At 42.8% G+C, this 49,448-nt stretch carries 48 protein-coding genes (1 of these 48 only partly in view); 11 read left to right on the forward strand and 37 right to left on the reverse strand.

From position 1 onward, the window contains the following. On the forward strand, positions 1-390 hold the 3' portion of the coding sequence (uvsE, locus tag V7266_RS11635) for a UV DNA damage repair endonuclease UvsE (RefSeq protein WP_335468132.1). The gene continues 567 nt to the left of window position 1, outside the view; the window shows 390 of its 957 coding nt (coding positions 568-957); its start codon lies beyond the left edge, outside the window; it ends in the stop codon at positions 388-390. A 32-nt stretch (positions 391-422) separates the two neighbouring features. Here the strand turns inward: uvsE and V7266_RS11640 are convergent, their stop codons facing one another. The 5 genes from V7266_RS11640 to speE all read right to left on the reverse strand — a co-directional run bounded on the left by V7266_RS11640 (position 423) and on the right by speE (position 4,878). After that, on the reverse strand, positions 423-602 hold the full coding sequence (locus V7266_RS11640) for an H-type small acid-soluble spore protein (protein WP_335468048.1): 180 nt from the start codon (positions 600-602) through the stop codon (positions 423-425). Between the two features lie 172 nt (positions 603-774). Then, positions 775-2,445 carry an arginine--tRNA ligase gene (gene argS / locus V7266_RS11645; protein ID WP_335468049.1) on the reverse strand — a complete coding sequence of 557 codons (1,671 nt, stop codon included), beginning with the start codon at positions 2,443-2,445 and terminating at the stop codon, positions 775-777. Next, on the reverse strand, positions 2,442-2,867 hold the full coding sequence (locus tag V7266_RS11650) for a DUF1934 domain-containing protein (protein ID WP_420491383.1): 426 nt from the start codon (positions 2,865-2,867) through the stop codon (positions 2,442-2,444). Before V7266_RS11650 ends, argS begins: the two co-directional genes overlap by 4 nt. Positions 2,868-3,110: 243 nt before the next feature. Continuing rightward, positions 3,111-3,983, reverse strand: a complete 873-nt coding sequence (gene speB, locus V7266_RS11655; protein WP_335468051.1) for an agmatinase — start codon at positions 3,981-3,983, stop codon at positions 3,111-3,113. Positions 3,984-4,050: 67 nt separating this feature from the next. Further along, positions 4,051-4,878, reverse strand: a complete 828-nt coding sequence (gene speE / locus V7266_RS11660) for a spermidine synthase (protein WP_335468052.1) — start codon at positions 4,876-4,878, stop codon at positions 4,051-4,053. Positions 4,879-5,219: 341 nt separating this feature from the next. On the opposite strand from speE, the gene V7266_RS11665 reads away from it, so the two are divergent. Continuing rightward, positions 5,220-7,286, forward strand: a complete 2,067-nt coding sequence (locus V7266_RS11665; RefSeq protein ID WP_335468053.1) for a transglycosylase domain-containing protein — start codon at positions 5,220-5,222, stop codon at positions 7,284-7,286. A 198-nt stretch (positions 7,287-7,484) separates the two neighbouring features. On the opposite strand, the gene V7266_RS11670 is transcribed toward V7266_RS11665, so the two are convergent. Both V7266_RS11670 and V7266_RS11675 read right to left on the reverse strand, forming a co-directional pair. Further along, positions 7,485-7,997 (reverse strand): YwhD family protein, encoded by a 513-nt coding sequence (locus tag V7266_RS11670; protein WP_335468054.1) that lies wholly within the window; start codon positions 7,995-7,997, stop codon positions 7,485-7,487. A gap of 15 nt (positions 7,998-8,012) precedes the next feature. After that, on the reverse strand, positions 8,013-8,666 hold the full coding sequence (locus V7266_RS11675; protein ID WP_335468055.1) for a site-2 protease family protein: 654 nt from the start codon (positions 8,664-8,666) through the stop codon (positions 8,013-8,015). A 194-nt stretch (positions 8,667-8,860) separates the two neighbouring features. Between V7266_RS11675 and V7266_RS11680 the strand changes: the two genes are divergently transcribed. Then, positions 8,861-9,046: a 2-hydroxymuconate tautomerase gene (locus V7266_RS11680; RefSeq protein ID WP_335468056.1), complete on the forward strand. Its 186-nt coding sequence runs from the start codon at positions 8,861-8,863 to the stop codon at positions 9,044-9,046. Between the two features lie 146 nt (positions 9,047-9,192). On the opposite strand, the gene V7266_RS11685 is transcribed toward V7266_RS11680, so the two are convergent. From V7266_RS11685 to V7266_RS11695, 3 genes are all read right to left on the reverse strand, one after another. Next, the gene (locus V7266_RS11685; protein WP_335468057.1) at positions 9,193-9,696 is read right to left on the reverse strand and encodes a YwgA family protein; all 504 of its coding nucleotides are present in this window, start codon (positions 9,694-9,696) and stop codon (positions 9,193-9,195) included. Positions 9,697-9,797: 101 nt separating this feature from the next. Next, entirely contained in the window at positions 9,798-11,096 is a 1,299-nt protein-coding gene (locus V7266_RS11690; protein ID WP_335468058.1) for an HD domain-containing protein, read from the reverse strand. 250 nt (positions 11,097-11,346) lie between these two features. Further along, positions 11,347-11,568: a DUF1450 domain-containing protein gene (locus V7266_RS11695; RefSeq protein WP_335468059.1), complete on the reverse strand. Its 222-nt coding sequence runs from the start codon at positions 11,566-11,568 to the stop codon at positions 11,347-11,349. A 321-nt stretch (positions 11,569-11,889) separates the two neighbouring features. On the opposite strand from V7266_RS11695, the gene V7266_RS11700 reads away from it, so the two are divergent. Further along, the gene (locus tag V7266_RS11700; protein ID WP_335468060.1) at positions 11,890-12,663 is read left to right on the forward strand and encodes an RsfA family transcriptional regulator; all 774 of its coding nucleotides are present in this window, start codon (positions 11,890-11,892) and stop codon (positions 12,661-12,663) included. Between the two features lie 127 nt (positions 12,664-12,790). Here V7266_RS11700 and V7266_RS11705 read toward each other — a convergent pair whose 3' ends face one another. After that, positions 12,791-13,630 carry a lipoate--protein ligase family protein gene (locus V7266_RS11705; protein WP_335468061.1) on the reverse strand — a complete coding sequence of 280 codons (840 nt, stop codon included), beginning with the start codon at positions 13,628-13,630 and terminating at the stop codon, positions 12,791-12,793. Positions 13,631-13,738: 108 nt separating this feature from the next. Beyond that, positions 13,739-14,710, reverse strand: coding sequence for a phosphate acetyltransferase (gene pta / locus V7266_RS11710; RefSeq protein ID WP_335468062.1), 972 nt, complete (start codon positions 14,708-14,710; stop codon positions 13,739-13,741). A 257-nt stretch (positions 14,711-14,967) separates the two neighbouring features. Between pta and hemQ the strand changes: the two genes are divergently transcribed. Beyond that, positions 14,968-15,711, forward strand: coding sequence for a hydrogen peroxide-dependent heme synthase (hemQ, locus tag V7266_RS11715; RefSeq protein WP_335468063.1), 744 nt, complete (start codon positions 14,968-14,970; stop codon positions 15,709-15,711). Between the two features lie 311 nt (positions 15,712-16,022). Further along, complete coding sequence (gene gerQ / locus V7266_RS11720) at positions 16,023-16,496, forward strand: spore coat protein GerQ (RefSeq protein ID WP_335468064.1); 474 nt, start codon at positions 16,023-16,025, stop codon at positions 16,494-16,496. Between the two features lie 367 nt (positions 16,497-16,863). Here the strand turns inward: gerQ and V7266_RS11725 are convergent, their stop codons facing one another. The 13 genes from V7266_RS11725 to fdhD all read right to left on the reverse strand — a co-directional run bounded on the left by V7266_RS11725 (position 16,864) and on the right by fdhD (position 30,196). After that, entirely contained in the window at positions 16,864-17,235 is a 372-nt protein-coding gene (locus V7266_RS11725) for a DUF423 domain-containing protein (protein WP_335468065.1), read from the reverse strand. Between the two features lie 17 nt (positions 17,236-17,252). After that, positions 17,253-17,561 carry a YwdI family protein gene (locus V7266_RS11730; RefSeq protein ID WP_335468066.1) on the reverse strand — a complete coding sequence of 103 codons (309 nt, stop codon included), beginning with the start codon at positions 17,559-17,561 and terminating at the stop codon, positions 17,253-17,255. Between the two features lie 273 nt (positions 17,562-17,834). After that, positions 17,835-18,854 (reverse strand): thiazole biosynthesis adenylyltransferase ThiF, encoded by a 1,020-nt coding sequence (locus tag V7266_RS11735; protein WP_335468067.1) that lies wholly within the window; start codon positions 18,852-18,854, stop codon positions 17,835-17,837. 353 nt (positions 18,855-19,207) lie between these two features. After that, positions 19,208-19,441 carry a molybdopterin converting factor subunit 1 gene (gene moaD, locus V7266_RS11740; RefSeq protein ID WP_335468068.1) on the reverse strand — a complete coding sequence of 78 codons (234 nt, stop codon included), beginning with the start codon at positions 19,439-19,441 and terminating at the stop codon, positions 19,208-19,210. After that, positions 19,434-19,901, reverse strand: a complete 468-nt coding sequence (locus V7266_RS11745) for a molybdenum cofactor biosynthesis protein MoaE (protein ID WP_335468069.1) — start codon at positions 19,899-19,901, stop codon at positions 19,434-19,436. Before V7266_RS11745 ends, moaD begins: the two co-directional genes overlap by 8 nt. Further along, positions 19,898-21,835, reverse strand: coding sequence for a molybdopterin biosynthesis protein (locus tag V7266_RS11750; protein ID WP_335468070.1), 1,938 nt, complete (start codon positions 21,833-21,835; stop codon positions 19,898-19,900). Before V7266_RS11750 ends, V7266_RS11745 begins: the two co-directional genes overlap by 4 nt. 13 nt (positions 21,836-21,848) lie before the next feature. Further along, the gene (locus V7266_RS11755; protein ID WP_335468071.1) at positions 21,849-23,081 is read right to left on the reverse strand and encodes a molybdopterin molybdotransferase MoeA; all 1,233 of its coding nucleotides are present in this window, start codon (positions 23,079-23,081) and stop codon (positions 21,849-21,851) included. A 36-nt stretch (positions 23,082-23,117) separates the two neighbouring features. Continuing rightward, positions 23,118-23,717, reverse strand: a complete 600-nt coding sequence (gene mobA / locus V7266_RS11760; protein ID WP_335468072.1) for a molybdenum cofactor guanylyltransferase — start codon at positions 23,715-23,717, stop codon at positions 23,118-23,120. A gap of 16 nt (positions 23,718-23,733) precedes the next feature. Next, positions 23,734-24,540 (reverse strand): formate dehydrogenase accessory protein FdhE, encoded by an 807-nt coding sequence (locus tag V7266_RS11765; protein ID WP_438825769.1) that lies wholly within the window; start codon positions 24,538-24,540, stop codon positions 23,734-23,736. Between the two features lie 243 nt (positions 24,541-24,783). Further along, positions 24,784-25,497, reverse strand: coding sequence for a formate dehydrogenase subunit gamma (locus V7266_RS11770; protein ID WP_335468073.1), 714 nt, complete (start codon positions 25,495-25,497; stop codon positions 24,784-24,786). Continuing rightward, positions 25,490-26,314 (reverse strand): 4Fe-4S dicluster domain-containing protein, encoded by an 825-nt coding sequence (locus tag V7266_RS11775; RefSeq protein ID WP_335468074.1) that lies wholly within the window; start codon positions 26,312-26,314, stop codon positions 25,490-25,492. The genes V7266_RS11770 and V7266_RS11775 overlap by 8 nt, the downstream gene beginning before the upstream one ends. A 2-nt stretch (positions 26,315-26,316) precedes the next feature. Further along, positions 26,317-29,292, reverse strand: coding sequence for a formate dehydrogenase-N subunit alpha (fdnG, locus tag V7266_RS11780; RefSeq protein WP_335468134.1), 2,976 nt, complete (start codon positions 29,290-29,292; stop codon positions 26,317-26,319). 127 nt (positions 29,293-29,419) lie between these two features. Next, complete coding sequence (gene fdhD / locus V7266_RS11785; protein ID WP_335468075.1) at positions 29,420-30,196, reverse strand: formate dehydrogenase accessory sulfurtransferase FdhD; 777 nt, start codon at positions 30,194-30,196, stop codon at positions 29,420-29,422. A gap of 461 nt (positions 30,197-30,657) precedes the next feature. On the opposite strand from fdhD, the gene pdxK reads away from it, so the two are divergent. From pdxK to bshB2, 3 genes are all read left to right on the forward strand, one after another. Continuing rightward, positions 30,658-31,491, forward strand: a complete 834-nt coding sequence (pdxK, locus tag V7266_RS11790; protein ID WP_335468076.1) for a pyridoxine/pyridoxal/pyridoxamine kinase — start codon at positions 30,658-30,660, stop codon at positions 31,489-31,491. 167 nt (positions 31,492-31,658) lie between these two features. Next, positions 31,659-32,006 carry a YojF family protein gene (locus V7266_RS11795; RefSeq protein ID WP_335468077.1) on the forward strand — a complete coding sequence of 116 codons (348 nt, stop codon included), beginning with the start codon at positions 31,659-31,661 and terminating at the stop codon, positions 32,004-32,006. A gap of 96 nt (positions 32,007-32,102) precedes the next feature. Further along, positions 32,103-32,768, forward strand: coding sequence for a bacillithiol biosynthesis deacetylase BshB2 (gene bshB2, locus V7266_RS11800; RefSeq protein ID WP_335468078.1), 666 nt, complete (start codon positions 32,103-32,105; stop codon positions 32,766-32,768). A gap of 307 nt (positions 32,769-33,075) precedes the next feature. Here bshB2 and V7266_RS11805 read toward each other — a convergent pair whose 3' ends face one another. Then, positions 33,076-33,930: a Cof-type HAD-IIB family hydrolase gene (locus V7266_RS11805; RefSeq protein WP_335468079.1), complete on the reverse strand. Its 855-nt coding sequence runs from the start codon at positions 33,928-33,930 to the stop codon at positions 33,076-33,078. 83 nt (positions 33,931-34,013) lie between these two features. Next, on the reverse strand, positions 34,014-34,682 hold the full coding sequence (locus tag V7266_RS11810; protein ID WP_335468080.1) for a DNA alkylation repair protein: 669 nt from the start codon (positions 34,680-34,682) through the stop codon (positions 34,014-34,016). A gap of 125 nt (positions 34,683-34,807) precedes the next feature. Between V7266_RS11810 and V7266_RS11815 the strand changes: the two genes are divergently transcribed. Then, a complete protein-coding gene (locus tag V7266_RS11815; protein ID WP_176541052.1) occupies positions 34,808-34,963 on the forward strand; it encodes a hypothetical protein in 156 nt (51 codons plus the stop codon). A 28-nt stretch (positions 34,964-34,991) separates the two neighbouring features. On the opposite strand, the gene V7266_RS11820 is transcribed toward V7266_RS11815, so the two are convergent. Together V7266_RS11820 and ybaK are read right to left on the reverse strand one after the other, a co-directional pair. Continuing rightward, complete coding sequence (locus tag V7266_RS11820; RefSeq protein WP_335468081.1) at positions 34,992-36,095, reverse strand: PRK06851 family protein; 1,104 nt, start codon at positions 36,093-36,095, stop codon at positions 34,992-34,994. Positions 36,096-36,310: 215 nt separating this feature from the next. Continuing rightward, positions 36,311-36,787 (reverse strand): Cys-tRNA(Pro) deacylase, encoded by a 477-nt coding sequence (ybaK, locus tag V7266_RS11825; protein ID WP_335468082.1) that lies wholly within the window; start codon positions 36,785-36,787, stop codon positions 36,311-36,313. A 289-nt stretch (positions 36,788-37,076) separates the two neighbouring features. Between ybaK and V7266_RS11830 the strand changes: the two genes are divergently transcribed. Beyond that, positions 37,077-38,885 carry a TIGR04190 family B12-binding domain/radical SAM domain protein gene (locus V7266_RS11830; RefSeq protein WP_335468083.1) on the forward strand — a complete coding sequence of 603 codons (1,809 nt, stop codon included), beginning with the start codon at positions 37,077-37,079 and terminating at the stop codon, positions 38,883-38,885. A gap of 79 nt (positions 38,886-38,964) precedes the next feature. Here the strand turns inward: V7266_RS11830 and V7266_RS11835 are convergent, their stop codons facing one another. The 8 genes from V7266_RS11835 to V7266_RS11870 form a co-directional block, all read right to left on the reverse strand. After that, complete coding sequence (locus V7266_RS11835) at positions 38,965-39,672, reverse strand: ABC transporter ATP-binding protein (protein ID WP_335468084.1); 708 nt, start codon at positions 39,670-39,672, stop codon at positions 38,965-38,967. Continuing rightward, positions 39,673-40,443: an ABC transporter ATP-binding protein gene (locus tag V7266_RS11840; protein WP_335468085.1), complete on the reverse strand. Its 771-nt coding sequence runs from the start codon at positions 40,441-40,443 to the stop codon at positions 39,673-39,675. After that, a complete protein-coding gene (locus V7266_RS11845) occupies positions 40,440-41,393 on the reverse strand; it encodes a branched-chain amino acid ABC transporter permease (protein WP_335468086.1) in 954 nt (317 codons plus the stop codon). Before V7266_RS11845 ends, V7266_RS11840 begins: the two co-directional genes overlap by 4 nt. A gap of 15 nt (positions 41,394-41,408) precedes the next feature. Then, on the reverse strand, positions 41,409-42,287 hold the full coding sequence (locus V7266_RS11850) for a branched-chain amino acid ABC transporter permease (protein ID WP_098527688.1): 879 nt from the start codon (positions 42,285-42,287) through the stop codon (positions 41,409-41,411). A 338-nt stretch (positions 42,288-42,625) separates the two neighbouring features. After that, a complete protein-coding gene (locus V7266_RS11855; RefSeq protein WP_335468087.1) occupies positions 42,626-43,798 on the reverse strand; it encodes an ABC transporter substrate-binding protein in 1,173 nt (390 codons plus the stop codon). A 308-nt stretch (positions 43,799-44,106) separates the two neighbouring features. After that, positions 44,107-45,312, reverse strand: coding sequence for an MFS transporter (locus tag V7266_RS11860; protein ID WP_335468088.1), 1,206 nt, complete (start codon positions 45,310-45,312; stop codon positions 44,107-44,109). 382 nt (positions 45,313-45,694) lie between these two features. After that, the gene (locus V7266_RS11865) at positions 45,695-47,542 is read right to left on the reverse strand and encodes an ABC transporter ATP-binding protein (RefSeq protein ID WP_335468089.1); all 1,848 of its coding nucleotides are present in this window, start codon (positions 47,540-47,542) and stop codon (positions 45,695-45,697) included. Next, the gene (locus V7266_RS11870; protein ID WP_335468090.1) at positions 47,543-49,276 is read right to left on the reverse strand and encodes an ABC transporter ATP-binding protein; all 1,734 of its coding nucleotides are present in this window, start codon (positions 49,274-49,276) and stop codon (positions 47,543-47,545) included. It abuts the gene before it with no gap. Positions 49,277-49,448: the final 172 nt, after the last annotated feature.

The raw sequence follows: 49,448 nt of genomic DNA on the forward strand, positions 1-49,448 counted from the left end.
AAGACCTATACGGCTGAAGAAACCTTGACGGTGTGTGTGAAAGAAGGAATTCCGTTAGTGTTTGATTATCATCATCACATGGCTAATCTAAGTGAAGCTCCGCTTGAAGAACTGCTGCCTCGGATTTTTGAGACATGGTCAGCCGTTGATGTGATTCCGAAAGTCCATATTTCTTCGCCGAAAAATGAAAAGGAGTTCCGCTCTCATGCAGATTTTGTTGACCCGGAGTTTATTATGCCGTTTGTGAATTTATTGCGTGAGTATGGTCAGGATGTCGATTTTATGATTGAGGCCAAGGCCAAGGATCAGGCGGCCTTAAAATTGGTCGAGGATTTAAGTAAACTGCGCGGTTTTAAGCGGATCAGCGGGGCCAGCCTTGAGATAAAATGAAAGAGTCTCCACCTAATGTTGGAGACTCTTTTTTACTCTTCGATTAGATTAAGGACAGGAACATCTTTTTCATTCTCTGGATCTTTACGCGTATAGATCCGGGCCATTTTGGCAGCTTCGTCAACATGTTGAATAATCACAGGGGTGCCATTATAAGTGACATTGATCATATCCGCTGATTCTAGTATTTCCTTCGCTCTTCCAACATTCATTTCTAGGTCACTCCTACTCAATTTCTACCGTTAATATCCGCATTTTTTTGGAAGTTATTCATGCTTTTAAACAGTTTTAGTATTTCTCAACACTCTGACACCATTCTCATTCGTTTTTACCATATAAAAAGCCCCTAGTGTTAGGTACCTAACACTAGAGGCTAATGCTAATCTACATTTTCTCTGGTGCCGAAACACCAATTAATGCAAGCGCATTTTTAAGGGTAATCTGCACTGATTTGACTAAAGCAAGGCGTGCCTTTGTACGGGCAGGATTTTCGCTATCAAGCACCTTGTCCGCATTGTAAAAACTGTGGAAAGCGGACGCTAATTCTAAAATATAATTTGTGATGCGGTGCGGTACACGCTTCAGTGCGGCCTCACCGACAGCCGCTGGGAATTCCCCAATTTTCTTTAATAGGTCTACTTCCTTTTCAGAGCCAAGTAACGACAAATCGGCATCCGCATCCACGCTGATTCCCTGCTCCCCGCCGGTACGAAGGATACTGGAAATCCGTGCATGAGCATATTGAGCATAGTAGACCGGATTTTCGTTAGATTCGGACACAGCCAAATCCAAGTCAAAATCCATATGGGTATCCGAACTGCGCATTGCAAAGAAATAACGTGTCGCATCGAGGCCAACCTCATCGACCAAATCACGCATCGTTACGGCTTTACCGGTACGCTTACTCATCTTCATTTTCTCACCATTTTTATAAAGGTGAACTAATTGAATGATTTCAACCTCGAGGGCCTCGCGGTCATAACCTAAGGCCTGGATGGCCGCCTTCATCCGAGGAATATAACCGTGGTGGTCAGCACCCCAAATATTGATTAATTTTTCAAAACCGCGCTCAAGCTTGTCTTTATGGTAGGCAATATCCGGCGTTAAATAGGTATAAGAGCCGTCTTGCTTAATAAGCACACGGTCTTTATCATCACCGAAATCGGTTGAACGAAGCCATGTTGCCCCGTCCTGCTCATAGATATAGCCGCTTTCACGCAGTGCTTCGAGTGCCTTATCAATTTTCCCATTTTTATAAAGGGAAGTTTCAGAATACCACACATCAAAGCCGACGCGGAAATCCTCTAAATCCTTCTGCAGCTTGGCCATTTCATATTTCAAGCCATAGTCACGGAAAAATTCGAAACGTTCCTCTTCCCCGATATTTACATACTTATCGCCAAACTCTTCAGCCAAGGTTTTACCAATCCCGATGATATCAGCACCATGATAGCCGTCCGCCGGCATGTCTTTCTCAAGGCCAAGCGCTTGGAAATAACGGGCTTCTACAGATATCGCTAGATTATTAATCTGGTTGCCGGCATCATTAATATAGTATTCACGGGAAACATCGTAGCCTGCCTTCGCTAGGATATTGCTAAGTGAGTCACCAACGGCCGCGCCGCGGGCATGTCCAAGGTGAAGGTCACCGGTTGGATTCGCGGATACAAACTCAACTTGAACTTTTTGGCCTTTACCCGTCGTCGTTTCACCGTAGTTGTCACCTGCTTGAAGAACAGTCGGAATTAAATCGGTTAAGTAAGCATTATTCATATAAAAATTGATAAATCCAGGTCCCGCCAGCTCAATTTTTTCAATGGAGGCCTTTGAGTGGTCAAAATTAGCGACCAATGCCTCGGCAATCATTCTAGGTGCCTTTTTCGCGACCCGCGCAAGCTGCATCGCCATGTTGGTGGAATAATCACCGTGTGCCTTTTCTTTTGGGATTTCAAGAATCACATCAGGGATTTGTTCTTCGGCAGCAAGGCCAGCCTTAAGCACGGCTGCACGAATCTCTTCCTTTAATTTTGTTTGTACTTGTTCAACTATATTCATTTTTCATCCTCCTGAAAGGTTATCTCCAAATGGTATGTGCCAGCAGGTGAGCCCTGCATCGTGAAATCATAAAGAATATCAATCAAACCTTTAGTGTGCTCAAGTCTTCTGGTCAATGTCATCGTTTCAAATACCCCAAAGGGCATCTCATAGCTGCCTCTTAATTTTTTATGTAACTTGAAGGGCAGACGCATCTTGACCGCGCCGCCGCGTAAGATCAAGGCTTCGTCCGGTGTCACTTTGACGATGGTGCGGACTGTACCTTCTTCGAGCACTTCCTCATATTTAAGAAATGCTGCTCCATCTTTTTCAAAATAGCGGCCAAATACCTTCAATTCAATCGTCTCTGAGCCTTCTTGCTGATGAATGGTTGTCTTCACATTAATCTTCATTGGAATCTCTGTAGCAGACAAATTCGACAAATGTAACACTTCCTTTATAAAAAGGAATTTATTATCCTCTTTAGATCGTTATCTAGTCATCATAATTGACCTAAGTAAATAAATGCATACTCTTCCTATTATAAACTTAGATCACCAACAAATCAAAAGATGCCCGCCCCGCACCGGGACAGGCACCAAAATCAAAGGTGTCAGGCACCAAAAACTATCTAAACATTGTGGGAATACAACAAATGGTGACAGGCACCGTTTGTACTGTTTCCACTATTTTACCCAGCCAAGGATCATTTCGCGGATTAGTTTGCTGGCAGTATTGGCTGTTTGTTCGGATGGGTCATAGATGGGTGCTACTTCTACTAGGTCGCCCCCCACTACGTTTACCTCAGAACGGGCAATTGCATGGATGGATGCGAGCAGTTCTTTTGAGGTGATGCCGCCTGCATCGACGGTTCCTGTTCCCGGCGCGTGGGCTGGGTCTAGGACATCGATATCGATCGTGACATAAACCGGACGGCCTGCAAGTGTTGGCAGAATTTCCTTCAACGGCTCAAGCACCTCAAATTTCGAAATATGCATACCGTTCTCTTTAGCCCACTGTAACTCTTCCTTCATACCGGAACGGATGCCAAAAGAATAAACATTTTTTGGACCAATATGTTCCGCAATTTTACGAATTGGCGTGGAATGCGATAATGGCTCTCCTTCGTATTCTTCGCGCAAATCCGTATGCGCATCAAAATGGATAATTGCTAAGTCCGGATACTTCTTATACATAGCCTTCATAACCGGCCAAGATACCAGGTGTTCGCCGCCCATTCCCAGTGGGAACTTGCCGGCCTCTAGAATCCGGTCAACAAATTCTTCAATCATATCAAGGCTGCGCTGAGCATTACCAAATGGAAGCGGAATGTCCCCGGCATCAAAATATTTTACCTCTTCCAGTTCACGGTCAAGGTAAAAACTATACTCCTCAAGACCAATGGAAACTTCACGGATTCGGGCTGGGCCAAAACGTGAACCGGGGCGGTAGCTCACTGTCCAATCCATTGGCATTCCATATAATACAACCTGACTTTCTTCATAATTCGGGTGACTTTTAATAAACACATTGCCTGAATAGGCCTCATCAAAACGCATTCTACAATCCCTCACTTTTATGTACTTCAAGATCACAAAAGACTTTTGTAACGGCTTGTTTGCTCTATTACTTCAATAGGTCCCCAACAAACTTAGGTAAAACAAACGCTGCCTTATGCAGTTCTTTTGTGTAATATTTGGTTTCAATTTCATGGAAGCGGTCCTCGCTAACCTCAAGCGGATCATATTTCTTTGAACCGATCGTGAACGCCCATAGACCACTTGGATAGGTTGGTATATTAGCTACATACAAACGGGTAATCGGGAAAATCTCTCTTACATCGCTTTGGACATTTCGAATTAAGTCCGCTTTAAACCAAGGATTATCCGACTGCGCTACAAAAATCCCATCTTCTTTTAACGCCTTAGAGATCCCCGCATAGAAGCCCTTTGTAAACAGATTTACCGCAGGACCAACTGGTTCCGTTGAATCTACCATAATGACATCATATTGATTTTCACTTTTTGCAATATGCATAAACCCGTCATCGACACGGACATCGACACGCGGATCATCCAGCTTGCCGGCAATTTCAGGAAGAAATTTCTTTGAATACTCGATTACTTTTCCGTCAATATCCACTAAGGTCGCTTTTTTCACGCTTGGGTGCTTGAGGACTTCCCGAATGACACCGCCATCGCCGCCGCCGACAACGAGCACGCTCTCAGGGTTTGGATGGGTGAATAGTGGTACGTGTGCAACCATTTCATGGTAGACAAATTCGTCACGAACGGATGTCATCACCATGTCGTCTAACAGCAGCATGTTGCCCCATTCTTCGGTTTCTATCATATCAAGTTTTTGAAATTCAGTTTGTTCTGTATGTAAGGTTTTGTTGATTTTCATGGTGATCCCAAAGTTTTCAGTTTGCTTTTCTGTAAACCAAATTGACATGACCAACTTCCTTCCATTTCGCATATAGTCCAGCGGGCGTCAAACCCTTCGCTTCCGCTTTTCTTTTATGCTACCCAAACTATTGAATTACAAACGTAAGAAAAAGTCTAGCAAAATTTAAATAATTTTTCCATGAATGTTTAAAATGACTCTATTTTTTCAATACTATGACTATCTAATTTTTAAAAGTGTAAATCTTAAACATATCTAGCTACAGCGCTTAGCCCCTCGAGGTCGCTTCGGTCCCGTCGATGAAGTCAAAGAACGACTTCACCGCCAGGCCCTCCAGCGCTTGTCGGGGCTGACCAAAGCGCTTCCGCTTTTAAGGGGTGGTGAACATAATGGAAATCATGACTGATCAAGGGTTTCGAAAGACAATCAAATATCTGCGGGCGTTTATTATCATCAGTTTGATAGGCATGATTTGTATGCTCATCCTCTTTGCCGGCGTTCTTGGGTATGCAAAAATACTAGGGCCACCGCCGCTTGCTGTCCCGCAATCGACGTTATTTTTCGCTGACAATGGCACCTTGATCGGCGAAAGTAACAGCGGTCAAAAACGCTACTGGGTCAACATGAAAGATATTTCACCAGACTTAGTCAATGCCACTGTCTCCGTCGAGGATAAAAACTTTTACCATCATCATGGCTTTGATTTTAAACGAATTGCCGGGGCAGTCGTCGCCGACGTTCAAGCCTTTGCCAAAGTGCAGGGGGCGAGTACGATTACCCAGCAATATGCCCGAAATCTCTTCCTTGAGCACGACAAAACCTGGAAGCGTAAGCTGACCGAGGCGTTTTATACTATCCGCCTCGAGATGAACTATTCCAAAAAGGACATTCTTGAAGGCTATTTAAATACTATTTATTACGGCAACGGAGCCTATGGAGTGGAAGCAGCCAGCCAATATTATTTTGGAAAAAAAGCCTCCCAATTAACCCTTGCTGAGGCAAGCATGCTCTCAGGAATTCCAAAGGGGCCAGGAATCTATTCACCGCTGGCCAACATGGAAAAAGCCAAAACTCGTCAGGCAATTATTTTACAAACCATGGTTGAAAACGGCTATATTTCTAAAAAAGCAGCACAGGCTGCCGCGGCGGCACCGCTTCATTTAGAGGGCGTTCACACCACCCAAAAGATTAAAGTAGCTCCTTACTTTCAGGATGCCGTTCGGAATGCGCTCAAAAACCAGCTTCATTTAGATGAACGCACGATTGCCTTAGGCGGGCTAAAGGTCTATACGACTCTTAATATAAAACAGCAAGAAGCAGCTGAAAGCCAAATCAAAGAAAAAGTGGCCAGCTCCTCCGACATTCAGGTCGGCCTTGTCGCCATGGATCCGAAAACCGGTGATGTCAAGGCAATGGTCGGCGGCCGTGATTATGAAAAAAGTCCATTTAACCGCGCCGTTCAAGCCATCAGGCAGCCTGGATCAACTATCAAGCCTTTGTTGTATTATGCTGCCCTTGAGCATGGATTTACCCCATCGTCTACGATGCGGAGCGAGTATACGACCTTTCATTTTGATGATGGTCAGGCGGATTACACACCACATAACTTCAATAATAAATATGCAAAAGGGGAAATTACGCTGGCCCGGGCTATTGCCGTGTCTGATAATATTTTTGCCGTCAAAACTCATTTATTTTTAGGAGAAGATACTTTAATTGAGGCTGCAAAAAAATTCGGTTTGTCTACGAAAATGGCGGAGGTGCCTTCCCTTGCATTAGGGACCTCTGGAGTCCGGATGATCGATATGGCCAATGCCTATAGCATGTTTGCGAACGGAGGAAAACGAGTACATCCCGAGTTAATTACCAGAGTGGAAGACTACAATGGCAACGTCATTTTTGAAAAAGACGAGCATCATGAGCGGGTTTTAAATGCGGCCAGAGCGTACGTCATGACTCAAATGTTAACGGGGGTCTTTGATTCGAAGTTAAATGGCTATGCAAAGGTAACCGGAAGCACGGTGATAAAAGATATTACTCGTCCGTATGCTGGTAAGTCTGGCTCAACGGAAACGGACAGCTGGATGATTGGCTATTCACCGCAGCTGGTTACAGCCGTTTGGGCGGGCTATGACGTTGGGAAACCCATTGATATGGTTGCGGAAAAGTCATACGCTAAGAAGATTTGGGCCGACTTTATGGAGGATGCCTTAAAAGGGAAGCCGGTTAAGGCGTTTAAGGCGCCAAAAGAGGGTGTAATTGGGCTGTATGTGGATCCGGATAACGGAAAACTGGCGACAAAGGATTGCCCTGTCCGCCGTTTCACCTACTTCGTCAAAGGCACCGAACCAACTGAATATTGCACCGATCACTTAAAGAACGCTCCTCACGGAAATAAAAAGAATACAGAGGAGAAAAAGGTACCTTGGTATAAGAAAATAATGCCTTGGGAATAGAAAAGCGGAAGGCGCCTGGAGCTGGACATCTTTTAAGAAAGGCCTTGATTCAGTGCGACAGCTTCAACATATAGAAAAGCTCCGGATTGCTCCGGAGCTTTTCTTGTCCTAGTTTTACAGTGTTTTCACACTGACTATATCTTACCTTATTTTTAGAAAAAACTTCAAGAATTAATATTGCTAATTTTTCTAAAAAAATTATTCTGCTAAAAGTCCATTTTTCAGTTCCTCAGAAGAGTTTTCCCATAATACCTCGTTGTGGGCACGCAGGAAATCTGCCAATACCTTTTTAGATGGATCATCCATTACATCGACAATAATATGGCGCTTAAGTGATTTATCCATCCGGTTGACATGTTCCGGCAATGATTTGTAGCCGCGGCGGATTTCACGGTCCACGGTCATATAGCAAGCGGTCACCCCCGCATAATAAGGGCCTTCTTCATTGCGGTCAATCGTAACCCAAACCAGCCAGTAAGGTTTCCCGTTTGGAACTTCTTCTTTATTAGGCAAAAATTTAATTCCCTTCTCGACGGCACTTCGGGCATGCATAGCGCCGATATCAATCTCGGCCTCGCCTGCCTCAATATCGATAAACACTGGGGAAACATTATCCAGACTCAATGCCCCTTTTCCAAACCCTTTATGTCCGGCCATGGGGTCACTTTTTTTAATAATATTAAAACCAAGTTTTTTCTTATTTTCTTCCATTGAATGATAAACCTCCTAGAAAAAAAGTGTATAGAAGAAATTACTTAATCCTTCCCTTACCCCTGGGACGATGAAGCTAAAAATAGGCTGAATCGTAAATTGGTCGAGCGGGGTAATCACGAGAACTAAAAAGATCAGCATTCCGTACTGTTCATATTGTGTCATTTTCGCACGAACATGATGAGGCGCAAGGTCCTCTAGTATTCTGTAGCCATCTAGCGGCGGGAGCGGGATCAAATTGAAAATAAACAAAACGATGTTTAAATTAATAAAAATCATTAGGAATTCATCAAAATGTACAGACGAGGCTACACCGAAACGCATCAGGCCATATCCAACAATAAAACCGATTGAGGCTAAAATAAGATTTGAAAGAGGGCCTGCTGCTGAAACCAAAATGCCGGCAAGACGCGGTTTTTTAAAATAAAAACGATTGACCGGTACAGGACGAGCCCAGCCAAATCCTGCAAGAAAGATGAGAATCGTTCCGATCGGGTCAAGATGCCGGAGGGGATTTAGGGTCAGGCGGCCTTGCTTTTTCGCCGTATTATCGCCAAATTTATAGGCTACATAGGCATGGGCAAATTCATGGAATGTGAAGGCAAAAATAAGGGTAATCGCCACATAGGGAATTAACCTCAGTGGGTAGGCCGTGTGGAATCCATCCATTTCATTTCTCCTTCCTTATTATAAACCGTTAAGATGAATGGCTAAACCATGTATCATTTGAACCATTACTTCTGTATTTCTTTAAGTATAACTGATACCGCTTGTAAAAAGAAAATCAAAAGTGCGCAAAATATTGCGCTTTTCGTTTGTTTATGGAACACTACTAATAGTTCATTTAAAAGGAGGAAAGAAAGATGCCATATGTAACAGTAAAGATGCTTGAAGGACGCAGCGAAGACCAAAAGCGCGCCTTGGTCGAAAAAGTAACTGACGCCGTCAGCGAAACAGTCGGTGCCCCAAAAGAAAAAATCACCGTCTTCATCGAAGAAATGAGCAAAAACCACTACGCAGTAGCAGGCGTCCGCGCAAGCGATAAATAAAGCAGACACGGTGAAATGAGTAGAAATAGGAGCAATGGTGACAGGCACCATGTGAAATTTTCACAATATTGTTTCTTCTTCTCTACCAAAAAACCGCCTAGGTTTGGTCTTCTCTTAGACCTGAACCCGGCGGTTTCGTTGTATTTTTATTGAACTTTCCCTTTAAGGGTTTCAATGTATTGATAAGCCTCATCAACTTCATCCAGCGTATAACGCTGGCTTGCCTTTAGTGTGAATACTTTATCCGCCACTTCCGCTTTTGAGAGATTATCAAAATACAAAACCGTTGAAACTAGCTCGAGGAATCTAGCATTTTGTTCGTTCATATCATTAAAGCAATCCTCTAAACACGGCATCTCTACTTCATTTAAGCTTAAAAACTCTTTCCCCGAGTCTGTCAGGGTATAGCGATATTGGTAGTATCCGCCTTTTTTCTCTTTTACCTCATTCAAAAATCCCATATTACAGAGTTCTTCTACTCTCGTGGTTAATTCCTCTGAATAGGGACCGTAAAAATGAAACTGGAACCGCTCATGAAAAGGGAAATCTACCTTCTTCGCAATATATATCATCTTCTGCAGCTTTTTTCTCCCAGTAATCTCACCAGAAACCATTATCGCCTGCATCAGCTTAGCATGATCTTTTAACAATATTCGTCATCTCCTACTCCATCTAAACAGATCTCTATCGGTGACAGGCACCATTTCTCATATTATTACTATGTTAAGACCTCTAATGGTGACAGGCACCATTAACTATCTAAAAGGGTGCGAATTTGCTTTTTTAGTTCTTTTTGGCTGGAATCGTCTTCTAAGAAGTCAGCTGGGTAATAGAGTTTATGGTCCGTTCTCCTTTTTCCGGAAATAGCATCAACGATTTCTGATTCCCTGGAAAGTTCTCGTAATTCCCCATTTTTCATTAACAAATGAATCGGCAGGCGTTCTTCTTCCTCGCCTGGGCGGTAGAAGTCATAAGGCAAATCCGATGATGAATCAACCACCAAATAATAGTCGGGGTCGATGCCTGCTTTTCCAAATAAAACAGTTAATTCCGCAAGCTTCTTGTATTCCTTGGCAGGGTCAAATTCTGCATACTTAAATAGATTGCGATTTACAAAGCGCCGGCAAAGGTCGCTAATAATCGGATCCTGCTCTTCCTGCCAAATTTGAAAGTAATAAAAACACACAGACTCATCTAATTTTAAATAGTCTTCTAATGTCACTTCCTCTTTAAAAAGAGAGGTAAAGTGAATCGGCTCCAATTTAAAAGAGTAGTTATTCTCATAGAGGAACTTCGCACGGTGAAGAATTTTCGTTAAAATCACTTCCGCACTTCGCGAAACAGGATGAAAGTATACCTGCCAGTACATCTGATAACGGCTCATAATATAGTCTTCCACCGCATGCATGCCGCTCTTTTTAATCACGACCTGCTCTTCCCTTGGCCGCATCACCCGTAGAATCCGTTCCATATCAAACTGACCGTAGCTGACCCCCGTAAAATAGGCATCCCGCTGCAGGTAATCCATCCGGTCGGCATCAATCTGACTAGAAATCATGCTGACAACCAGCTTTTTCCCAGATGTTTTGGCTATGACCTCCGCAACCTGCGTTGGAAAATCAGGGCTAATTCTTTGAAGCACCTTATTGACTTCTGTATTTCCCAAGATGATTGCTCGAGTTAAGTCTTCATGGTCAAAATCAAATACTTTTTCAAAGGAGTGGGAAAATGGGCCGTGCCCAAGGTCGTGGAGAAGCGCCGCACATAATGTAAGCAATCGTTCTTCATGGTTCCATTCCGGTCTGCCTGCAAAGACATCATCGATGATGCGGCGTACAATCTCATATACGCCAAGAGAATGGTTAAATCTGCTGTGTTCTGCACCGTGAAAGGTTAAAAAAGTGGTTCCGAGCTGCTTAATCCGGCGCAGACGCTGAAACTCTTTCGTTCCAATTAAATCCCATATCACTCGATCCTGGACATGAACATAGCGATGGACGGGATCTTTAAACACTTTTTCTTCCGTTAACTTTTCAGCCGAATATTGCATGGAATACCCTCTTCCTCTTAACATGCCTTACTTTCCTACTGCCAATCGGCCAGTAAAATCATTATTCCTATTATATACCAAAAACCAACAAAATTCCGCAGGATATTTCGACATTAAGGTCGTTGGGCACCATTTCTACTATTAGCGAATGATAAATGGTGACAGGCACCAAAGCAAAAAGAAAAATCACCTGTGGTCTAGGAGGACGTAGGTGATTCTCTTGTTGAGTATCTATTTTTCTGCCACAGCTTTACTTAATCTTTTTATTTACCTTCTCCATTAATTCCTCTTCCGTTAATGCTGCTACAGGTCTGTTATTAACGAAGGCAAAGGTCTTTTTTCGACCGGGACCGCAATAGGATTGGCAGCCAACTTTAATTTCCGCATCCGGATCGATTTCTTTCAAACGAGGGATCAATGTCTTTAAATTCACGGCCTGACAATCATCACAAACACGAAATTCATTGGACATTCCATCCACCCCTTTCTATCGACAATCTATTATCTACTCACTATTTTATCCAATTAAAACCATTCGTAATTGGCCAAATACATTTATCTAACAAACGGTCTAACTCCATAGGTCATTTTACAGGTTCTTTTTTTTCAATGCAAGCTGAAATCATTAGCAACTCTTGTCAAAACCGTCTAGAATCTTTAAGTTAAAAAATCTACTATCCTTGTATTCATTTTGGTATAAACCTTGAAAAACTTGTCCATCCTAAGACTAGAACTTTAAAAGTCAGTCAAAGGAACTGACAAATTGGTAAATTCATTTAGGGAGTTGAATAATATGAAAGTTCGTCAAGATGCATGGACAGATGAAAATGACTTACTATTAGCTGAAACCGTTCTTCGTCATGTAAGGGAAGGCAGCACCCAGCTAAATGCTTTCGAAGAGGTAGGGGACAAACTAAACCGCACGTCAGCAGCCTGTGGCTTCAGATGGAATGCCGTCGTACGCCATCGCTATGAAAAAGCACTACAACTAGCGAAAAAGCAACGAAAACAAAGACAAAGAGTATTAGGAAAAGAACAAGGCGGCAAGAAAAAGCTGCTCTACAATCCGCCGGTACCTGCTACAGATGAAATAGAAACACTCGCACCAATGCATGTCGAAATGCCGATGGAAACCATTATGGACATACCGGAAATGTCAGAAATTCCAGATATGCCAGATATGCAGACAGAAATGGCCGTCGAAACGTATGTCAAGCCAGTGGCAGCACAAACCTACCGAACGGCTGCACCTACAGGTGGACTAACACTTGATTCGGTTATCTCTTATTTACAAAACTTTCATCATGCCAATCTGCAAAATGAAGCACTAAAAAGTGAGAATGAAAGATTGAAAAGAGAAATTGCTGAGTTACGGAAGCAAAACGAGGAAATGACCGCAAAAATTGAAGGTCTAGAGCAAAATACAGAAACCATTCAAGAAGATTATGAGACACTGATGAAAATCATGAATCGTGCCCGTAAACTTGTATTATTTGAAGAAGAGGAAAGACCCGCTACTAAATTCAAAATGGACCGAAACGGAAACCTAGAAAAAGTAGCAGAATAATAAGCTTTCCAAAGGAATTAAGGGAGAAGAGGCAGAGCGCAGCAGCACTTAATATAGAAAGCCGGAAATCTATTGAATAGATCTACGGCTTTTTTATATGGCTATCGATCCGGCAGTGCTGAACAGCCTACCCTTTCACCATCTCCGCAATTTTTTCATTACGGTCTACTACACGTTGGTAGTACCCAGGAAAAAACTCCAGCTCGAATTCATTGAGCTGCCCTGCATACAAGTGTTCACTATTCATGTTTAAGCAATTTAACAGCCGCAGCATTACATCGCTAATGGTCAAATCAACACCAAGCAATTCGGACAAGGAGGCCATCACCGCCGGAACAACCTCTGGATAGGAAAATTTGGTTTGCTCTTGTTTTTTCGCAAGCTGATAGAAGTCCCGTACAAGCTCCGCCCGCTTTTCACCGCTCCCATTGACGCACAAATAAATCTGCACTGCCACTCCTTTTTTTAAACGGCGCTGTGAAATACCTGCAAACTTTTTCCCGCCGATACTTAGATCATAACTTCCCGGGCAATACGAGCCGACAATTTCCCGCGCGTCAATCGATACTGGAAAATCGGCGAACATTTGTTGAATCAATTCCCACATGACATCATAGCCACGATTAATATCGATGCCCTTTTCAACCTCTGGAAAAATGAGCGAAATATTAAGGACACCCTCATCCAGCACAACCGCTAACCCGCCGGAATTCCGAACAATTGGCTGATATCCTTGGGAAGTTAAAAATTGGATGCCTTCCTGTAAAAATGGCAATCTCGTATCCTGGATCCCCAACACAACTGTATTATGATGAACCCATGTCCGTGCCGTTGCCGGTGCCTCACCAGCCCCAACAGACGCACATAAGGTATCATCTGTTCCAAAGGATTGTAATGCTTGAAAATGAATCCCAACCGCCGACTGATCAATGATCCGCCACTCGTGCTGGCGCAGTAAACCTTCCATTTTTGTAACTCCTTAATGATTAGATAGGATTATTTTATCAAAAAGATGCCAACTTAAACAGCCGCGCAAAAAAAGAGCCAGTCCTCTTTTGGACCAGCCCATTCTTTATTATAATCCTTGTGCTGCTGTAATTAACGCAAGCTTGTATACATCTTCTTCGTTACAGCCGCGAGACAGGTCATTAACCGGTGCATTTAACCCTTGTAAAATCGGGCCAACTGCCTCAAATCCGCCTAAACGCTGTGCAATTTTATAGCCGATGTTTCCTGCTTCAAGGCTTGGGAAAATAAATACATTTGCATCACCTTGTAGCACAGAACCAGGTGCTTTACTTTTTGCAACAGATGGAACAAACGCAGCATCAAACTGGAATTCGCCGTCCAATACAAGCGATGCATCGCGGCGTTTTGCTTCTGCTACAGCCTCAGCGACACGCTCGGTTTCCGGAGATTTAGCTGAACCCTTAGTTGAAAAGCTTAACATCGCAATCCGAGGCTCGATATCAAACATTTCCGCCGTTTTCGCACTCTCAATGGCAATCTCCGCTAAATCATTGCTGTCAGGTGCAATATTAATTGCACAATCAGCAAATACATATTTCTCATCTTCACGAACCATAATGAACACACCAGACGTTTTCTTCACGCCAGCTTTTGTTTTAATAATTTGAAGTGCAGGGCGCACCGTATCAGCTGTAGAGTGGGCCGCGCCACTGACAAGACCATGTGCTTTATTTAAATAAACAAGCATGGTCCCAAAATAATTTTCATCCAGCAAAATTTTGCGGGCATCCTCTTCTGTTGCCTTACCTTTACGGCGATCAACAAATGCCGCCACTAACTCATCCATACCTGCATATGTAGCCGGATCATAAATTTCTGCTGAGTCCACAGAAACGCCAACTTCTTTTGCTTTTGCCTGCACCTGTTCAATGTTCCCTACTAAAATAGGTGTAAGTAAATTTTCCTCAGCCAAACGACTGGCTGCACGAATAATCCGCTCATCTAATCCCTCTGGAAAAACAATTCGTAAATCGCGTCCAGAAATCTTCTGCTTTAAACCTTCAAATAAATCACTCACGACAATATCCTCCTTAGAAAAACTACCCTTCTAGCATACTTTACCAAGGTGAAATTTCAAGCAATGCACGTCACAGGCAGCGGTTTCATTAAAAAGTTTTTTTTTTCAAAAAATTGCACTCTTACCTTTACTATTTACCCTTTTTTATAAAAATATCCCCTTCTCTACATTTAGAGTTTTATTAAGGCGGCACTTGGCCAAACTATGATATAGTTAAGATTGGTAATAAGAAGAATGATTATCTAGGAGTGATTATAATGAGTGAAGCAGCACAAACGCTTGATGGCTGGTATTGCCTTCATGATTTCCGCACTGTTGATTGGACAACTTGGAAAATGCTTCCGGTTGATGAACGCGAAGCGGCCATTAACGAGTTCTTAAGTCTGGTTGAAAAATGGAACGAAACACAAGAACGTAAAGAAGGCAGCCATGCTTTATATACAATCGTCGGCCAAAAAGCTGATTTCATGATGATGATCCTTCGTCCTACGATGGAGGAACTAAACGAAATCGAAACCGAATTTAATAAATCCAAATTAGCAGAATTCACGATTCCTGCTCATTCCTATGTATCTGTGGTAGAACTCAGTAACTATCTGCCAGCAGGTGAAGATCCATACCAAAACCCGCAAATCCTTGCACGCCTTTATCCAACATTGCCAAAAGCGAAGCATGTCTGCTTCTACCCAATGGACAAGCGCCGTCAAGGAAATGATAACTGGTACATGCTGCCGATGGAAGAACGCCGCAGCATGATGCGCAGCCATGGTATGATTGGCCGTACATATGCAGGCAAGGTAAAACAAATTATCACTGGCTCTGTTGGCTTCGACGATTACGAGTGGGGCGTTACCCTATTCGCCGAAGACGTGCTCCAGTTTAAGAAGCTTGTCTACGAAATGCGTTTTGACGAAGTCAGCGCCCGCTACGGCGAATTTGGAGCCTTCTTCGTGGGTAACCTGCTAGAAGAAGAACGCGTTCCAAGATTCCTGCATGTTTAAACTAGAAAGCTTACGCTGTTACCTGCTTGTTATCTAGGTTCATCCATAATGTTTTTTTAAAGTTCTCGAGGCACGTGCTTGAGAACTTTTTTCTGTCTTAATCAGCTTTTCTTCCAGTCATAAATCATTCTTTTTCCTCATACTATTAAACAGCGAGTCTCAAGATTAAGCTCCGAAAGTCTCATCAAAAAGAGGTGAGAAGAGAGCCAAAAAAACTGTCACCATTTTAGGTTCAAAGGAGTATGAATAGAATTGTTAGGTCATTCGTCTATCCACAATATTATTGAATGAGTTCTATAGGAGGGAAAAAGATGAACCAATATTACGATCCACGAGGATTCCAGCCTTATACCGGAGCCGCCGGCCAGCAAGGCGCACAACCAATCGCAGGCGGTCAAGGTTTCATGCCTGGTCAGCAAGGTTTTCAGCAATTTCCACAGGCTGGTGTTGGAGGAGCGCCAACGCCTCCAGCACAAGGTGCTGCAACTGCTCCTGGCATGCTGCCAATTGAACAATCATACATCGAAAATATTCTCCGTTTGAACAAGGGAAAGTTAGTAAGTGTGTTTGCAACCTTTGAAGGAAACAATCAGTGGAATGCCAAAGAATTTAGAGGAATCATTGAAGCTGCCGGCCGGGATCACGTAATTTTAAGCGATCCGCAAGTCGGCACACGCTTCCTCATTCCGATGGTAGCGGTCGACTATATTACATTCTCAGAAGAAATTGAGTATGAATATCCATATGGCAGCGGTCCATCATTAGGCACTTATCCTCCAAGATAAAAAGAAAAGCGGAAGTGCCCAGACTACAAAAAGGGCATTGCACCACCAGCAAGGGCACTGAAAAAGTCACTGAAATGTTAGTTGTGTATGTATAGTGGCTGTTGATTTCCGCTCCAGGCGGCAAGCAGTTTTGCGGGCGTGCCGGGGAGCCTCCTCTGCGCTTTAGCGCCTGCGGGGTCTCCCCTGTCTCGTACTCCCGCAGGAGTCTTCGCCACCTTCCGCTCCAATCAACAGAGTTCTTTTACTTAGTCAATGAAAAAAAGGTATAGTCCCTCATCAAAAATGAGGATTATACCTTTTTTGGTTACTATAAGTTTTTAGAGAACTGAAAAGTTTTTCAGTTCACCAGCCCAATGCCTTTTTGACATTAAAAATTCTTTACTGCTCCAACGATTATTAATACCCATGCGGCCAAAAAGCAAACTCCGCCTATCGGTGTAATCGCGCCTAATACACTTACTTTTGTAAGGCTAAGCAGGTACAAGCTGCCGCTGAAAAAAACAATCCCTGCCAGCATTAACCAGCCGGACCAATTAAATACGGAGTTCATTGGCACTTTTCCAAGAAGCAGACCAATCATAAGAATTCCCATGGCGTGAAACATCTGATAGGTTACACCTGTTTTCCAAATATCTAAATAATGGGCATCCAGTCTGTCCTTTAGTCCATGTGCACCAAATGCGCCGAGCGCGACTGCCAAAAAGGCATTAATGGCCCCAACAATAATAAATACTTTCATATTAAAATTCCCCCATTTTAAAAATCGAATAGTGAATCCCCATTTGCCTCATCATCCATTTCAAGCTTTTTAGGCTGCTGTAAGGATGAGCCCTGCTGAAATACTTGTTGATTCATTATTGGCTGTTGATAGACCTGGGGTGTGATGGCCGGCTGTGCGGTTACTGCAGCGGGTTTCACACTAGATTGCTTTTCATCTAGTATAAGTTCGCATAATATTTTAATAGAGTAAATCTTTTCCCGTAAGTGCTCTTCTTTAGCACTAGTTTTAGCTAATCTTAATTCCGTTTCTATTTTGGCCAGTAATTTCTCAACAGATATATTCATGTGTGACACCTCTAAGTTCAATCTCATTATTATTCTACATGATTATTGCCTATTTTACGAAAAAATAGACTTTACCCGTTTTTCGACATGTTCCACGTGAAACATGTCGTAATAAAGGTTAAAAACACCCTATTTCAGGTCATGTAGAAAACTTAACGATTGGCGAACCGCAATGTACAAATGGCAGAGGGCAGTTGCATTAATATCCCTGATTGAAAAGTTATACTTACTATCGACAAAAAAACCCGAACCAAACTTGGTCCGAGCTTCCCTTTATCCTAATATTCGTTGATAGACTGACTTGGCATGCGTCAAATCTTTCGTTCCATGAATGAGTGCACGGCCATCTTGAAAAATAACCATCCGTTCCGCGCCCATTTCAACTGATATCAAGTATGGATTGCCTTTAACTTGGTAATCTAACGAACTTAGCTGTCCCGCAAGCTTCTCAAGCGAAATATCTCCATAACTAGACGGCCGAATCTGTACGGTATCACGGCCGCACAGCACAGTCGTCTTTGTCCTATTTTCTTGGTCCAAATATGGATAAGTCCGCTCCTCTCCGCAAGACAAGCAGCCGGCAAATTTTGCTTTGGACATTTTTAGGCTTGTGTATTGATTTCGCCATAAATCAAAGCTGACAAAGGTGGTGCGGACTGCATCCCAATCCTCGACTAGCATCTTCAAGGCCTCAGCGGTTTGGTGGGCAATGACCATTTGCACAGCAGGCGATATAATTCCTCCCGTATCACAGGTCATTCCTTGAAGCGGAATGGTCCGCAGCAAGCAATTTAAACATGGTGCTTTCCCGGGTATAATCGAAAAACTCATCCCAAAACTGCCGACACAGGCCCCATAAATCCACGGAATGTTATATTTCTGGGAAACATCGTTCATCACCATTCGAGTCTCAAAATTATCAGTCGCATCGATCATTAAATCAATACCGGCAATCCATTCTTCCAGCAGTTCCGGAGTGGCATCACCAATAATCGCACGTATTTCGACATCGGAGTTAATCGCCCGCAGCCGTTTTTCTGCTGCCGCTGCTTTTGGCAGTTTTTCGGCCACATCTTCTTCGGTATAAAGCTGCTGGCGCTGAAGGTTGCTCGACTCCACATAGTCTCGATCAACGATGGTTAATTTCCCAACTCCGGCCCGGGTCAGTACCTCAGCACTCCCGGAGCCTAAAGCCCCAGCCCCAATGATGAGAACATGCTTTTGACTAATCTTGGCCTGACCCTCTTTGCCGATTCCCGGAAAGAGCTCCTGCCGTGAATATCGTTCTTTCATAAAATCTTCCCCCAATCGATAAGAAAAGCGCAAGGCGCCCGCTTAGCGGCGACAAGCACAAGACGAGCCGGCCGAAAGGTTGTTCTTTAACCTTTTGGACGGATTGAACTAAATGTGGAGGCGACTGTTCTGGGACTCTAGGCTAAGACGCACCCTGTAAAAAGGCGTTTTTTGCCATCTTCAGGGGGTGGCTTAGACTTGCGTCCCAAGGAGCCGCAACTGGATATGCTTGTGACCTCGAGCCGCTGGCGCCTGGAGCTGGACAATTCTCGAAGTCAAGATTTATACTTTCTTATCTTATAAGAAAAACTCGCCTTACCTGGCGAGCTTATATTCGTTCAACTGGTTTTACATCAACCACCGCTTACAGGTGGAATGAAGGCAACCTCATCGCCTTCACGAATCACCTCATCATTAGAGGCAAACTCTTCATTAATAGCAGTCATGACGGTATCCATCCGCGGCAAATCATACTTAGCCGCTAATTCTGCTTTCAAATCGGCAACCGTTTTGCCAGCGGCCTCTAACGACAAAAACTCTTCACCAACTGCATCACGCAAATGCGCAAAGAACAAAACCTTATTCATCTAAATCACCCGCCTCTGGTTTACCGCTCGGATAAGCAACCGTTTCAAGCTGATTGCCCATCCACTCTTCGCCATCCTCCCAATGTTCCTTCTTCCAGATTGGGACGATTTCCTTAATTCGTTCAATCGCATAACGATTGGCTTCATATGCATCCGCCCGATGCGGCGTTGAGATGGCAATCACGACCGCAACATCGGTAATATCTAAACGGCCGACACGGTGCGTAATCGCCGCCTTAGAACCTTCCCAGCGTTCCTCTATTTCCCGGCCAATCTGCTCCAGCTTCTTGACCGCCATTGCTTCATAAGCTTCATAGATTAAAAACAAGGTTTTCTTGCCCTTCGTAAGTTCCCGGACTGTCCCAATAAAGGTGGTAATCGCACCGGCTTCACGTTGAACTACTTTATCAATCACCGCTTGAATATCAATTGGATCCTTTGAGATTTCATACAGCTTCATTCTTTCACCTCTTCTGTCAAACACTTAGGTACCGCGTTATCGACCACTTGATAGCCGCCAATCTTCTCGACCTGCTCTTTAAAGGCAGGTGATTGGATGATTTCCATAAGCTGACGGCCGCTGTCACTCTCATAAAACTCCCGCATCATCACTAAATCGTATTCTTCATCCGCAACCGGAATAAAATCTAATCCCATTGCCTTCGCCGCCGGGTAAATTCCTAGTCCTGCCACAGACACATCACCCTTCACTTCCGCCGCTACTGCTAAATGCGAAAACATCTCGCGCTCATAACCAGGGATTTCCTCTGCGCTAAGTCCGGCTTCTTCCAGCAGCAAATCAAAAAGAATGCGGGTCCCCGCTCCCTTTTGCCGATTAACAAAGCTGGCGCCGGCCCTAACTAAGTCTGTGACGTTTTCTATTCCCAGCGGATTGCCCTGTGGAAGAATCCAGCCTTGCTTCCTTTTTAAAAAGGGATAAAGAATTACTTCTTGTCCTGCTAATAATTTATTTACATAGGATATATTGTACTGTTTTGTACTTGGGTCTAGCAAATGAATCCCCGCTACATGGGCCTCCCCTTTTCGGATCGCCATAATGCCAGCCATACTGCCGACATGGGAGGAAACAATTTTCATCTCAGTCCGTTCGTGTTTCAACTGAGAGGATAACAGATCAATGGTTAGATCATGGCTGCCGCTAAACACGATTGCTTTTTTGATTTCTTCTAGCGGACGTAATAATTCGATTTCAGCCTTATCACCCTGTTCATAGCCGCTAATGTTAGGAGGGACGATTAACAGTCCATCTGCCCGCACATAGGACATGGTTACCCCTGCTGCCCGGGTGAGCGGATTGGCCACAAATTGCCCATTCACATAGCCGATATTCATTCGGATAAAATCCTCTGCTCCCATCGAGGAAACAATGCGGCGGCCAAGCTTGACCGATACCGTTTCCCGCTTAGGAACAGGTATCCCTAAATACTTGCAGATTAATGGCTGAACAAACCATTCAAGCGCCAAATAGGCAGATACTGGGTAACCCGGAACACCCACAACGATTTTGCCGTTTATTTTTCCTAAAATGACGGGTTTACCAGGCCGTGCGGCGACCCCATGCGTAAACACTTCGCCGATTTCTGAGATAATATGGACGGTAAAGTCCTTTCGTCCTGCTGAAGATCCGGCATTAATGACAATGATATCGGAGGTTTCCGCTGCTTCCAATAGAACTTCTTTAATCCTTTCAGGCTCATCCTTTACAGTTCTGTGAAGGCTCGGCTCTCCGCCCCAATTCTTTACAAACCCAGAAAAAACGGTGCCGTTAAACTCAATAATTTTTCCAGGTGCTAATTCAGCATGGGCCTCAACCAATTCATTCCCCGTTGGAATAATCGTTACGACCGGCTTCTTAACGACCGGTACCGTCAGCTGCTGTGCCGCCAGCAGCACCCCTAAATCAGCTGGTCTTAACGTATGGCCTTGCGAGAACAGCATCTCTTCCTGAACAATATCCTCGCCAATGGGGCGGATATGCTGCCACGGGGTGGCTGGTTCGATAATTTCAATCGTTTCTTCGTCCACGATATGGACATGCTCAATCATAATCACCGCATTAAAAGGTGAAGGAATCTCGTTACCCGTATCTACAAAGCAAAACTGTTTGCCAATCTTAAGATAGAGCGGATTTTGTTCGTGCGCCTGGTAGGTACTCTCGGCAACGACGGCAATCCCATCCATGGCAGAGGCGTGGTAGTGCGGCATGGAAACATGCGCAAAGATCGGCTCAGCGGTCACACGGCCTAGAGCGTCAACCGCTGAAATGATTTCTATTTCAGGGGTCTCTTGAAAGGCTGCAAGAATTTCCTTTCTTGCTTCTGCCCGGGGTTTATCTTCTAAATAAATTTTTCGTTTATATTGTTTGTTTTCCATTGAATAAGACCCCTTACCTTGATGGAATCACAGGAACCCATTCACCCTGTGATACTCCCTCTTTTTCTGAACGAATCTCGACAATACCATCACTTTTTACCAATGTGGTAATCAAGCCAGATTTTCCGATGATCGGCTCAGCCCACCACTCGCTCTCTTTTTCATAGAGACGGACGCGGATATAATCGGCCCGGCCCATAGATGATGGGATATTCTTGGTGATCTTTGCAAAAACCCGCTCCGGTTTCCGCTCGCTTTGTTCTCCTTTGAGATGACGGAGTACACGTTCACCGAACAGCTTAAAGATGATCATTGCACTTGCAGGATGTCCTGGGAGACCTATTACAGGCTTTCCATTTGCTACTGCTAGAATGGTGGGTTTTCCCGGCTTAATACTAATCCCGTGAACGAATACTCCCGGCTCTCCTAACGATTGAATGACCTCTGTTGTATAGTCCTTCGCTCCAACCGAACTGCCGCCTGAAAGGATTAAACAATCAACCTCATCATAAAGGGCGCGTGCACGCTCTCGAAATTCGGCAAAGTCGTCACGGACAATCCCCCCATATACCACATCGACATTCCACTCCCGGGCTAGTCCAGCAATCGTTAGATAGTTTATATCGCGGATTTGCCCCTCTTGCAATGTCTCTGTTTGGTAAGGGACAATTTCATCACCGGAAGAAAGATAACCAACTTTTAATTTTCTAAAAACCTCCACGTGTGTAACACCTAAGGAGGCAAGCGCACCTAATTCCTGCGGCCTGAGCTTTGTACCCGGGCTTAGAATCGTTTCTCCTTCTCGAATATCTTCACCCGCCCGAATCACATTTTCCCCAGGAGCAATCTGCTTGTACGTATTGAGGAGCGTATCGACATCCTCACAGTGTTCAATCATTATAACGCTGTCACTGCCCTTTGGAAGCATGCCGCCTGTCGGAACGTAAACAGCCGTTCCTTGAGTTACTTCCACTGTTGGGACTTCACCCATTCTTACTTCACCTGTAACGGTTAAAAAGCCAGGCATGGATTCAGAGGAACCATACGTATCCTTCGCACGGACGGCGTAACCATCCACAGTTGAACGATCGAAACCCGGCACATTTTCCTTGGCAGCCACAGGACCCGCTAATATATAATGGAGGGCCAGAGAGAGCTCTCTGATCTCGGTTTGCTCAATGGCCGGAATTTTTTCATCAATCAAGGTAAATGTTTCTTCAACTGTTTTGACTTTGAAAAATTGCATGATTCCCTTACTCCCCCTTAAATAAAACCGATATGGTTATAAATCGGCTTCAGCCCACTTTTTGGCTTCTTCATATTCCTCTGGATGATTCATATTAAAAAACACTTTAGCTAAGTCCATATGACTATAGGTTTCTAGTTCTTTTTCGGTTAGATACAAAACGTTCAATTGGTCGAGCAGATGTTTCACCCTCAGCTGACCTGCCTTCAGCCGTTCCTCAACAACCGCCGCTGTTTCTTTTTTAAAAACAGAGAATAACGGATGCTGTTTGCCGTTAATCACAGGTATGACCGCATCATAGTGAAAGGCATTGTGAACCAGAGCTTCAGCCAGCTCCCCAGACACAAACGGCATATCACAGGCTACAATAAAGTTAACATCGTATTCCGAAGCTGTAAGGCCTGCGTGTACCCCGGCAAGCGGTCCCATGCCAGGGTATTGATCCGGAACCATCCGCACACCCAAAAATTCATATTGTTCAGAATTATTTGTTACAAGAATTATATCATCAAAAAGAAATTTTAGTTGGTCAACTATTCTTTCAATATTCATTTTTTCATTTATTTTCAGCAGGGCTTTGTTTGTGCCCATACGGCTGGATTTCCCGCCTGCTAGAATAATAGCTGCAGCTTTCATTTAAAGAAGCACCTTCTTAATTGGTCTCTTTCTTATCCCCGACGCAATTGTATCCTTTTTCCTGGGCAACCATGTCGAGATGTATAGAGTTAAGGTCTAATAATGCGACGGACGGTTTTGTAATATATTGTCTGCTATCAATTATTTTAATATAGCCATTGCACTCCTCGCAAACTTGAATTTTCGAGGTTACCTCGCCTTCAATTTCTAAAAAGTAAATGGTTTCATGATTTTCATTACCGCAGTGCGAACACTCCAGCCTTCGAGCCGGCCAATGAGCGAAGCAGCGCGGGCAGTGGATTACTTTTTTCCCGTCCTCATCAATAGCCGCTACCCTTACAGGTTCACCGCAAACTGGACATACACCAGAGACGGTGTGGTCAATGGCGTGCTGTACCTTTTCTGCCGTTAGCTGCAGATAGGGGCGAAGGGCAGTTTCAGCAAGGAAATGCGGAATCCATTCTTCCACATTATTTTCCTCTGCGAAGGATGCAAAATAAACATGATTAAAAGCAAAGGCCTCTTCAATCCAGCGGATCGCTGTTGCCTCGTCCAGCAAGTTGTTGATACATGAAAGCTTCGGCTCTAATGCAGGATTATTTTTTATAAGAAGAGCAACCGCTTCATCTATCCACTGTAAAAATAGTGAAATTTCAAAATCAATCGCCGTAAGTGCCGCCGCAGGGACCCCGGCCTCCATGGCCGCTTTATCCAGGTTTGGTCTAATGGTCTCCGGATTGCGCTGGTGTTTCCATTGTTCTTGAAGCGCGGCGATTTCTTTTTGCAATTCCTGGTATTCTTTTGAAACAACAGATTTAATCATATTTGCACACCTCTTATATTCATTTTTAATTTGTTTCCAGACCTATCCATTTTTTATGTGTACAAGATACTTTATGAACGCCCCATTTGTACTCCAAAAATACATATCTTATTAGGAAATGGCTGTCTTTTATCCGACAGCCATTCCTTTTTTAACTATTAGACTTAGGTAACTGTCCAGCTTCATTGACTGCAGGCTCGGGATCATGAACCTCAAGTCAAGGCGCTTGGTATTTTTAGATTATCAGGCACCTTTTTTATGCTTAGGGTCATCTAAGTTAGGGAAGTTGCCTTTTTTCACTTCTTCATCATACCAGTCTGGGTAATGGCCTTTTGCCCACCAAGCAGGTACTTTTCCTGTTATGACACCAGAATATCCAGGTCTTGAGTGCCTGTGCACAACAGAGAGATAAACGTGGCCTACAATAACAGCAATTCCTAATCCAAAACCAACGTTGTGCAGGAAGTAGCCCCATTGCACAACGGCTCTTGGGAAATACTCAGGGAACCACATGGTTAAACCTGATGCAATAACTAGGATTGCACAGAAAATCTGGATGACGGAGTTAATTTTTTCTCCGGCATTAAAGAAAGTCTGCCGGATATGCTTAAAATTAAAGCCAAACAATTCCTTAACAAATTCACTGAAAAATTCAAGATCGCGTTTTTTCCATGTAATCAATTCCTTCATCCAATGCATGAAGAATTTTGGACTAAAAATCAGTAAGATGAAGGTAGGTGTTATAAAGATGACAGCAAAAATCCGGTGCAATAGCCGGGCCATGGCTGGGCCGCCCAATACCGGGTAAAGCCAGTCAAAGAATTCGGTATACATTGGCAGAGCCGTAATATAAAGAGCAAAGAAGGCAATTCCATTTATGGCATGTGCCCAAACAAATGCCTTTGGAAAACGGCGAATTTGTTCATTTGCTTTTGGATGCTTCTGATAATTACTCATGGCTTTCACCTCCATCTTCATGACCTTTGGATCTTCTACTAATGATATTATTGGTGATAAATGCCCCAACTACTGCCATTGTAGTGGCTCCAATCATCATTTTTCCAATTGGTTGAGCGTAATCTTTCCAAAGAACTGCGGAGGTTGGTACCTTAGGGTTTTCTGGCAGTCCGTAAACACTTGGCCGCTCTGCTAAAAGATAGATGGTATGTGTACCGCCGACGCCTTCTGGATTATAGATATTGGCATTAGGAAAACGATCCTTAACCTCCGCTAAGCGTTTCTGGGCTCTGGCAAGCATTTCATCTTTTTTGCCAAACTGCATCGCATCGGTATGACAAGTCGTCACACAGGCCGGCTGTAAGCCCTCTTCGAGACGGTCCGTACACATCGTACACTTTTGAGATTTTTTGTATTCTTTACCGTTCTTATCTTTATAAGTTTTTAATGAAATCACTTCAAATGGACAGTTTTGTACGCAATAGCCGCAGCCTACGCACTTATCATGGTCAATCACAACAGATCCAAATTTTGAATAGCTGATCGCGTTCTCTGGGCATACCTTTTCACAGGCAGCCGTATCACAATGGAAGCAGGATGAGTGACGGAAAAGGTATTCTAAATCGCCTTTTCCGTTTTCATGCTCTACATATTGGAGAACATTCCATGTATCAGCACTTGTTTTTGGATGTGATTGAGCACTTCCTTGGAACGCGGTTACTTCTGCCGGAAGGTCATTCCAGTTTTTACAGGCAACCATGCAGGCCTTACAGCCATCACATCTGGTAACGTCAACGTATTTTACGTATTCAGCCATCGTTAAGCCCTCCTTATGTCACATAGGAATGCTTTATATTCCGGAATCATCGTGTTGGCATCCCCAATATGTGGAGTCAGGCGGTTCGCTGTTGCTCCTGTTGCGTACCCTTTGTATCCAAAATTCCAAGGCATTCCAATCTGGTGCACTTTTTTGCCCTTAACCGTAAACGGTTTGTAGCGTTTTGTTACCATAGCATAAGCTTCAATTTTACCGCGGGCAGAGGTAACGATCACTTTGTCTTTATTGTTGATACCTTTTTCTTTAGCCAATTCTTCACTAATTTCCACATACATGTATCTTGCGATCTCAGCCAGCCACTCTTGGTTACGCGTCATGGTTCCTGACTGCCAGTGTGCTTCGACCCTGTAAGTAGTCGCCACAATCGGATAGTCCACTTTAAAGCCTCGTTTGTTAAAGTCTCCATCATTAATGACAATCGCTGGGTTATATTCGACTGATGAGAAGGCATTTGGTACAGGGCTCTCATATGGTTCATAGTGTTCAGGGAATGGACCGTCATTCATGGTTGGAGCAAATAATAATGCGACTCCATCTTTGTTCATCATGAAGGCACCTGTTCCGCCTGGTTCAGTTGGCGCTGTGACTGCTTTAAAGTCAGGGACATCGTTACCGATCCATTTCTTCTGAGCAGCATCCCACCAAATCACTGCTTTTTCCTGACTCCACGGCTTACCGCTTGGATCTGCCGAGGAACGGTTGTATAGAATTCGGCGGTTAGCCGGCCAAGCAAATGACCAGTTTAAGAAGTTTCCTCCGCCTGTGTCTTTATTATCGCGGCGCTGCGATAGGTTTTTGCTCTCTTCAGGATAAAAACCGGAATAAATCCAGTTACCACTTGACGTTGTACCATCATCTTTTAAATCACCAAAGGTCTTGAGCAATTTACCCGTTTTTAGATCATAGCCGTTAATTTCCTTGGCAATTTGGTCAAGATCTGGTGCTTCGCCAGTTCCATAAATCCACTCAAGTGCTAAGAATGGCTTATCGGCAGATTTTGGGCTATTGGCATAGAGCTTTTTAAGTTTCATAGCCAATTCATGAACAATATCAAGGTCCGGACGGGATTCTCCTTTTGGCTCAATGGCTTTCCAACGGTATTGCATCCAACGCGAGCTGTTTGAAATACTTCCTTCTTTTTCATATGAAGAACATGCTGGAAGCAGGAAGACTTCTGTATTAATGCTGCCTGGGTCATTGCCGGCTTCTTTTTGCCAGAAGGCTGATGTTTCTGTTTCCCAAAGGTCAACCGCAACCAGCCATTTGAGGTTGCCAAGAGCTTCTTTTTCCTTGCCGGCATTTGGTCCGCCGACAACTGGATTGGTGCCCCAAAGGAATGCACCTTCAAGTTCATTGTTGTACATGGCTTTAAATAAGTTAATGTGTGAGTAGTTTTTATTCCCCTTTGGTAAGAAGTGATACCCAAACTCATTATCCTTGGTTGCATTTCCGCCATACCATGCTTTTAATAGGCTGACAACAAATTTAGGTTTGTTGCTCCAATAGCCTGATGGCGGGGTTTCCTTTTTCAAGTATCCAGAAAGTGTAGCATGTTCAGGAAGAGTTGCTTTTGGCGCAGCAAGATAACCTGTTAAGTTATCCCACAGTAAACCAAAGTCGGTAGAGCCTTGAACATTGGATTCACCGCGCATCGCATTGATTCCTCCGCCTGGCAGCCCAATATTACCTAATAGAAGCTGCAGAATGGCAAAGATTCGGACGTTTTGCGAACCAACTGTATGCTGAGTAGTCCCCATCGCGTAGAGAATGGTACCTGATTTACCTACTTTTCCTGTTTCACAGAAGGCTTTACAAACCTTCAAGTAATCTTCTTTTGGTGTTCCTGTTACGGCTGTGACGGTATCCACATCGTAGCGGGAATAATGCTGCCTCATTAATTGGAAAACCGAACGAGGATTCTGTAAGGTTTCATCTTTTACCGGTTTTCCATCAGGAGTGGTTTCAATCGCCCACTTTGTTTTATCATAAACTCGTTTTGCTTCATCATAACCGGAGAAAAGGCCATCTTTAAAATCGTAGCCTTCTTTCACGATAAAGGAAGCATTCGTATATTTCACAACATACTCTTTGTGAATGAGATTGTTTTCAATAGCATATTTAATCATACCGCCGACAAACGGAATATCCGTACCGGAGCGAAGCGGGGCATAGAGATCAGATACTGCAGATGTACGTGTATAACGCGGATCCACGCTGATGATTTTTCCGCCCTTTTCTTTCGCTTTTGTCAGCCATCTAAAACTGATTGGATGATTTTCAGCAGGGTTTGCTCCCATAATAAGGGCACAATCTGTCCACTGAAGGTCATTCCAGTGATTAGTCATTGCTCCACGACCAAATGTAGGTGCCAGACCGGCAACCGTAGAACTATGTCATATTCGTGCCTGGTGCTCTAAATAAGTGACACCAAGCCCTCTCATTAATTTTGAAACTAAATACGTTTCTTCGTTATCAAGTGCCGCGCCGCCAAGGCTGGCAATCTTTTCTGTTTTATTTACGATAATGCCAGCTTCTTTCTCAACAAATGAAGCATCACGTGTTTCCTTCGTACGTTTGGCGATGGTGTCAAGCATCCATTCCCAATCTTTTCCTTCCCACTTATTGCTGCCCGGCGCACGATATAGTGGTTTGGTCAGCCTTTTTTCAGAAGTATAAATTTGTCGTAATGTCGTTCCTTTACTGCATAGCTTACCTTCGTTAATTGGGTTATCCGGATCCCCTTCCGTATAAACCACGGTATTATTTTTGGTGTGGACAAGTATCCCGCATCCTACACCACAAAAGCAGCAAATGGTTGGTGTTACAGTAGCTTTGGCAATCTTGAAATCTTTTGTTTTTGCATAGGCTTTTTTATCATTAAAGCCCAGTTCTACTACAGCAAGCGTAGCAGCCGTTGCACCAGACAGTTTTAAGAATTGCCGGCGATTTAAGTTCATTTCAACCATCACTATTCTCCTTCCCCCAAAATGATTAGACATCCCCCTTAAAGCTTAAACCGCCTTCGTTTTTGACAGGCAGCCAACCGCTTTTTTCTCTATTTTTCTGCTGGATTGTTTTTGTTTGTTAATTCCCCCCTTCAGCGCTTCTCTCAAAGTCTACTTCTTGAGAAATATCATTGTTGACTCTTCCTGAAGAGGTATATATCACAGCCATTTTCCCTCTTAAATAGCCGATTACCTCTATATTTAAGAACTTCGCCAGCTGTACAGCTTGTTTAGTAGCAGCGGTACGGGATCCGATGACAGGAAAGCCAAATTTCGCCGCTTTTGAGAGCATTTCATATGAAACCCTTCCGGTTGTGAGTAAAATCAACCGTTCAGGAGATAAACCCTTTCTCAGTGCATAGCCAATAATTTTATCCACTGCATTATGGCGGCCGATGTCTTCACGAATGGTGATCGTGCCAGCCTCTTCCACAATACAAGCACCATGCATTCCACCAGTTTCTAGGTAAAGAGACGATCTTCCCGCAAATTCACTTCTCTTTTTTAATAGATAACTTAAGTCATATTTTTGGCCTGAGGATACTTTGGCAAAGCTTTTGACATCGGTCATCGAGAAGAATGTGACTCCTCTGCCGCAGCCGGCCGTATAATGTTTCTTTTTCGAAAAAAATTGGTCTTCATCAAAATGAGCGTGAAGAGTAACGAAGATGGCTCCCATATTTTCATCTATGTTGACAGCTTCAATATCGTTTACATCCTGAATAAATCCTTCTGAAAACAAATATCCATATGCCCAATCTTTTAGGTCATATTTCGTTAATTGAAAAACAGCTATTTCGCAGCCGTTTAGATGTAAGGATATTGGATATTCATCGGGACAGCCTTTACGGTTCATACCATTCCTTCCTTCTAAGGGTATTTTCCGTATTCTTAATTGTAAAAATAGGACCAATGTCACTCAGCGATTTATGTCACAGCATTAAGAGAAACTGCTTATTGAAAGGGAGATATTAGTAATAAAAGTATTTAGAGTCCCTTAAAAATCGCGGCATTGCCACACTGTTATTATTTGTGTCAGATTTCCAACAAATTAACCTTTATCGCTAGATGTGATCACCATTTGAGAAAACGGTTACATTTATTACTACCTTGCTTTTGAATTTATCGTACTTCCACGGTGATTTTTTGAAAGTAATATTTATCACTTAGAATGGATTCAAATAGTACTATTGGTCTATTTGTCATTTTTTTGTAACTATTACCTATGCCCAAATTTGTTCATCCTCGATTCCTGTTATATTTTTTATTTTGATTTATAATAAGGAAGGAGTTATTTAACTTAAGGAGGTATACATAATGGCAATTAAGAAAGTACTGACAATAGCTGGTTCCGATTCAAGCGGCGGCGCCGGGCTGCAAGCTGATTTAAAAACATTTCAGGAGCTTGGTGTTTATGGGATGACGGGAATTACTTGTATCGTTACGATGGACCCAAAAGGATGGCATCATAACGTGTTCCCGATTGACGTCAATATCCTGGAAAAGCAGCTGGATACCATTCTTTCGCTTGGAATCGATGGAATGAAAACAGGAATGCTTGGCACAGTTGAAATCATTGAGCTAGTAGCGAGAAAAATTGACGAACATCAATTAAAAAATGTGGTCATTGATCCTGTTATGGTTTGTAAGGGAGAAGATGAGGTTTTAAATCCAGAAACTACTGACGCCATGAGGGAATTACTTCTTCCACGCGCCTATGTGGTCACACCAAACCTGTTTGAGGCTGGCCAGCTGGCAGGTATGAAGACACCAAAAACAATCGAAGAAATGAAAGAAGCAGCTGCAAAAATTCACGACCAAGGGGCCAAGTTCGTGTTGATTAAAGGCGGCAGCAAACTCCAAACAGAAGAAAAGTCCATCGACCTTCTATTTGATGGGAAAGAATTTCAGATTTATGAATCCGAGAAGATTGAAACAAACTATACCCATGGTGCAGGCTGCACAAACTCTGCGGCAGTCGCAGCCGAGGTGGCTAAAGGTAATTCCGTCTATGATGCCGTCGATGTTGCGAAGAGATTTGTTTCTGCGGGTATCCAGCAAGGTTTCCCTTTAAATGAGTATGTTGGTCCAACCTGGCACGGTGCCTACCGCAATAAGAAGGCCGTCACAGAGTACTGTGAGGACTGCTAGGAATCATTCCTATTCATAAGGTCGAACGAAATGTTCGGCCTTTTCTATTTCTATAGGCACGCTTTTCGCATTTTTCAAATGATTTTAGTATGATAAATACATTATTAACAACAATACTGATTAGTTATTATTCATTTTTTTCAAGAGCGAAAGGAGGCAGCATTTTTTTGGAAGCCATTGATGTTAAACAGGTTCAAGAAACCATTAATCTTTTTGCCGATAAGGATGTTTACATCCACCTTGAAACAACCAACGGTGCCTACGCATCCCATAACGACCAATCCTTCTTCTCTGCCGGAGCTTACATTCGCAATGCCCTTGTCCGATATGAACTAGGAAAGATTACGGGCAGCGGCCCTTATCGGGTTGGTTTAAAAATAAACCTCGGCTGGATTTATGCAGAAGGCATCACCCATTTTGAGATTGATGAAGAAAACCATCTTTTACTCGCCGGCCATGACCATGACGGAAAACTTGCCGTTGCACTAGAAATTAGTACGGTACCATTTGAATAGAAAAGCGGAAGCGCCTTGAACAGGGAAAAAAGTAGTTCATTTTTTCCTAGGGGCTGGAGCTGGACATCATAATTTACATGAATGGAGAATGATTTTATGGAAAAACAACGCCATGTATTAGTCGTTTTCCCTCATCCGGATGACGAGGCGTTTGGGGTATCCGGCACCATTGCCACCCATGTCGAGAACGGAACTCCCGTTACATATGCCTGCTTAACCTTAGGGGAAATGGGACGCAATATGGGAAATCCCCCTTTTACGAATCGTGAAGAACTTCCGAAAATTAGGAAGGAAGAATTAAAGGCTGCTGCGAAAGCAATAGGAATTCAAGACTTACGGATGCTTGGATATCGTGATAAAACGATTGAGTTTGAAGACGATGAGAAACTGACAAATCACATTGCAGACATTATTGATGAGGTAAACCCTTCTTTGATAATCACCTTTTATCCTGGTTATTCGGTTCATCCTGACCATGATGCTACCGGTGCGGCGGTCGTACGGGCAGTTAAAAAAATGCCGGCAGCCGCACGGCCAACCTTACACTGTGTAGCCTTCTCAAAAAATTGCATTGATGAGCTTGGTGAAGCTGACATCGTTCATAATATTACGCCTGTTGCTGATAAGAAATTGGCGGCGATTCAGGCACACCGCTCGCAAACTGAGCATTCGTTTAAAGATACGATGGAGAAATTAAAAAATCAGGATCCACAGCTTATGGTTTGGCTGAACAACGAACGGTTCTGGACCTATAAATTTTAAACAAAAAAAAGGTGTCCTAAGAGTATAACTTTTAGGGGCACCCTCTTTTTTTTACATTAAACTAGTCTGTTGATTTCCGCTCCAGGCGGCTTCGCTTTCCGCGAGCGTGCCGGGTAGCCTCCTCGGCGCTTTAGCGCCTGCGGGGTCTCCCCAGCCCCGTACTCCCGCAGGAGTCTTCGCCGCCTTCCACTCCAATCAACAGAGTTCTTTTACTTAATTTAAATTTAAAAAGGTATTTCTCTTCATTTAGAGGGTTATACCTTTTTTGCTGTTAATTTTAGTTTATTCTAGGATGTCCTTCCATTGCCTATAACACTTCAAGAATCGCTTGTGCGACTCCGTGTTCATCATTTGTATCGGTGATGACATCACACATCGCTTTGATTTCATAGCTGGCATTCCCCATGGCAACCGATCTCCCGGCCCGCTCGAACATGGAGACATCATTCAAGTTATCACCTATCGCCATCGTCTCAGCCATTTCAATTCCATTAGCTTTCACAAAGTTCGCTAGGGCAAGTCCTTTTTGCGCCTGCTTATTCGTTATTTCAAGATTTTCGTGACCGGAAGAGGTTATATCCAAATCCGAAAAGTCACGAAGGTCCTCACCAGCTGCCTTCAGTTTACTGCGATCAAAGCAAAAAGCCAGTACTTTATAGATAAGAAAATTTTCGTCTGCAAAAAGAAGCTCGTAATCTTCGATTTGATGGATTAAGCCATCACGGATCCTAGCCCCTGCTGCATGCCTAATCTCCTCAGGATCAATCTCGGGATTAGCACTGACGACAATGTCTACCAAAATAGAAACAGCTTTTTCCGGGTCAAGTGTGTACGCGCCCTTGTCTGTATAAACCTCGTAATAGACGTCATGCTCTTTTAATTTAGCGGCAACCGCTCTCGCAAGCTGTTTACTTATAGGTGTTGAAGAGAGTACTTCGCCTTCTTTTGAGCGGATCTCTGCTCCATTTACACAGATGACAGGACATGTTAGGCCGGCCTCAGACAGTACGTATGTAGCTTCTTGATAAGACCTGCCGGTAGCAACGACAAATTCAATCCCTTCAGCTTGTGCCTTTAAAATAGCTTGTTTATTTTCCTCACTAATTTGCTGCCTTGAATTTAATAATGTTCCATCCATGTCTGATGCGATACATTTAATCATGTTGTCCACCTTTTCCATTTTTTCTGACTATATATAATATTGCCATTCTAACATAGATTGCCAGCCTTTAAAGAATGGAAAGCTCACTTCAAATACTTACTCCCCTCACGAACACTTAACGGGGCTAACTTATGTCCCTCTATAAATTCCTTCACAGATGCAGAATTTGTTTTTGAATACTCCCGCAGCGCCCACCCAATCGCTTTTTGAATAAAAAATTCCTTACTCTCAGCATTTTTCCTTATGTATTGATAAAGCAGGCTTTCATTTGTTTTTTCCTTATATTTCAGTTGAAAAAGAATCGCTGCCCTCCGCAGCCACATATTTTCATGCATGGCCCAGCCATCAATCGTCTCGTTTATAACCTCTGGAAAATACTCTGCTATTTTTCCGACTGGTTTAGGTGCAATGGTATCAACGGTATCCCACCAGGATTTAGTCGTAATCAGCCATTCCATGAACGGCAAATCACTTTTTTGCAGCTTCCTCAATGATTTTTCCATATAAGTTAAAGCAGTATACTGATATTCTCTTTCCTGCTTATTCCAAAGTTCCTCTATTAATTCCTTGTTAAAAGGCTCATGTAACAAGCCTGTTTCCTTAAAAAATTGCTTTTCTAATTCTTTACGTAAAGGGGATTTAATTCCCAGGAAAGGAAAATGTCCTTTCATATAATTTCGCATCGGTCCAGCGTTGGCTGCATTGCGGTTTTCCTTAAACAGCCTTGTTAAAATAAGTGTCTTTGTAAACACCCAACATCCATCCTTTCACCAATCCATCCCATACTTGTTCTACTAATTCCCATTTTTCCCTTTATTTTATCCGGATAATCCACTGTTACGATGACACACTATTAGCAGATAGGGGGGATACATAGATGACAAAGAAGTTTAATAAAGGCAGCCGTAATCAAAATTCACCACAAGCAGGGCATTCAGAAGCTGAATTTGGCACTGAGTTTGTCAGCGGTGATAACAGTAAGGGAAATAAACGAAATAAAGGGCAGCAAAGTAAAACCAATCCGCATAAATAATATGCCGGGGATTTCCCCGGCATTATTTTTATTGAACCTTACTCGCAGCCAAGTCATTTATTTCCTCAGTAATTCTCGCTTGGATTTTTTCGACAACCAAAAAATCCATGGCAGCTACATAAATTTCTTCCAGCTCATCATGCAGGGATTTGGCTTTAGCGAGATAACTGGTCGCTTCCGTCATTTTGTTTTTATACTTCTCGGCAATGTTGCTAATAAAATCAGCAAAAAGCTCATCCGTACCCGGTTCAATTAAAATCTCATACATATCAATAATCTCATCGCCATCTCTGCTTGGGAAATATTCATGCGGCGCGGTACTATCAAAAATCGCTATACCCAGCTCCCTAAAAATGACCATATCTAAACTGTGGGGATCGAAACCGCAATGGTAAACTTCCACATCGATGCCGCGCTCTTCTCCTGCGGCCGCCAGTTTTTTCAGCATCGTTGATTTCCCTGAGCCCGGACGCCCTTTAATAAAATAGCGTTTAGGTATTTCCTCCGTCAAATTTGGAACAAAATCGACTGCGCCCTGCGGCGTGGCAGCCCCTAAAAAACGATGGCGTACATCCGGGGTTTTATTTAACTTCATTTTACCGAAAAAGGAATCTATCAATTTATTCGTTAATTGATTAGCCTTTTTAAAATTCATACAATTAATATAAATTTTTTCCCAATCATCATGAATTTCCAACGCTTCCTTAAACGTTGCATAGGCCTTCTGAAATGAATGACTGATTTGGTTCGTCAGCTTCTGAATCACATTCTTCTTTAGGCTAAGCTCACGGGAATTCCAGGCCTCGCCTAGGTTTATATACTCCTCGACTGCTCCAGGCGCCTTGGGCTCAATTACATGCGGTGCTGTACCGTCAACAATTCCAACCTTTAAAGCTGGGATGATGACGCCATCAATCGATTGATTATCAGATGAACAATGAAGCAACTCAATATTATAGCCCTTTTCAACCCACTCCTGGCCAATTTTCTTCATAAGCGAGGATTTACCGGTTCCCGGACCGCCTTTTAATATAAACAATCTCTCTAAGCCTTGCAGGTTAGAGTCATATAGACTATAAAAACCTCTGGCCGTATTTCCGCCAGCAAAATAATTTTTGATTTTTCCTGCCACCTATCAACACTCCCTTTTAACAAATCAACTTGGCCATTACCTTAGAGGTATCAGACTAGTTTTCTAACAAGATAAGGTTATCTAAAGCTTAAAAGTCAACCCCTTATGAAGGTGCTTTCACTTTTGAGATTATCTTATGCTTTTTTGTTTTTTAGGTGAGTGCCTATAAAAATTTATCTTACATGCAGGCATAAGTAGGATTGTTAGTCCTTCTGTCATTTAATAACTTCAGTAAATTCAGCCTTTGTGACTTCTTGTAATTTTTGGGGTGCGAGCACCATTTGAACACCAATTTTCCCTGCACTAACAACCATATCTTCTAGCTCGCGACTGCTTTTATCAAGAAAGGTCCTATACTCTTTTTTCATCCCAATCGGTGAGCAGCCCCCGCGGATATAACCTGTCCACTTTTGAATGTCCTTCATGGGCAGCATCTCGATTGCTTTTTCTCCAGCCGCCTTGGCGGCCTTCTTTAGATCCAATTCCTCCGCTACAGGGATGACAAATACAAAGATATTCTTACTAGTACCTTGGGCGACAAGGGTTTTATAAACACTCTTAGGATCTCTGCCAATCTTTTCAGCTACCGATATTCCATCAATTTTTCCGTCTTTATTATCGTATGTAAGCATTTCATACTCTACCTTTTTTGCGTCAAGTATCCGCATCGCATTTGTTTTGGTCTGTGCCATCACTATCACCCTTTAAGCATTTATATACGGGCATTATATCATCTGCCAGTTTGGATTGAAAAATCCCAGATATACACAAAACCACCCAAAATCTGTCACTCATTTGTCACTCACTCAATCCATTATTATAGTAAACTAAATTTAAAATAATATCATAATCACATTGGGAAAGCTGATGACCCACTATCAACCTTTAACCATTTGTGAAAACCCTCACATTTTTTCACTCCCCGCAAAATTACTTATATAAAAAAAGTATTCCTCCCTAAATTTGAATGAGGTGAAACCTATGAAATACGATTTAGTGTTATTACATGCACCCAGTGTATATGACTTTAGAAAGAACTCGTTACTCGCCGGCCCCATTAGTGATGTGGTCCCGTCCTCACCAGTGTTTGAGATGTACCCAATTGGACTAACAAGTATTGCCGATTACCTAGAGCGGTACGGACTAAGGGTGAAAATTATTAATATCGCGAACCGCATGCTCATGAGTGATAAATTTGATGTCGAAGCAAAACTGCGGAAAATTAAAACGAAGGCATTCGGGATTGATCTTCATTGGCTGCCGCATGCACACGGCAGTATTGAGCTCGCTAAGATTGTAAAGGGCCTTCACCCTAAGACGCCCATCATTTTTGGCGGCTTATCGGCTACTTATTATCATAAAGAGCTGATTGAATATCCCTTTATTGACTTTGTTATGCGCGGTGACTCGACCGAAAAGCTGATGCTTTTACTTATGAATAAAATCGCAGCAGGCAAGACCCATTATGCTGATATTCCTAATCTCACTTGGAAAAAGGGAGGGGAATGCGGTTACAATCCAATTACCTACGTACCAAAAGACTTGGATGATATCGATGTTCCTGGCTATCGCTATACCGTTCGCTCGGTGTTTAAATATCGCAACTTCCTTGACCCGCTCCCATACAACGGCTGGCTTCAGTATCCAAACACAGCCTTGTTAACGGCTAGAGGCTGTACTCAGAACTGCTTAATTTGCGGCGGCTCTAAAGCCGCTTATGACCAAAACTGTAATCGGAATTCACTAGCTTTACGCTCGCCAAAGAAACTAGTTGAGGACATTCAATTTATATCACGTTTTAGCCGCGCTCCTATCTTTATCCTGCATGATCTGCGTCAGGGCGGACGGGAATATGTTCAGGAGTTTTTCAACCTCTTAAAAGAACTGCAATTAAAAAATGAAATTGTATTTGAGTTGTTCCAATATGCAGATGATGAATTCTTTAAAATGATGAATGACAGCGTGCCAAAATATAGTATTGAAATCACCCTTGAAACGCATGATGAAAAAATCAGACGTTACAATGGCAAGTTTAGCTGCACCAATCAAAAAGTAATAGATACCCTTAATTTCGCTTTAAAGAATAGCTGCAAGAAGATTGATTTATTCTTTATGGTCGGAATCCCAGGGCAGACTTACAAAAGTGCCGTCGAAAACATTGATTTCTGCGAAACGATTCATTTGGCTTGTCATAAAGATCCTAGAATCTTCTACTTTGTAGCACCACTGGCACCGTTCCTTGACCCAGCCAGTCCTGCCTTCGAGCATCCAGAAATCCACGGGCTTAAGAAGTATTGCCACACCTTAGAGGACCACCGTAAGGCGATTATCCAGCCATCCTGGAAGCATATGTTAAGTTATGAGACAAAGGATATGACTCGCGATGACATTGTTAACTCCACTTATGAAGCTGCTGAGCGTTTAAATGACTTTAAATTAGAGTATCATTTGATTAATAAAGAGGATTACTTTGACATCAAAGAAAAAATTGAAAGATCAAGAGAATATATTAAGAAGATTGACCATGTACTTTCTCTTTCTCCTGATGAACAAGCGATTGAATTAGCCAGAATTCAGGAAGAAATCGAGGAGTTAAATAAATATAGTATCTGCGGAAAAAATGAATTGAAGTGGGAGGTACAAAAGAATTACGCTAACTTTTTTTCTCTCGCATTGGTCGGTATCGAACAGCTATATGAGGATTATGTTAACAAAATCAGGCATTTTTTAAGCCCAAAACGCCGCCAGCAATTTAAACTTGATGCAGAATACCGGAAAATAAAAGGGTAATTAAAAAGGTATCGGACATTTTTCCGATACCTTTTTGTCTAGCTGCAGCGCCCCTGTTCAAGGCATTTCTGCTTTTCGATTAATGGCCGCCTAAGTAAGCAGCTCTAATTTGGTCGCTCTGGCTGAGCTCCTCAGCTGAGCCTGAAGCCACTATTTTCCCTGTTTCAATAACATAGGCACGATTAGCAATAGACAGGGCCATATTAGCGTTTTGCTCCACAAGAAGGATGGTCGTTCCTGTTTTATTGATTTCCTCAATGATCTGGAAAATTGTTTTTACTAACAGAGGGGCAAGACCCATGGATGGCTCGTCCAACAGTAAAAGGCGAGGTCTCGCCATTAAGGCACGGCCCATGGCAAGCATTTGCTGCTCCCCGCCGGATAAAGTACCCGACAACTGCTTACGGCGCTCCTCCAAACGTGGAAATAACTGATAGATCTTATCAAAATCTTCTTTAATTCCTTTTTTATCTTTACGTAAGTAAGCACCTAGCTCCAGGTTTTCTTCTACTGACATGTTTGCGAAGACACGGCGTCCTTCCGGAACATGTGAAATTCCTCGTTTTACGATCGATTGAGCAACTTTCCCTGCTACATGTTCATTTTCAAATATGATTTCACCGGTCTTTGGTTTCAACAATCCGGAAATGGTTTGCAGAAGTGTACTTTTTCCAGCACCATTCGCACCAATCAACGTAACGATTTCCCCTTGATTGATTTCCAGGGAAACTCCCTTTAAGGCGTGGATGTTGCCGTAATAAACATTTATATCATTGATTTTAAGCATTTAAGAGACCTCCTCGCCTAGATACGCTTCGATGACTTTTGGATTACTTCTGATTTGTTCTGGTGTACCTTCGGCAATCAATTGACCATGGTCGAGCACATAAATCCGTTCACATACTCCCATGACTAGAAGCATATCATGTTCAATTAAGAGGATGGTAAGATTGAATTTTTCACGGATTAACGCAATTAGATTCATCAGTTCTTCCGTTTCCTGTGGGTTCATCCCCGCTGCTGGTTCATCAAGCAATAGGAGCTTGGGATTTGCAGCCAAAGCCCGCGCGATTTCTAAAAGGCGCTGCTGCCCGTAAGGCAAATTTTTTGCCTTCTCATGCAATACATTATCCAGCTTAAAGATTTTCAAAAATTCAATTGCCTTTTCTTCCATTTCTTTTTCACCAGAAAAGTGAGCGGGAAGGCGGAGGATCGAACTGAAAATCGAATGCTTCGCAAGTGCGTGATACGCTACTTTAACATTATCAAGAACCGACAGTTCATTAAATAAACGAATATTTTGGAATGTCCGGCTGATACCCTTTTTTGTTATTTTAAAGGGCGCTAAGCCATTTAGTTTTTCACCGTCTAAGGATATACTTCCTTCTGTCGGTACATACACCCCTGTTAACAGATTAAAGAACGTTGTTTTTCCGGCACCATTTGGTCCAATTAAGCCGACAAGTTCTCCCTTTTTCAATTCTAAATTCACATCTGAAACAGCCTTTAAGCCGCCAAATCGGATTCCGGCATTTTCTACTTTAAGTAACTGTGTCATGCTGCATTCCTCCCTTTAGCCGATTTACCAACCTTAAAGAATGAGGTGATTTCTTTTGTGCCCATTAAACCTTGAGGGCGGTAAAGCATCATGATGATCAATACTAAACTATAGATAACCATCCGCAGTTCCGGATAGCTTTGAAGATAAGTTGAAATAATCGTTAAAAGAATCGCTGCAATAACCGCACCTGACATACTGCCTAAGCCGCCAAGAACAACAAAAATTAAAATATCAAATGATTTCAAAAATCCGAAGTTGGTCGGCTGGATAATATAAAAGTTATGAGCATACAAGGCACCAGCAATCCCTGCAAAAAAAGCACCAAGTGCAAAGGCAGCAACTTTATAATAAGTAGTGTTAATTCCCATTGCATCGGCTGCTATTTCATTCTCACGGATTGAAATACAAGCTCTGCCGTGCGTTGAATTTGTGAAGTTAACAATCACGATGATCGTTAATAATACACAGCCGATTAACCATGGCCATGTTGTTAAATGGGAGACAGTCATACCACTTGCCCCGCCAACGTAGTCAATGTTTAGAAACACGATTCTCACAATTTCACCAAAACCAAGTGTGGCAATGGCAAGATAGTCACCTCTTAAACGAAGTGTTGGAATCCCAATAATAAGACCTGCTACTGCTGCAGCTAGACCACCAACAAGTAAAGCGACCGGAAACGGCATGCTTAATTTCATTGTCATAATCGCTGATGCATAGGCACCAACGGCAAGGAAACCTGCATGTCCAATTGAAAACTGTCCGGTAATGCCAATAATTAAATGAAGACTAACCGCGAGAATAATATTAATTCCGATAAAAAATAATGTATTTACATAAAATTGGTTGATGGAACCACCAGCAATTAGAAATTGCATGACTACTGCAAAAACAACGGCTAAAACGACTGATGTCCAGAAAAACTTTGCTTGTCCTAAAATATTCATCGTAGAAGCCTCCCCTTAAACCTTTTCCCTGATATTTTTACCAAATAATCCTGCTGGACGGAAAATCAATATTAAAATAAGGACAACAAACGCAACGCCATCCCGCCATAATGAGTAACCTGCGGCGCTGACCAGTGCTTCAATTACACCTAATAATAATCCGCCGGTCATAGCTCCCGGAATAATTCCGATTCCGCCTAAAACAGCTGCAACGAAGGCTTTTAAGCCTGGAATAATTCCCATTAACGGCTCAATTTTTGTATAGTACATTCCAAAGATGACCCCAGCTGCACCTGCCAAGGCAGAACCAATCGCAAAGGTGGCAGAGATGGTGTTATTAACATTAATCCCCATTAATCTAGCAGCATCCATATCGTGGGAAACAGCACGCATGGCTTTTCCGATTTTTGTTTTATGAACGATAAATTGTAAGAGAATCATTAAGACAATGGAAGTCCCTAAAATCAAGATCGACTGACCGCTGATTTTTACGCCAAAAACATCTAGGTCCTTTAATGGTACTAAATTGCTTGGATAGGCTTCCGGCTGTGCACCGCGAAGATAAATCGTCCCATATTCAATAAACAGCGATACGCCAATAGCTGTTATAAGCGCCGCAATTCTAGTGGCATTCCTTAATGGCTTGTAGGCAATCCGCTCAATGATTACACCAAAGAGGGCACATACTGCCATTGATATAAGTAAGGATGGGAAAAATCCTAAATGAAGAATGGTAATAGAATAAAATCCAATAAATGCACCTACCATGAAGACATCTCCATGGGCAAAATTAATTAATTTAACAATACCGTAGACCATAGTGTACCCTAAAGCAATCAAAGCATAAATACTGCCTAAGGATATCCCATTCACAAGCTGTTGTATTAACTCCATCTGTTTACACTCCTTCTGATGAACTCCTGTTTTTCTTTTTCTAATTTTGGTTTACAAGTTTTGTGTGTTAGTTAACTTGTAATCCTCTTACAAATTGGAATAGGGAACGTCATCGCTCCCTATCCCTTTGGCAAACTATAAAATTTGTCAAATCTAGCAATTCAAGGCGCTTCCGCTTTTCTAATTGTCTAGCTTCAGCGCCTAGGGGCTCGGGGTCATAAGCCAATCCGTCAAGAAGGTTAAAGATCAACCTTCTCGCCGGCTCGTCTTATGCCTGTCGCCCCTAGGAAAAAATGAACTACTTTTTTCCCTTATCAAGGCGCTTCCGCTTTTCTAGTTTACGGGTTTACTTTTGTCTTATATTGTTGTTGACCGTTTACGTACTCAAGAATAACAGCGGCCTTAATTGGATCATGATTTTTATCAAGCTTCACTTTGCCTGAAACAAGCTCAAGTCCATCTGTTTCTTCCAGTGCCTTTTGAATTTTCTTAGGATCGCTGCTTCCTGCACGCTTAATCGCATCTGCAAGGAAGTACACTGTATCATATCCTAATGCACCGAAGGCATCCGGTGATTTACCATCATACTTTGCTTTAAAGGCTGAAACAAAGCCTTGAACCTTTTTATCGCTATCACCTGAAGAATAGTGATTGGTAATATATGTGTTCTGTAATGAGGCAGCACCAGCAATATCTACTAGTTTAGGAGAATCCCAGCCATCGCCGCCCATAATTGGTACGTTTAGACCAAGCTCGCGGGCCTGTTTGACAATGAGACCCACTTCTTCATAGAAACCAGGCAGGAAGACGTAATCTGGATTTGCAGCTTTGATACGTGTCAGGGTAGCATGGAAGTCCGTATCTTTTGCCACATAGGCTTCTTCGGCTACAATCTTACCGCCATTATCTTTAAATGCCTTTTTAAAAGAAGCTGCTAAACCTTTTGAGTAATCGCTTGAGCTGTCAATTAAAACTGCGGCACTTTTAGCCTTTAAATCATTGGTTGCAAAGTTTGCTGCAACCGTGCCCTGGAATGGGTCAATGAAACAGGTGCGAAAAACAAAATCATTCAATTTTCCATCTTTAAACGTTATCGTAGCGTTGGTTGCAGTTGGAGTAATTAATGGAATTTTATTATCTTGTGCAATTTGTACTTGGGCAAGGGTGTTTGTACTTGTTGCTGCACCGATCATAGCTACAACCTTATCTTGCGTAGCTAGTTTAAGGGCACCGCTCGTAGCTTCTGCTGCATCTGATTTATTGTCGACCGTCACTAATTCTAGTTTTTTGCCGTTGATGCCTTTTTTGTTAATTTCCTCAATCGCTAATTCAATACCTTCTTTAGCTGATTGGCCATACGAGGCTACTCCGCCTGAGAGTTCTAAGTTGGCTCCAATCTTGATGGTGCCGTCTTTCTCCTCATTGCTGCTCGCACTTGAATTACATCCTGCCATCACACCTGCTGCCACCATAAAAGACATAAAGATTCCAGCTAATTTCCTCTTCCTCATCCAACTACCCCCTATTTTTTCAAAAAATGACCCAGGACTTACTTCACACACTTTTATAATATTCTGAAAACATTGTACATAATATTTAGGGGTTCGTCTAGTCCTATTATACAGTTATTTTGAAATAATTAAAAGAATAAGAAAATTAAAATGTTTATTTAGTATAAAACGCTTCATTGCAATAAAGTGATACCGAGTTACTTTCTCTATCCAAAAACAATCTATTTTTATTATTTTGCTTAAATATATTCTCTTGTTCGTTACATAGAAAAAAGGATTCCTTTAATTGGAACCCTTTACACTCATTATTATACTAATTCTTTATTTTTCGTTTCTTTTCCTAAAATAAAGACAGCAAACGCCCCAATTAATATTGAAATACAGAAGATCATAAAGATCGTTGAGATGGATACCTTCTGTGCTACCAGGTTCCCAACTAATAATGGCCCCAGGACACCGCCAATACGCCCTACTGCGGCCGCAAAGCCTGTACCTGTTCCACGGATAATGGTTGGATACTGTTCCGGTGAGTAAGCATATAATCCTCCCCAGGCACCGAGGTTAAAGAATGATAACAGAATCCCAGCGGTCATCAGCATGGCCGTAGTGTCAGCTGTTCCAAATAAGTAAGCACTTACCGCCGTCCCTATTAAGTAGACGACTAAGACAAATTTCCGGCCCATTTTTTCAATAAACCATGCCGCTGTAAAATAACCTGGCAGCTGAGCAATTGTCATAATAAGTACATATTGGAAGCTCTTGATTAGGCTAAATCCTTTCATGACCATGACACTAGGGAGCCATAAAAACATTCCGTAGTAGGAAAAGACAACACAAAACCAAACAATCCAAAGCATGGCCGTTTGACGTCCGTATTCCTTAGAGAATAATTTCTTTAAACTTTCAAGCATAGATGTTTTTTGCTTTTCTTTTACTGCCGTAAAACGAGGTGAATCAGGAAGTCCCATTCGCAGGTATAAGGCATACAGGGCAGGAATCGCACTAATGATGAGAGCAATCTGCCAGCCAAACTTCGGAATAATGAAGTAAGATATGACGGCTGCCACTAACCATCCGCCTGCCCAAAAACTTTCGAGCAAGACGACGATTCTGCCGCGATTCTCAGCTGAAACACTTTCGGAGACAAGGGTGGAGGCAACCGGAAGCTCACCGCCCAAGCCCGCCCCAATAATGAACCTTAACACTAAAAAGGCTGCTAGGGAGGTGGTCAGTGCGGAGGCGCCGCTCCCTAATGAAAATAGTAGTAATGTAATGATAAAGACACTTTTCCGGCCAATTCGGTCTGCCATTAACCCAAAAACAAGTGCCCCAACAGCCATCCCGATGGAATTAATACTTCCGATCCAGCCCATCTCACCCGGTGTTAAATCCCATTCTACTTTCAGGGCTGCAATAATAAAGCTGAGCATTCCGACATCCAAGGCGTCAAACATCCAGCCCATTCCGGCTATTCCGAGCAGTCTTCGGGTGGATATTTCCTTTTTATTTTTCATGATGATCCCCCTATGTATAGCATGTATTTACATTATTCCCCAAATACCTATTTTTAGGTATGGTTCTAATACTATTAATCATAAGGTATTCTATCAGTTGTCTTGACATCTGTCATTAAATAATTAACGGGCTGACTTAAACTTGGATGTTGCTTTCCGCTCCAGGTGCTTCGCTTTCCACGGGCGGTCCGGGGAGCCTCATCGGAGCTTTGGTGCCTGCGGGGTCTCCCCTGTACAGTACTCCCGCAGGAGTCTCGCACCTTCCGCTCCAATCAACATCGTTAAACAAAAACGATAATAAGCTTTAATACAGCCTGACTAAAAAAAGAGAATGTACCAATTAATCATCGGTTCATTCTCTTGATAAATGATTTATATAGTACTAACCCAGTGCCTCATCGACATTTTTAAATTGGTTAAAAAACATCTGATAGTACCGGCCTTTAGCGTTCATTAATTCCTCATGGCTTCCCTTTTCGATGATTTGTCCGTTGTCGATTACCATAATCATATCGGCATCACGAATCGTATTAAGGCGGTGGGCAATGATAAAGCTCGTCCGCTTCTCCATTAATTTAAGCAAGGCCCCTTGAATATGAAGCTCTGTTCTTGTATCAATGCTGCTGGTTGCCTCATCTAAAATCAGCAGTGACGGTTTTGCTAATATCACCCGGGCAATCGCCAACAGCTGCCGCTGACCCTGACTAAGGTTGCCGCCATTTTCCGACAGAACCGTTTCATATTGGTTTGGCAAACGTTTAATAAACACGTCGGCATTGGCCATTTTTGCTGCCTGCTCTACCTCTTCATCCGTTGCATCCGGCTTGCCGTATTTAATATTTTCTTTAATCGTTCCGGAAAATAAATACGTATCCTGAAGGACAAACCCAAAGCATCTCCGCAAACTATCCCTTGTATAATCGCGAATATCACGTCCATCTAGCAGAATCCTGCCTTCAGTGACATCATAAAATCTCGTCAGCAGATTGACGACAGTTGTTTTCCCAGCACCAGTCGGACCAACTAGGGCCGTACTGCTGCCAATTTGAGCTTCAAAGCTGATGTTCTTTATAATGGGGACATCCGGACGGTAGCCGAAGCTGACATTTTCAAAAACCACATGCCCTCTTGGATTTTTCAATTCAACCGCCTGAGGGGTATCGACTACTTCTTCTGGTTCATCCATAACCTCAAAAACCCGTTCAGCCCCCGCTACACCCGACTGTAGAACATTAAAAATGTTAGCAAGATCATTCAGCGGCCTGACAAATTGCCGTGAATAGGTGATAAAACTCGCAATCGCACCAACCGTAACAAGGCTTTTCACCGCCAAGATTCCACCAATCACAGCCACGATCGCAAAACCAAGATTATTAATGACATTCATAATCGGCATTAAAAAACCCGACCAGATTTGCGCCTTAAGACCAACATCACGAAGCGTTGTATTCACCGTTTCAAACTCTTCAATCACTTGGTCTTCATGATTAAACGCCTTTACGACCTCAATGCCGGAAATGGTTTCTTCAATATGACCATTTAACTTTCCAAGCTGTACCTGTTGATTCTTAAATAAAACACTCGTTCGTTTAGCAATCGTCTTCGTCAAGAAAAAAACAAGCGGCACGGTAAGCAAACTTGCTATCGTTAAAATTGGGCTGAGAATAATCATCATAATTAACGAACCAAGTATCACAATCAGGCCGGACATTAATTGCGTCGTCGACTGGGAGATAGTATTACTAACATTATCGACATCGTTGGAGAGGCGGCTCATCAGTTCACCATGAGTCCTTGCATCAAAAAACGAGACAGGCAGCTTTTGCAGTTTCCGAAAGATCGCCTCGCGAAGACGCTTGACTACCCTTTGCGCCACACCAGCCATCAGCCAGCCCTGTAAAAAGGTCAGAGCTGCATCAGCCACATAAGCAATGGCTAATATGATAATTATGATCTCAAGTAGATTGAAATCGACTTTACCACGGTTAAGGCTCATGGCATCAACGGCCTTTCCGATTAAGTACGGGGCAAGCAGCATTAGAACGGCATCAACGATAATAAAGAAAAAGATTAAGCTCAGCATCTTTCGCTCACTACCAAAATAATGCCACAAGCGTGTTAATGTAGCCTTAAAGTTTTTTGGTTTGACAACTGGGCCGCGGAAGCGATGGGCACCTCCCGGTCGAAGGGGAGGAGGGGACTCCCGAGTTTGTTCCGTTTCTTTTGCCATTTACACAACCTCCTTGCCCATCTGTGATTGATAGATTTCCTGATAGACTCGGCAGCCCGCGAGCAATTCGCTGTGGGTACCAAATCCAACAAGCTCTCCATGATCTAAAACAACTATTTTATCCGCATCCATAATGGAGGTAATCCGCTGGGCGATGAGGAGACAGGTTAGGCCTTTGGCGTATTTCTTCAAGGCCGCTTTAATTTTTGCCTCAGTCGCAACGTCGACAGCACTAGTACTATCATCTAGAATTAAAATACTTGGCTTCTTCACCAGGGCTCTCGCAATCGAAATCCGTTGTTTCTGACCACCGGAAAAATTAACCCCGCCCTGGCCAATCATCGTTTCATACCCTTCCGGTGAAGCAATAATAAAATCATCCGCACCCGCAATCACGGCAGCTGTCCGTACTTCCTCATCCGAGGCATCTTCTTTCCCCCAGCGGATATTTTCTGCCACCGTACCAGTAAATAGAATATTCTTTTGCGGGACAATCGCGATTTTGTCTCTAAGCATTTTGGGATCAATTCGAGAGATATCTTGACCATCCACTTTAATCGCTCCGCTCGTCACATCATAAAAACGGGGGATTAGCCCTACGAGGGTGCTTTTTCCCGAGCCGGTTGAACCGATAATCCCCACCGTTTCCCCGGGAAGGATAGTTAAATCAATATGTTTTAAGACGGGCTCACCACTAGTTCCTTCATAGGAAAAAGTAACATCCTCAAAATCAATTCTGCCAGTTTCTTGCATGCTCGGCGGCTGTACGGCGTTCGTTTCTTTTGTGAAACCATCCTCTTGTAAAAATACTTCGTTAATCCGGCCGGCAGATGCTTTGGCTCTGACAAACATATTAAAGACCATCGAAATCATCATAAGCGAGAAAAGAATTTGCGTCATATAGTTGGTGAAGGCAATAATATGGCCCACCTGAATGTCACCTGATTTTACCCCCATTCCGCCAATCCAAAGAACAACGACAATGCCAAGATTAACTGTCAGCATAATCAAGGGACTAAAGGTGGCCATTAGACGCCCTGCGGCGACGGACTGATCCTTAAAATGATCATTTGCACTGGCAAACTTGCCAATCTCCACGTCAAAGCGATTGAAAGCCTTAACAACACGAACCCCTGATAGATATTCCCTCATAACTGAATTCACTCGGTCCAGGGCCTGTTGAACCTTGGAAAAAAGAGGAAACCCAAGGCGTAAATTAAGGACAATTAAGAAAGCCACAATCGGAACGACCACCGCCAGGACAACGGATAGGTGCAGGTTAAGCCGTGTGGCCATCACTAGGCCGCCTATGGCAAGTAAAGGCGATTTAACAAAAATCCGCATCAATCCATTCACAAACACCTGCACTTGCGTGACATCGTTCGTTAAACGAGTAATCAAAGAGGCACGGTTAAACTTATCAAGATTTTTAAACGAAAACGTTTGAATTTTTTTAAATAAATCGGAGCGAAGCTCTGTCCCAAAGTTTTGCGAGACAATGCTGGCAATGACACTGCGTGTTGAGGCGCTGATGGCACCTAAGGCCGTGATTAAAAGCATGACACCGCCCATTTTTAAGACATAATGAATATCCCTGTTCACAACGCCTTGATCGATGATCTTTGCCATAATCGTTGGCTGCATCAAATCACTAATTGCCTCAAAGGTGAGAAAAAGTACTGCGATACTAAAAGATTTCCAATATTTCTTCACATATTTAGATAAAAACTTCATGCCCTCACCTAACCTTAGCAACATTAATAAGGCTATTATAATTTCGAATACCGGAATAATACAATTTTTAAGCAAAGAAAAACTAAAATGGCCCATTTATAATAAACGGACCATTTAACGATATTTCCTATTAGATAAAAAAAGTATAAAAGTTTTTGACTTTGAGAATTGT

The organism is Neobacillus drentensis (genome assembly GCF_036965645.1).
In the GTDB taxonomy this organism is placed as follows: domain Bacteria; phylum Bacillota; class Bacilli; order Bacillales; family Cytobacillaceae; genus Neobacillus; species Neobacillus drentensis_D.

Excerpts from the sequence above, each read along its gene's own strand:
- bshB2 (WP_335468078.1), top strand. The coding sequence starts at position 32,103 with ATGGAAAAACAACGCCATGTATTAGTCGTTTTCCCTCATCCGGATGAC.
- V7266_RS11665 (WP_335468053.1), top strand. The coding sequence starts at position 5,220 with ATGGAAATCATGACTGATCAAGGGTTTCGAAAGACAATCAAATATCTG.
- V7266_RS11730 (WP_335468066.1), bottom strand. The coding sequence starts at position 17,561 with ATGAATATATCTGTTGAGAAATTACTGGCCAAAATAGAAACGGAATTA.
- V7266_RS11640 (WP_335468048.1), bottom strand. The coding sequence starts at position 602 with ATGAATGTTGGAAGAGCGAAGGAAATACTAGAATCAGCGGATATGATC.
- V7266_RS11805 (WP_335468079.1), bottom strand. The coding sequence starts at position 33,930 with ATGATTAAATGTATCGCATCAGACATGGATGGAACATTATTAAATTCA.
- V7266_RS11705 (WP_335468061.1), bottom strand. The coding sequence starts at position 13,630 with ATGGAAGGTTTACTGCGCCAGCACGAGTGGCGGATCATTGATCAGTCG.
- mobA (WP_335468072.1), bottom strand. The coding sequence starts at position 23,717 with ATGAAAGCTGCAGCTATTATTCTAGCAGGCGGGAAATCCAGCCGTATG.
- V7266_RS11855 (WP_335468087.1), bottom strand. The coding sequence starts at position 43,798 with ATGAGGAAGAGGAAATTAGCTGGAATCTTTATGTCTTTTATGGTGGCA.
- hemQ (WP_335468063.1), top strand. The coding sequence starts at position 14,968 with ATGAGTGAAGCAGCACAAACGCTTGATGGCTGGTATTGCCTTCATGAT.
- V7266_RS11835 (WP_335468084.1), bottom strand. The coding sequence starts at position 39,672 with ATGCTTAAAATCAATGATATAAATGTTTATTACGGCAACATCCACGCC.
- V7266_RS11815 (WP_176541052.1), top strand. The coding sequence starts at position 34,808 with ATGACAAAGAAGTTTAATAAAGGCAGCCGTAATCAAAATTCACCACAA.
- V7266_RS11765 (WP_438825769.1), bottom strand. The coding sequence starts at position 24,540 with ATGATTAAATCTGTTGTTTCAAAAGAATACCAGGAATTGCAAAAAGAA.
- V7266_RS11745 (WP_335468069.1), bottom strand. The coding sequence starts at position 19,901 with ATGAAGCTGTATGAAATCTCAAAGGATCCAATTGATATTCAAGCGGTG.
- pdxK (WP_335468076.1), top strand. The coding sequence starts at position 30,658 with ATGGCAATTAAGAAAGTACTGACAATAGCTGGTTCCGATTCAAGCGGC.
- V7266_RS11735 (WP_335468067.1), bottom strand. The coding sequence starts at position 18,854 with ATGAAAGAACGATATTCACGGCAGGAGCTCTTTCCGGGAATCGGCAAA.
- V7266_RS11860 (WP_335468088.1), bottom strand. The coding sequence starts at position 45,312 with ATGAAAAATAAAAAGGAAATATCCACCCGAAGACTGCTCGGAATAGCC.
- V7266_RS11840 (WP_335468085.1), bottom strand. The coding sequence starts at position 40,443 with ATGACACAGTTACTTAAAGTAGAAAATGCCGGAATCCGATTTGGCGGC.
- V7266_RS11750 (WP_335468070.1), bottom strand. The coding sequence starts at position 21,835 with ATGGAAAACAAACAATATAAACGAAAAATTTATTTAGAAGATAAACCC.
- V7266_RS11775 (WP_335468074.1), bottom strand. The coding sequence starts at position 26,314 with ATGGCTGAATACGTAAAATACGTTGACGTTACCAGATGTGATGGCTGT.
- V7266_RS11870 (WP_335468090.1), bottom strand. The coding sequence starts at position 49,276 with ATGAAGTTTTTATCTAAATATGTGAAGAAATATTGGAAATCTTTTAGT.
- V7266_RS11830 (WP_335468083.1), top strand. The coding sequence starts at position 37,077 with ATGAAATACGATTTAGTGTTATTACATGCACCCAGTGTATATGACTTT.
- gerQ (WP_335468064.1), top strand. The coding sequence starts at position 16,023 with ATGAACCAATATTACGATCCACGAGGATTCCAGCCTTATACCGGAGCC.
- V7266_RS11675 (WP_335468055.1), bottom strand. The coding sequence starts at position 8,666 with ATGGATGGATTCCACACGGCCTACCCACTGAGGTTAATTCCCTATGTG.
- V7266_RS11670 (WP_335468054.1), bottom strand. The coding sequence starts at position 7,997 with ATGGAAGAAAATAAGAAAAAACTTGGTTTTAATATTATTAAAAAAAGT.
- fdhD (WP_335468075.1), bottom strand. The coding sequence starts at position 30,196 with ATGAACCGTAAAGGCTGTCCCGATGAATATCCAATATCCTTACATCTA.
- speB (WP_335468051.1), bottom strand. The coding sequence starts at position 3,983 with ATGCGTTTTGATGAGGCCTATTCAGGCAATGTGTTTATTAAAAGTCAC.
- V7266_RS11850 (WP_098527688.1), bottom strand. The coding sequence starts at position 42,287 with ATGGAGTTAATACAACAGCTTGTGAATGGGATATCCTTAGGCAGTATT.
- V7266_RS11725 (WP_335468065.1), bottom strand. The coding sequence starts at position 17,235 with ATGAAAGTATTTATTATTGTTGGGGCCATTAATGCCTTTTTGGCAGTC.
- speE (WP_335468052.1), bottom strand. The coding sequence starts at position 4,878 with ATGTCAATTTGGTTTACAGAAAAGCAAACTGAAAACTTTGGGATCACC.
- V7266_RS11865 (WP_335468089.1), bottom strand. The coding sequence starts at position 47,542 with ATGGCAAAAGAAACGGAACAAACTCGGGAGTCCCCTCCTCCCCTTCGA.
- V7266_RS11770 (WP_335468073.1), bottom strand. The coding sequence starts at position 25,497 with ATGAGTAATTATCAGAAGCATCCAAAAGCAAATGAACAAATTCGCCGT.
- V7266_RS11695 (WP_335468059.1), bottom strand. The coding sequence starts at position 11,568 with ATGTCCAATGAATTTCGTGTTTGTGATGATTGTCAGGCCGTGAATTTA.
- V7266_RS11755 (WP_335468071.1), bottom strand. The coding sequence starts at position 23,081 with ATGCAATTTTTCAAAGTCAAAACAGTTGAAGAAACATTTACCTTGATT.
- argS (WP_335468049.1), bottom strand. The coding sequence starts at position 2,445 with ATGAATATAGTTGAACAAGTACAAACAAAATTAAAGGAAGAGATTCGT.
- V7266_RS11690 (WP_335468058.1), bottom strand. The coding sequence starts at position 11,096 with ATGCAATATTCGGCTGAAAAGTTAACGGAAGAAAAAGTGTTTAAAGAT.
- V7266_RS11845 (WP_335468086.1), bottom strand. The coding sequence starts at position 41,393 with ATGAATATTTTAGGACAAGCAAAGTTTTTCTGGACATCAGTCGTTTTA.
- V7266_RS11680 (WP_335468056.1), top strand. The coding sequence starts at position 8,861 with ATGCCATATGTAACAGTAAAGATGCTTGAAGGACGCAGCGAAGACCAA.
- V7266_RS11700 (WP_335468060.1), top strand. The coding sequence starts at position 11,890 with ATGAAAGTTCGTCAAGATGCATGGACAGATGAAAATGACTTACTATTA.
- ybaK (WP_335468082.1), bottom strand. The coding sequence starts at position 36,787 with ATGGCACAGACCAAAACAAATGCGATGCGGATACTTGACGCAAAAAAG.
- moaD (WP_335468068.1), bottom strand. The coding sequence starts at position 19,441 with ATGAATAAGGTTTTGTTCTTTGCGCATTTGCGTGATGCAGTTGGTGAA.